Consider the following 57,671-nt stretch of genomic DNA (forward strand, 5'->3'; position numbering starts at 1 on the left):
TCCTTCGAGCACGGTGATCTCGTCGTCGCGCAGGTCGCGACCGAGGCCGATCAGCTCCGCCGTGTGCCGCGCGATCCGCTCGACCTGGTCGCGCGTCTTCTCGATGGTCGCGGAGGCGTCGATGCCGATGACGCGGCGCGGGCGCTCCTGCCCGGCGAAGCCGGCGATCATTCCCGCGTGGGTCGACCCGGTGACCGTGCACACCACGATGGTGTCGAAGAAGACGCCGAGCTCCTTCTCCTGCTGCTCGACCTCGTAGGCCCAGTTCGCGAAGCCGAGGCCGCCGAGCCGGTGCTCGGACGCACCCGCCGGGATGGCGTACGGCTTGCCGCCCTCGGCGATCACCTCGTCGATGGCCGCCTGCCAGCTGGAGCGGATGCCGATGTCGAAGCCGGCCGAGTCCAGCGTCACCTTCGCGCCCATGATGCGAGAGAGCTGGATGTTGCCGACACGGTCGGTGAGCGGGTCGGGCCATTCGACCCAGTTCTCCTGGACGAGGCGGGCCTTCAGGCCGAGCTTCGCCGCGACGGCCGCCACCTGGCGCGTGTGGTTGGACTGGTATCCGCCGATGGAGACGAGCGTGTCGGCACCCTGAGCCAGAGCGTCGGGGACGAGGTACTCGAGCTTGCGCACCTTGTTGCCGCCGAACGCCAGACCGCTGGAGACGTCTTCGCGCTTGGCCCACACCTGCGCCCCGCCCAGGTGCTGCGTCAAGCGCGGGAGCGGGTGGATGGGGCTCGGTCCGAAGGTGAGGGGGTAGCGCTCGAAGTCGGTGATGGCCATGTCGTCCTCGGGAGTCTCGGTGGGCACCGCGGATCGCGGCAGTCCGACTGTAGCGCGATATTTTGTATATCGCATATCGCGGACCACGCTCGCGTTTAGACTGACGGGCATGCCGATCCCCGCCGCGCCTCGATCGTCGTCTCGCGAACTGCTGCGCGACAACGTCTACACGTCTCTGCGCGACGCGATCGTCGACGGCACCCTCGCGCCCGGCGAGCGCCTGCGCGACAGCGACATCGAAGCGTGGCTCGGGGTCAGTCGCACTCCCATCCGTGAAGCCGTTCAGCGTCTGGAACGTGCCGGGCTCGTCGTCTCTCTCCCGGGCCGATCGACGACGGTCGCGCCCGTGGATGCCACCTCGACCGGGAACGCGCAGCAGATCGCCGCCGCGATGCACGAACTCGCCGGTCGTCTGGCGGCACCGCTCGTCAGCGACGACGCCATCGCCGAGCTCGAGCGCGCGAACGCCGACTTCGCCGCGGCCATCGCCGCCGGCGACACCGACGCGGCCCTCCGCCACGACGATCGCTTCCACGACGTCATCGTCGGAGCCTGCGGCAACGCGATGGTGGCCGAGGTGCTCGAGCTCACGACGCCTCTTCTACGCCGGGTGGAGCGGCTCCGCTTCGGCTCGTTCGCGGCGCGCGACTCGGTCACGCAGCACGAGACGATCATCCGAGCGATCCGCGCCCGCGACGCCGAGGCGACCGCGCGCGCGTCCCGCGACAACTGGCTGGCGTTGGGACTCTCCGCCGACAGTGCGGATGCTGCCGGGGCGTGACCGGCGTCAGACCGTGACGACCTGCGCCGTGCCCGGCGCGGCATCCGGGCCCATCTCGTCGGCCAGGCGGTTGGCCTCTTCGATGAGCGTGCGCACGATCTCGGACTCGGGGACGGTCTTGATGACCTCGCCCTTGACGAAGATCTGACCCTTGCCGTTGCCCGACGCGACACCCAGGTCGGCGTCGCGCGCCTCGCCGGGACCGTTGACGACGCAGCCCATCACGGCCACGCGCAGCGGCACGGTCATGTCCTTCAGGCCCTCGGTCACGTCGTCGGCGAGCGTGTACACGTCGACCTGCGCGCGGCCGCACGACGGGCACGAGACGATCTCGAGCTTGCGCTCGCGCAGGTTGAGCGACTGCAGGATCTGGTGCCCGACCTTGACCTCTTCGGCCGGGGGAGCCGAGAGCGACACGCGGATGGTGTCACCGATGCCCTCGGAGAGCAGGATGCCGAAGGCGGTCGCGCTCTTGATCGTGCCCTGGAACGCGGGGCCTGCCTCGGTGACGCCGAGGTGAAGCGGCCAGTCGCCCCGCTCGGCGAGCAGACGGTAGGCCTTAACCATGACGATGGGGTCGTTGTGCTTGACCGAGATCTTGAAGTCGTGGAAGTCGTGCTCCTCGAACAGCGAGGCCTCCCACACGGCGCTCTCCACGAGCGCCTCGGGCGTGGCCTTGCCGTACTTCTCGAGCAGACGGCGGTCGAGCGAGCCGGCGTTCACGCCGATGCGCAGCGACACGCCCGCAGCCTTCGCGGCGGCGGCGATCGCGCCGACCTGGTCGTCGAACTTGCGGATGTTGCCCGGGTTCACGCGCACCGCACCGCAGCCGGCGTCGATGGCCTGGAAGACGTACTTCGGCTGGAAGTGGATGTCGGCGATGACCGGGATCTGGCTCTTCTTGGCGATGATGTGCAGCACATCGGCGTCATCCTGCGAGGGGACGGCCACGCGCACGATCTCGCACCCGGATGCCGTGAGCTCGGCGATCTGCTGGAGCGTGGCGTTGATGTTGGTCGTCGGCGTCGTGGTCATCGACTGGACGCTCACCGGTGCGTTGCCACCGACCAGAACCTTGCCGACCTTGATCTGGCGGGTCTTGCGACGAGGCGCGAGGACCTCCGGCACGCGGGGCATCCCGATGTTCACTGCAGGCACGCGCCCAGCCTACGCCGCCTGGCCCGCACGGAGGCTGAGCACGCCCTGTGGTAGGTTCGGCCCCATGCGCGCGAACACATCTTGGTGGCTCACCGTCTAGGCGGTGCGCGTGCATGCAACAGACCGCCCTCCCCCTGGGGAATCCGGCGGTCTTCGTGTTTTCCGCGGCCGTTTCGGACCCTCGCTCACGAACGAAAAGACATCTCGATGACCGGTCCCGACCCCTCGTCCCTCCTTCGCGACCTCGCCGCGGGTTCCGCGCCCTTCGCCCTCATCGCCCGTGACGGCGCGAGCGTCGAGGTGCTCACCGGCGACGTCGTCGACGTCGATCTGCTGGCGGACATCCCCCTGACGGATGCCGCGGGCACCGCTCGCGAGGTGCTCGCCCTCGTGCCGTACCGGCAGGTGCGCGAGCGCGGTTTCGTCTGCCACGACGACGGCGCCCCGCTGCGCTGCCTCGTGATCGACGAGCGCGTCGCCCTCGACCGCGCCGAGGTCGTGGCATCCCTCCCCTCCTCACCCGTGCCGCTGGCCGAGGCCGGTTTCGACATCGCCGACGAGGAATACGCCGACATCGTGCGCCGCGTCATCGCCGAGGAGATCGGCCGGGGCGAGGGCGCCAACTTCGTCATCCGCCGTGACTTCGTCGCCGGTGTCGACGTCGACCCGCGGATCGCGGCGCTGACCTGGTTCCGGGCGCTGCTCGAGCACGAGAAGGGCGCGTACTGGACGTTCGCCGTCGTCACCGACGGCCACATCGCCGTGGGCGCGAGCCCCGAGGCGCACGTGAGCGCGCAAGACGGCGTCGTCACGATGAACCCCATCTCGGGGACGTTCCGCCATCCGGCCGGCGGTGCGACCGCTGAGACGCTCGCGGAGTTCCTGCGCTCGACCAAGGAGACCGAGGAGCTCTTCATGGTCGTTGACGAGGAGCTCAAGATGATGAGCGCCGTCTGCAGCGACGGCGGACGCATCACCGGGCCGCACCTCAAAGAGATGTCGCGCCTGACCCACACCGAGTACATGCTGCGCGGGCGCAGCGACCTCGACCCGCGCGACATCCTGCGCGAGACGATGTTCGCGCCCACCGTCACCGGCTCGCCCATGCAGAACGCGTGCACGGTCATCGCCCGACACGAGACCACCCCCCGCGGCTACTACTCGGGCGTCGCGGCGCTGTTCACACCCAACGGCCGCACCGAGGGTCCGACGCACGACCTCGACGCGCCGATCCTCATCCGCACCGCGTACCTGGTCGAGGGACGTCTTCGCGTGCCCGTCGGCGCGACCCTCGTGCGCCACTCCGACCCGTACGGCGAGGTGGGTGAGACCCACGGCAAGGCCGCCGGCGTGCTCGGTGCCATCGGCGCGATCCCGCGCGATGTGCCGAAAGCGGCCCCGGATGCCGACCCCGACGCCCCCGCGGCCCCGCGGCGCCCGCTCGCCGAGGACCCCGCGATCGCCGAGCTGCTGGCATCCCGCAATGATCGGCTCGCGCCGTTCTGGATGAACCCGCAAGATCCCGACGGCTCAGGCCCGTTCGCGGGCCGGACGGCGCTCGTCGTGGATGCCGAGGACCGCTTCACCACGATGCTCGCCCATCAATTGCGTCACCTCGGTCTCGACACCCGTATCGAGCACTGGTCCACGGTGACGGATGCCGAGCTGGATGCCGCCGACCTCGTCGTCTCAGGCCCCGGCCCGGGCGATCCGCGCGACGACACCCCGCGTATGGAGGCGATGCGCCACGTCGTCAGACGCCGAACCGCCCGCCGCGACCCCCTGCTCGCTGTCTGCCTGAGCCACCAGATCCTCGCCGACTCGCTCGGCATCGAGCTGACGCCGCTCGCACGGCCCCATCAGGGCCTGCAGAAGAGCGTCGACGTGTTCGGCGAGGACGCCTCGATCGGTTTCTACAACACGTTCACGGCGCGGGTCGCACCCGGAGACACCCAGCGGGGCCTGACGATCGGCGACGGCGCACTGGTGACCGAGATCGTCACGGATGTGGCGGCGGATGCCGAGACCGGCGACGTCTACGCCCTCCGCGGCCCCGGGTACGCCAGCGTGCAGGGGCACCTCGAATCGATCCTGTCGCGCGACGGTATGCGGACGCTCGAGCGGCTCATCGCGCACGTGCTCTGAGGCCCGACGAGCCTCCGCCCGTCGGCCTCGGCCCGAGGTGGCTGAGCCCGTCCAAGCGTCCGGCCCCTTCGACGAGCGTGAGGGCCGCCATCGTGCTCTGCGATCAACGGCCACTCGACGGCGGCGAGCTGGTGGAATCAATCACCTGCGAACCGAGGCGAAGAAGATGACCCTCGACCCGGCCGTTCAACACGACGGCGAGCGGAGCGCTGGCGCATGTCGGACAGCAGAGTCGCCTGCGTCATCACACGCTGAGTGAGCGTTTCTCACCCGGTCACCGCGGCCGGCTCCTCTCCCTCCGGATGCCTCATCGTGGTGCCATGAGCGTGCTGACCGTCCACTGCGCACACCCCACCTGTGGCTTCGTCTGGGAGGGTTCCCCTTCCCAGCTCGCCCGGTCGAAGCTCGAGCACAGTCAGTTCGTCGCGCAAGCGAAGGCGGCAGGATCTGCGGCTGCAGGCACGGACGCGTCTGCGGCCGCGCCCGCACCCCGAGGTCAGCAGCCGGGCGCTTCGAGAGACCGGCATCGTCCGGTGGTCGTCGACGAGCGGTGGCCCTGGTTGAAGGCGCTCCTGATCTTCAACGCCGTGGGCGTCGTGATGTCGTTCGTTGCGTACGAGAACATGGGGAACGAGCTGTTCTGGCTGGCCGTGCCCTTCCCGGTGGTGACGATGTCCGCCGCTTTCCCGCTGGTGGCGATCGCGGTGCTTGTCATCGCCCTGACCGCGTCGTCGTTCTACGCTGCGCGGGGCGTGGAGGGCACGGACTCCTGGCGACGCTTCTTCGCCGCCCTGACCATGAGCGGTGCCGTGGCCGCGGTGGGCTCGACCGGTCTGTGCGGCATCATCCTGATCCTCCTCGTCGTCGTGCGTTTCGCGCGACGCCATAAGAGGGCCCTGACACGGACGCCCGGGCCGGCGCCTGCGGAACTCGGACGGCTGCCTTAGCCGGTGTCACGTGTCGGTTGCGGATGGTCCGCTGCGCCGCGGCGCCCGGTGCGCGCGGGTGACGACGGCGATCGCGCGCGAGAGGTCGGGGCCGACCTCGTCGGCTTCGAGGACGCGGCCGTGGCGGCGGTCTTCCCCTTCGCCCCGGGCCACGGTGCGCTCGTATCCGACCACGATCACCACGTCACCCTTGTGAAAGATGCGCGCACGTGCTTCCACCACGTGCGTTGTCGGGGCCTCGTGCGGGGTCGTCCACGCCCCCGCGCGGTACTCGCCGGTGTTCTCGATCACCCGCAGCTTCACGATCCGCACGCGACCCGCGTGCCAGTGTGCCCTGTGGGATGCTCAGGTTCCACTACCGAGAGATCCTGGGGGCGAAGCCGTGAACATCGTTGTCGAACCGACCACGACCGAGGTCATCGTGAAGGCCTACACGACACTCGCTGTCGAGGGCGTCACGATCGAGGTCGGAGACCGGACCGCCCGCATCGTGGAAGCGGAGGTCCACTGGCGCTTCGTCGACGGCGACTGGCGCCTGGGCTTCACTCAGATCACAGGCCCCTACCGGAAGAAGGACGGGCACGACTCGAAGCAGTTCCTCGACGAGGGCTCGCGAGACGCCTCGCAGAACCCCTGGGGCCTCGTCACTCCACCCGAGATCGTCGAGGGAGCCCTGGCGTTCGCACCGGCATGGACTCCGGAGATCACGCCTTCGCCGTACCCACCGAACCCCAACCCCCATCCGTGGTCCCGCAGCAACGGTCCGCGCGCTCCGAAAACCCCTGCCCCGGAGTCCGCACCGGCGGGGATCACCCACGTGCAGACCGTCACGCAGGTCCTCGTCGAGGCCGAGACGGTCCTTCGGCCAGACGATCTCCGCGCCCAGGTGAAGGCCCGGACCGCTCGGATCAAAAGGGCTGACGTGCATTGGGGGTACAGCGCGGAGGCGGGATGGGTGATCGAATCGGTGAATGTCTGGGGCCCGGTGATCCGCAAGAGCGACGGCGCCGAGTCGATCATGCACGTCGACGAGCTGACCATGCCGGCATCGGCACCCGGAGCCCGCTACTGGGTGCACACGCCTCCGGAGCTGATCGAGGCGGCTCTCGAGCACGTGCCCGACTGGGCACCGCGGATCAACGACTCGCCCTACCCCCGGACGACGACGCTGCGCTCCAGCCTGTGAGACCGACCTCGGGGTCGACGGCGAGGTCAGGGCGGGATCGTATCGAACGTGGGTGAGAGCCGTGGGCGCCGGATGTGAGCGGCCCCGACCTCGATCGCAGACTTTCCGAAATGTCGCATGACCTGGACGACCGACTCAGATGACCTGGGTGACGCCGAGCCGATGCCGCCGAGCGTGCTCGCCTGAGCGTCGTGCTGAACGAGGCGCTTCCGCCCACGCCGCACAACCTCCGCCGCGAAACAGACGAGGTTCGAGCCGCTCCGAAACATCCCGTGGAAGGCACCCCGCGTCCGCGAGGCGAGAGCGGGCGGGTGAATTACCGGGTGAAGCTGGTCGTTCTTCGCCGCTCGACCCTTGCTGCCCTCCAGTGGCCCCGTCCGTCGACGGCCTAGAAGAGCTGCACCGGGTTGAAGATGTCGGCGAGGAAGAGCACGCCGCCCATCCCCACCAGCAGCACGACGACGACGAAAGTCACCGGCACGAGTCGCGTGGCATCCACGGGCCGGGCGACCCGGCCGCGCACGCGCGCGAACCAGCGCTTGATCCCGTCCCAGAGCGCCACGACCACGTGCCCGCCGTCCAGCGGGAGCAACGGGATGAGGTTGAAGACGAAGAGCGCGACGTTCAGCCCGCCCAGCAACGCGATGATCGACTGCACGCGCGCGAGGATGGGCGCCTCGACCGCGGCGATGTCGCCGGCGAGCCGGCCCGCGCCCACGACGCTCATCGGACTGTCGGCGGCGCGGGGTTGACCGGTCAGGGTGTCGGCGGCCGCCTCGTAGATGCGCGCGGGGAGGTTCGCCACGATCTGTGCGACGGCCCCGACCTGCTGGACGGTGGCATCGGCGCCGGCCCAGATCGGCTGCGGCGCGAGCGCCTCCTGCGCACGGAGACCCGCGAATCCGACGGTCTCGTACTGCGGCGCCCCCGCGGCATCCGTGACGGGGCGACCCTGGTCGTCGGTGACCGCCCGATCGGTGCTCTGCGGGGTGAACTGCACGGTCTGTTGCGCACCGTCGCGGTCGATCACCACCGACAGCGGCGTCCCCGGCGAGCGCTGGATGATCGCCGCCGCCTCGGCGAACGTCGACACCGGTGTGCCGTCGATGGACACGATGGTGTCACCGGGCTGGATGCCGGCGGCCGCGGCGGGCGCGACCGGGTCGCTCGAGGTGCACGCCTCGCGCTGCTGGCTGGCCGGGATGACGCATTCCGAGACGGACGCGACCGTGGTGGTGCCCTGCTGCACGCCGATCGCGCTCAGGGCGATCGTGAAGAGCACGACCGCGAGCACGAGGTTCATGAGCGGTCCGCCGAGCATCACGATGACGCGCTTCCACACCGGCAGCTTGTAGAAGACCCGGTCGTCGGCTTGGACGAGGGTCTCGGCATTGGCGTCCCGGGCGTCCTGCACCATCGTGGCGAAGAACCGCGAGCGCCGCTTCGAGGGCTCCTCACCCTCGGGGGCGGGCGGGAACATGCCGGCCATGGAGATGAAGCCGCCCAGCGGCAGGAGCTTGAATCCGTACTCGGTCTCGCCGACTCGCTTCGACCACAGCGTGGGTCCGAAGCCGATCATGTACTGACCGACTCGGACGCCGAAGAGCTTCGCGGGCAGCAGGTGCCCGATCTCGTGCAGAGCGATCGAGACGGCGAGGCCGATCACGAGCACGAGCACGCCGATGAGAAAGGCGATCGCGGTCACTCGCCGACGATACCTCCGCCAGGCTTTGAACCGCCCGTGCGGCCGCGATGCGGTGTCTGTGGGAGCCTGGGTGAGACAATGGACGGGATGCCGATCGACGCCCCCTCGAACCTCCCGCCCGTGCTCCGGCCGGAGCGACCTCCCCGCCGCGACCTCGCGGAACTGGCCCGACGCTTCGGTGTGCGCACCGTGGGCGACGTCGAGGATGTCACCCTCAGCGGCATCACCCTGGCCACGGCCGACCTGCGCGCCGGTGAGGCGTTCGTCGCGATCCGCGGCGTCAACCGCCACGGGGCCGATTTCGCCGCCACCGCCGCCGAACGCGGTGCCGTGGCGATCATCACCGACGCCGACGGCGCCGGGATCGCAGGCCCCACGGGTCTGCCGATCGTCGTCGTCGAGGACCCCCGCGCACTGCTGGGCGAGTTGTCGGCGTGGGTCTACGGCACGGGTGCCGACGACGTCATCCCGAAGCTGCTGGCGACCACCGGCACGAACGGCAAGACGAGCGTGTCGCACCTGCTCGAAGGCATCCTCGGCCAGCTCGGTGTCGTGACCGGGCTGTCCTCGACCGCGGAACGCCACATCGCGGGCGAGGTGATCGTCTCCCGGCTCACCACCCCCGAGGCATCCGAGTTCCACGCTCTTCTCGCGCTCATGCGCGAGCGGGGTGTCGAGGCCGTCGCGGTCGAGGTGAGCGCGCAGGCTCTCACGCGCCACCGCGTCGACGGACTCGTCTTCGACGTCGCCGGATTCACCAACCTCACCCACGACCACCTCGACGACTACGCCGATATGCGGGAGTACTTCGAGGCCAAACTCCCGCTCTTCCGCCCGGACCGGGCGCGCCGCGGTGTCGTGTGCCTGGACTCCCCCGCCGGAGCCGAGATCGCGTCCCGCGCCGAGATCCCCGTGGTCACCATCGTCACACCGGCCATCGCGCATGACCCGTCGGCCGAGGCCGACTGGACGGTCGAGATCGTCGAGGAGCGGCAGGACGGCACGGAGTTCACCCTCACCGACGGCAGGGGCCGCTCGCTGACGACGGTCGTGCCGGTGATCGGGCGGCACATGGCGGCGAACGCGGGGCTCGCGATCGTCATGCTGCTCGAGACCGGGTACACGTGGGAGCACCTCGTCAGCACGCTCGACGGCGACCGCATCGACGCGTCGCTCCCGGGTCGCACCCAGCTGGTCTCCGGCCCCGCGGGGCCGGCCGTCTACGTCGACTTCGGGCACTCCCCCGACGCGTTCGAGAAGACGCTCGCCGCCGTCCGTCGCGTGACGCCCGGCAGGGTCGTCATGCTCTTCGGCGCCGACGGCGACCGCGACGCGACGAAACGCCACGACATGGGACGCACCGCGGTCGAGGGCAGCGACATCCTGATCGTCACCGATCACCACCCTCGTCACGAGAATCCGGATGCCATCCGCACGGTGCTCGTCGAGGGGGCGCGTCGGGCGCGTCCCGACGCCGAGATCCACGAGTTCACGCCGCCCGAGCGCGCGATTCTCGAGGCCGTCAAGCTCGTCGGCGAGGGCGACGCGATCCTCTGGGCGGGCCCCGGCCACCAGGACTATCGCGACATCCGGGGCGTCCGCACGCCGTACTCGGCCCGCGAGCTGTCGCGCCGCGCCCTGCGGGCCGCGGGTTGGCCCGTGCCGGACCCGGCGTGGCCGGTGCCGTACCCCGCCGACTCGACTCCGTCGTCCGACCCCGAACGCCCGGTCGACTTCCCCGCCTGACGCGCCGCCCGCGCCCGAGCCCGCGCGCGCCACGCCCCCGCGCCCGAGCCACGCCCGCGCCCGTGTGGCGCCCCCGCGCCCCCGCGCGCGCCCTGGGCGAAGCGCCAGCCGCCACCCGCGCCCGCGCGCGACGCCCCCCGCCCGCGTCCGCGTCACGCCCCCGCGCCCGCGCGCGCGCCACGCCCCCGCGCCGCGCCCCGGGCCACGCGCCAGCCGCCACCCGCGCCGCACCCCCGCTGACTTGCGCCATATACACGCGTGGCATCCTTTCCCGCGAGCATCCGGCGCAAGTCATCCCTGCCGCGCACCACGACCCGCGCGCGACGACCCGCGCCCCGCTGACCCGCTGACTTGCGCCATATGCACGCGTGGGATCGTTTCCGGCGAGCATCCGGCGCAAGTCATCCCTGCCGCGCACCACGACCCGCGCACCACGACCCGCGCCCCGCTGACCCGCTGACTTGCGCCATATGCACGCGTGGGGTCCTTTCCGGCGAGCATTCGGCGCAAGTCATCCCTGCCGCGCACCACGACCCGCGCGCCACGACCCGCGCACGACGACCCGCGCGGCGCGGCGGAACGCCCGCGAGCGAGCCAGGCTGAGGGGGCGTCAGCGCGCGGCGATGACCTCGTCGGCCGCGCGACGCGCCCAGGCCTCGGCCTCGGCGAGCGACTCGCGCGTGAGGACGGTCGGCGGCTCGTGCCGGTCGACGACGCCTTCGATGATCTCGACGATGCCCAGGAAACTCAGCCGCCCCTCGTGGAACGCGTCGACGGCCTGTTCGTTCGCGGCGTTGAAGACGGCCGGGTACGTGGCGCCCGCTCGCCCGACGCGCTTCGCGAGGGCGACCGAGCCGAACGCCTCGTCGTCGAGCGGCTCGAACGTCCACTGCGTCGCACGCGTCCAGTCCAGCGGCGCACCCACACCGCCGATGCGGTGCGGCCAGTCGAGCCCGAGCGAGATGGGCAGGCGCATGTCGGGCGGAGACGCCTGCGCGATCGTCGACCCGTCGACGAACTCGACCATCGAGTGCACGATGGACTGCGGGTGGACGGTGACGTCGATCCGGTCGTACGGCACGTCGAACAGCAGGTGCGCCTCGATCACCTCGAGGCCCTTGTTCACCAGCGTCGCCGAGTTGGTGGTGACCACGCGACCCATGTCCCACGTGGGGTGGGCGAGCGCCTGCGCGGGCGTGACGTCCGTGAGCTCCTCGCGGCTGCGTCCGCGGAACGGGCCACCGGATGCCGTGAGCACCAGCCGCCGCACCTCGTGCGCTTCCCCTGAGCGGAGCGCCTGCGCGATGGCGGAGTGCTCCGAATCGACCGGCACGATCTGGCCCGGGGCCGCGAGGGCCGTGACGAGGTCGCCGCCGACGATCAGCGACTCCTTGTTGGCCAGGGCGAGGGTGCGCCCCTCCTCGAGTGCCGCGATGGTGGGACCCAGGCCCACCGAACCGGTGATGCCGTTGAGCACGACGTCGGCGCCGACGTCGCGGACGAGCTGTTCGGCCTCGACCGCTCCGAGGGCCACGTGCTCGACGCCGAACTCGGCAGCCTGGGCCTCGACGCCGGCGCGGTCGGTACCGGCCGCCAACCCGACGACGTCGAAGCGGCCGGGGTTGGCGCGGATGACGTCGAGCGCCTGCGTCCCGATCGAGCCGGTGGAACCGAGGATGACGACGCGGCGCATCCCGTCAGCCTACTGAGCAGCTGCGGCCGCGTGCTGCACACCGAGGATGTCGACGACGAAGACCAGAGTGGCATTGGCCGGGATCTCGCCCTGGCCGGTCTCGCCGTACCCGTCGGCCGGCGGGATGACCGCCACGACCTGCGACCCGACGGTCTGGCCCTCCAGCGCCTTCTGGAATCCGGGGACGACGCCCGTGGTGGCGAACTGCGCCGGCGCGCCCTTGTCCCAGCTCGAGTCGAAGACGGTCCCACCGTCGTAGAGGACGCCCGTGTACTGCACGATGACGGTGTCTCCGGGGTTCACGACCTCACCGTCGCCCTGGCGCAGGTTCTCGACGCGCGTCTCGGTGGGCGCGGGCGTGCTCGGCACGGTGATGGTGGGGGCGCCGTTGTCGGCGAACGTGACCGTCGGCATACCGTCGACCGGTGCCACCTCGGTGCCGTCGGCGCGCAGCGGCAGCTCCGCGATCGTGTCGGCGACGAGGACGTAGGCGGGCGAGCCTTCGCCCAGGATGCCGGCCGGGAACGTCGAGACCGTGCGCGACCCGATGGGCACGCACGAGACGGCGGCGCCGAAGATCTGCTGCGCGTTGACGATCATGTCCATGCCGGCGGGGTCGCTCTGCAACGAGTCGAGCTCGACCGAGCCCGTCGAGGCGTCGATGACGGTGTAATTCGCCTTCACGAGGTCGCCGGGCTGGATCTCGGCCCCGCTGCCCTCGATGAGGGTGCTGCGCTGGATGTCGGTGGGGGCGAAGCCGTCGGGACGCGTGACGGTCACGGGACCCTGGAAGTCGCCCGCGACCTCGAGGCCGGCGGGCACCTCGCCGGTGAACGGCGTCTGGCACTGTGCGGGGTCGGCGCTCGCGCTGGCATCCGCGGTCGGCGCCTGCTCGGACGAACCGGTGCAGCCCGCGAGCAGCAACACCGCGGCGGCGGCGACGGACAGGGAAGCGATCGGGCGGAAGCGCACGGAGAACCTCTCGGAGAGAACGGAAACCCCCATCCTGTCGTATCGGGCCTTTGCCGCGCCTGAGAGTCCGCCCGAGGACTCGAGCGCGTCCGGCCATGACACAGCCGCCGGGGTCCCCTTCGCCGCGTCCGCTGCGCAGCGCGGTCGGCGACCGTGCCCGTGCGCGCATACCCGCGAACGGTCATGCGCGCACGGGTATGCGGTGGCGAGTAACCTCGACGGGTGAGTTCCGACCTGCCCGCCGAACCCCCCGCAGCACGGCCGCAGCAGATGGGCGTCACCTACGTCCTGGGGCGCTCCCTCATCGCTCCGCTGGCCCGGGCGATCTACCGTCCCCGCGTCGAGGGCCGCGAGAACGTCCCGCGGACGGGCCCGGTCATCTTCGCCAGCAACCACCTGTCGTTCATCGATTCGATCGCCATCCCCGTCGCCGCGCCCCGGCCGGTGCACTTCATGGCGAAGGCGGCCTACTTCGAGAAGTGGGCGTCGCGGCAGTTCTTCACCGCCATCGGCGCCATCCCGGTCGAGCGCGGGGCGGGGCAGAAGGCGCTCGACGCGCTCGACGAGCAGAAGGCGTTCCTCGACGACGGTCGCGCGGTGGCGCTGTACCCCGAGGGCACGCGGTCCCTCGACGGGCGCCTGTACAAGGGACGCACCGGGGTGGCCTTCCTCGCCCTGCAGACCGGTGCGCCCGTTGTCCCGGTGGGGCTGATCGGCACCGACGAAGTCATGCCGGTCGGCGCGAAGTTCCCGAGCACCACTCCGCGCATCACGGTCCGCTTCGGCACGCCGCTCGACCTGTCGCCGCACGGACCCGCGTCGTCGGGCCGCGCCCGCCGAGGCGCCACCGACGAGATCATGGCGGCCATCCACGCGCTCAGCGGGCAGGAGCTCGCGAACGCGTACAACGAGGCACCCGCCCAGAACCCGATCGAGCGCATCAAGCAGGTCCTGCCGCACGAACGCCTCTGAGCCCGCCTGCCCGCCCTTGACGTGACGCCGGCCGGCGAGCATCGTCGGGAGTGCGACGGCCCGCGCCGTCGATGCCACGACGAGGAGGCAGGCGTGAAGAAGTTCGTGAACGACCCGGGCGACGTGCTGGCCGAGGCCCTGCGGGGGATCGACGCCGCCTACCCCGACCTGAGGGTGGATGCCGCCAACCGCCTCATCCTGCGCGCGCAGCCCACCCGTGAGGGCAAGGTCGCCCTGGTGTCGGGTGGCGGTTCAGGGCACGAGCCGCTGCACGGTGGCTTCGTGGGACTCGGCATGCTCGACGCCGCCGCCGCCGGCGAGGTCTTCACCTCGCCCACGCCCGACCAGGTGCTGGCCGCGACCCAGGCCGTCGACTCCGGTGCCGGCGTGCTGCACATCGTGAAGAACTACACCGGCGACGTCTTGAACTTCGACATGGCGGCGGAGCTCGCCGCGGCCGAGGGCCTGCAGGTCGAGGCCGTCGTCGTCGCCGACGATGTCGCCGTCCAGGACTCGACGTGGACGGCGGGTCGCCGCGGCACGGGGACCACGGTCGTGCTCGAGAAGATCGTCGGCGCCCTCGCCGAGGAGGGCGCCGACCTCGCGACCGTCGCCGCTCTCGCGCGGCGCGTGTCCGCGGCGGGCCGGTCGATGGGCGTCGCGCTGACCAGCTGCACCGTGCCCGCGGCGGGGCGGCCGACGTTCGACCTGCCGGATGACGAGATGGAGATCGGTGTCGGCATCCACGGCGAACCCGGTCGCTCGCGGGTCGCACTGGCATCCGCCCGAGAGATCGCGAAGCTCATGGTCGACCCGATCGTGCACGACTTCGGCGAGCCGGTCGGGCCTGCGATCGTGCTGCTGTCGGGCCTCGGCGGCACCCCGCTCATCGAGCAATACCTGCTGTACGGCGAGATCGCGCCGCTGCTCGAAGAGGCGGGTGTCGACGTCCGGCGCGTCCTCATCGGCGACTACATCACCAGCCTCGACATGGCCGGCGCCTCGCTCACGGTCGTGAAGGCCGACGACGAGATGCTCCGCCTGTGGGACGCCCCCGTCGTGACCCCGGGCCTGCGGTGGGGCGCATGAGCGACGCCGTCTCCATCGACGACCTCGTCGCCTGGATCCGCCGGTTCCGCGACGCGGTGCAGCAGCACAAAGACGAGTTGACGCGTCTGGACTCCGAGATCGGCGACGCCGACCACGGGTCGAACATGGCCCGTGGTCTCGATGCGGTGGTCGCACGGCTCGAACCCGCCCCAGCCGACGCGGCGGAACTGTTCAAGACCGTCGGCATGACCCTGGTGTCGTCGGTGGGCGGTGCCAGCGGCCCCCTGTACGGCACGTTGTTCCTGCGCATGGGACCGGCACTGGCGTCGGACGAGGTGGATGCCGCAGCCCTCGGCGCCGCCCTGCGCGCCGGGGTCGACGGGGTCGTGGCCCGTGGCAAGGCCGAGCTCGGCGACAAGACGATGATCGACGCCCTCTCCCCCGCTCTCGACGCGTGGGACGCCGCGGCGGCCGACGGCCTTGCCGCCGCGGCGCGGGCGGCCGCGGAGGCCGCCGCGCGGGGCCGCGACGCGACCGAGCACCTCGTCGCCCGCAAGGGCCGCGCGAGCTACCTCGGCGAGCGCAGCGCCGGTCACGTCGACCCGGGCGCGGCGTCGGCGACCCTGCTGCTCGAGGCGTTGCGCGACACCCTGGCGGGCGCCGAGTGATCGGTCTCGTCGCCGTCTCGCACAGCCGCGCGCTCGCAGATGCGGCCGTTCATCTCGCGCTGCAGATGGGCGGAGACGACCCGCCCACGGTGCGCGTGGCCGCCGGCGGACCGGACGACGACCTCGGAACGGATGCCGTCGCCATCGCCGCAGCCATCGAGGAGGCCGACTCCGGAGACGGCGTGCTCGTGCTCATGGACCTCGGCTCGGCGATCCTCAGCGCCGAGACGGCTCTGGAATTCGTCGCCCGACCCGAGCGCGTCCGACTGAGCGCGGCTCCCTTCGTCGAGGGTCTCGTGGCGGCGGTGGTCACCGCGGCGGACGGCGCCGATCTCGAGACCGTCGCCGCCGAGGTGCGTGGCGCGGCCGAGGCGAAGGAGCGTCAGCTCGGCGGCCCGGGCGATGCGGCATCCCCGATTCTCGCCACCGACGACGACGCCTCGACGACGGCACCGGACTCCCCCGCCTCCGGACCGGACGCCCCCGACCCGGCACCCGGGACCGCCGTGGACGGGCGCACCGTGTCGTTCGAAGCGCTCGTCGTGAACCCGTCCGGCTTGCACGCCCGCCCCGCCGCGGCTTTCGTCAAGGCGGCGTCGCAGTACGACGCCGAGGTCCGCATCTGCGACCTCGATGCCGGCTCCGAGGAGGTCTCGGCACGCAGCCTGCTGGCGCTCATGGCTCTCGGCATCCGGCGGGGCGCGCGGGTGCGGGTGAGCGCCACCGGCCCTCAGGCCCGGCAGGCCCTCGACGACCTGCGCGCTCGCATCGACGACGGGTTCGGCGAGCGCTGAGCGCGGCGCGGCGGTCTGCGCCGTCGTGCCTCCAGCGCCGGCCGGCGGTCAGCGCGCGACGCTCAGCAGTCGCCGCGCCAGCGCCTCCTCGACGACGAGCTCGGTGATCAGCCCGGCGGCGAGCGCCCCGCGCAACCCGTCGAGCTTCGACAAGCTCGAGACGACGCAGAAGCGCCGCGGGATGCGGCGGACGGTGTCGAGGTCGGGGCCGCTCGAGCGCGCGTTCAGCTCGCGGATGTCGCTCGAGCCGTCGACGCGGTAGAACACCGTCGCGCAGTCGCCGACGACGCCCTCCCGTTCGATGACGGCACGGTCGCGCTCGTCGAAGTAATCACCGCTGTAGACGTGCGAGGGCACGTCGGCGTGGGGCGAGCCGAGACCGAAGACGAACAGTCCGACGCGCTGCTGGATCTCCAGGACCGAGCGCACCGAGCGCTCGCGCCACATCGCCTGCTTGGTGTGCGGATCGTCGAAGAGGGCGGGCACCGGGAATTGGTGCACGGAGGACGACCAGGCCGCGCCGAACTTCGTGAGGATCTCCCCCGCGTAGGGGATGCCGGAGGTGCGCACGTTCGCCGCGCCGTTCATCTGCACGATGTGGGTGTCGTGCACGTCTTTGACGGGTACGTGCCGGGCCACGGCCGACAGCGTGGAGCCCCAGGCCACGCCGACAGTCATCGACGACTCGACCCTTTCCGCGAGGATCCGCGCTGCCGTGAGGGCCGTTCGTTCGAGGCGCTCGGCTTCCGACGTCCGTGCGGGTGTCGGCACGACGTGGGCGGTGATGCCGAAGCGATCGGCGATGCGCTGGGCCATCTGGCCGCGCGCGTCGTCGGGCTGACTGATCGAGATGGTCACCAGCCCCACGTCGCGTGCGTGCTGCAGCAGACGGGACACGGACGACCGCGAGATGCGCATCTCGTGCGCGATGGCATCCATCGTCAGGTCCTGCAGGTAGTACAGCTGCGCCGCCCGGAGCGCGTCGCGGGAGCGTTCCTCGGCCTGCGTCACGCTTCCCCCCTCCTTACACCCGCTAGTCTGCACGTTTTCTCAAGGGTCTTGCAACAATGTGCACTCAGGCGCATCCTTCTGACGTACCGACAACGAAAGGTCGCAGTCGACATGTCGTCCCCCGCAACTCCGCTCCGCGCCGACGTTCAGGCGCTCCGCGACGCCGAAGACCTCGACGTCCTCATCATCGGCGGGGGGATCAACGGCCTCGCCACCCTCCGCGACCTCGCTCTTCAGGGTGTGAAGGTCGCGCTCGTCGAGCGCGGTGACTTCGTCTCCGGCGCCTCCTCGGCCTCCAGCCACATGGTGCACGGCGGCATCCGCTACCTCGAGAACGGCGAGTTCCGCCTCGTGAAGGAGGCCGTGACCGAGCGCAACGATCTGCTCAAGACCGCGCCCCACTACGTCAAGCCGCTCGAGACGACGATCCCGATCTACAAGACGTTCTCCGGCATCCTGTCGGCGCCCTTCCGCCTCCTCGTGACCCACGGCCGCGGCAAGCCGAACGAGCGCGGCGCGCTGCTGATCAAGGTCGGCCTCATCATGTACGACACGTTCTCGCGCGACGGGGGCTCGGTCCCGCGCCACAAATTCCTGGGCAAGAAGAAGTCGCTCGCCGAACTCCCCCAGCTCAATCCCGACCTGGCCTACACCGCCACCTACTTCGACGCGTCGATGCACGACCCCGAGCGCATCGCCCTCGACGTGCTGCGCGACGGCATCGAGGCCGGCGGTGGACGCACGCAGGCGGTCAACTACGTCTCGGCCGTCGGCGCCGACCAGAACGGCGTGCGCGTGCGCGACGAGGTGTCGGGTGAGGAGTTCTCGGTCGCCGCGAAGGTGGTCTTGAACACCGCCGGCCCCTGGACCGACCTCGCCAATGCCGCGATGGGGGTGAAGACGCAGTTCATGGGCGGCACCAAGGGGTCGCACATCGTGCTCGACAACCCCGACCTGCTCGCCGCCACCGGCGGTCGCGAGATCTTCTTCGAGCACTCCGACGGCCGCATCGTGCTGATCTACCCCCTCAAGGATCGCGTGCTCGTCGGAACCACCGACATCGACGCCGACCCGGCGAAGCCCGTGGTGTGCACCGACGACGAGATCGCCTACTTCTTCGACCTCATCGGGCACGTCTTCCCGAGCATCGCGGTCGACCGCTCGCAGATCGTCTACACGTTCTCGGGCATCCGCCCGCTGCCCCGCCACGACGACACCGCGCCGGGATTCGTCTCGCGCGACTACCGCATCGTCGAGGACGAGATCGCGGGCGTCCCGGGCTTCAGCCTCGTCGGCGGCAAGTGGACCACGTTCCGCGCTCTCGCCGAGCACCTCAGCATGAAGGCCCTGCAGAAGCTGCGCCGCCCGCATCGCGTGAGCACCCAGGGCCTGTCGATCGGCGGGGGTGCCGGCTTCCCGGCGACGCCCGAGCAGCGCCGACGCTGGGTGTCCGCCCGCACGAACGCGCACTCCGCGGAGCTGGTGGATGCCATGCTGGAGCGCTACGGCACGCGCGCCGACGCGATCCTCACCGCCCTCCCCGCCGAGCCGACTCCGGTGCCCGACGCGCCGGGGTACTACCGCGAGGAACTCACCTGGATCGCCGAGCACGAGCAGGTCGTGCACCTGATCGACGTGCTGCTGCGCCGGACGCACCTCGCGTTCGTCGGAGGGATGACGGAGCGCACGCTACGGGAGGTGGCCGAAGCGATCGCCGGACCCCTCGGGTGGGACGTCGACCGCATCGACGAGGAGGTCACCCGCACGACGGAGATCCTCCGCACCGCTCACCGGGTCGATCTGGCCCAGGCGGGGGTCGCTCGGATCTGACCGAGGTGCGGGCGCGCCACCGATCGCGCGCCCGCACCCACACCGGCGGTTCGACCCGCCGAGCTGCACGACCACCCGCGGCGACGAAGTCCGGGTGAGAAAAGAAAGGTCGATGAAGACATGCAAGAAGTGAACCTGGGGCTGTACTTCCTCTCCGAGGTGGTCGGCACCGCGATGCTCATCCTGCTGGGCTGCGGCGTGGTCGCCAACGTGGCCCTCGCCAAGACCAAGGGCAATGCGGGTGGCACCCTGATGGTCAACTGGGGGTGGGGCCTGGCCGTCTTCGCCGGCGTCATCGTCTCGGCCTACTCCGGCGCGCAGCTGAACCCCGCCGTCTCCATCGGACTCCTCGTGCACGGTGACATCACGTTCGTGCAGTTCCTGGTCGCCGTCGCGGCTCAGATGGTCGGCGCGATCATCGGTGCCGTGCTGGCGTGGGCCTCCTACAAGCAGCACTTCGACGACGAGCCCGACCCGGCCGCCAAGCTGGGCGTGTTCTCGACCGGCCCCGCCGTCCGCTCCTACGGCTTCAACTTCCTCACCGAGGTCATCGCCACCTTCGTGCTCGTGTTCGTCATCTTCGGCTTCCGCGACTACGGCGTGGCCGACATCGGCGTTCCGGGAGGCATCGGCGGCCTCGCCGCCGTTCCCGTCGCCCTGCTCGTGGTCGGCATCGGCGCCTCCCTCGGCGGTCCGACCGGGTACGCCATCAACCCCGCGCGCGACCTCGGTCCGCGCATCGCGCACGCGATCCTCCCCATCAGGGGCAAGGGCGGCAGCGACTGGGGCTACGCCTGGGTTCCGGTCGCCGGTCCCCTCGTGGGCGGTGCGCTCGCAGGCCTTCTCGCCCCGGTGCTGCTCGGACTGGCCGCCTCCTGACCCCCGGGGTGGCCGATCCGCCCGGAAAGGCCGCCCCGCCCTTCACCACCTTCACCACCGAACAAGACAAAGGAGTCCCTCCATGGCCGATTACGTCCTCGCCATCGACCAAGGCACGACATCGACGCGCGCGATGATCTTCGACACGAGCGGTAGCGTCATCTCCGTCGGGCAGAAGGAGCACGAGCAGATCTTCCCGCGCGCGGGCTGGGTCGAGCACGACCCGCTCGAGATCTGGCGCAACACCCAGGAGGTCATCGGCCTGGCCCTCAGCCGTGCCGACATCACCCGGCACGACATCGCCGCCGTGGGCATCACCAACCAGCGCGAGACCGCGGTCGTCTGGGACAAGAACACCGGCAACCCCGTGTACAACGCCATCGTCTGGCAGGACACGCGCACGCAGTCCATCGTCGACCGCCTCGCCGACGGTGACCCCGAGCGCTACAAGAGCATCGTCGGCCTGCCGCTGGCGACCTACTTCTCGGGCACCAAGATCGTCTGGATCCTGGAGAACGTCGACGGGGCCCGTGAGAAGGCCGACGCCGGCGACCTGCTGTTCGGCACGACCGACACCTGGGTGCTGTGGAACCTCACCGGTGGCACCGACGGCGGCGTGCACGCGACCGACGTCACCAACGCCAGCCGCACGCTGTTCATGGACCTCGAGACGCTGTCCTGGCGTGACGACATCCTGGCCGACTTCAATGTCCCCGCCTCGATGCTTCCGGAGATCCGCTCGTCGTCCGAGGTGTACGGCACGGTGGAGTCGTCGTCGCTGCTGCGCGAGACGCCGATCGCCGGCATCCTGGGAGACCAGCAGGCGGCGACCTTCGGTCAGGCCGCCTTCGACCCGGGTGAGAGCAAGAACACCTACGGCACGGGTAACTTCCTCATCTTCCAGACGGGGGAAGAGATCGTCCGCTCCCAGAACGGTCTGCTGACGACCCTGGGCTACAAGCTCGGCGACCAGCCCGCCCGCTACGCCCTCGAAGGCTCGATCGCCGTGACCGGCTCGCTCATCCAGTGGCTGCGCGACCAGCTCGGCATCATCTCCTCGGCCCCCGAGGTCGAGGCGCTGGCCTCCAGCGTCGACGACAACGGCGGCGTGTACTTCGTGCCGGCGTTCTCGGGCCTGTTCGCGCCGTACTGGCGGCCCGATGCCCGCGGCGCGATCGTCGGCATGACGCGGTACGTCAACAAGGGCCACATCGCCCGCGCGGCCCTCGAGGCCACCGCCTTCCAGTCCCGCGAGGTGCTCGACGCCGTCAACGCCGACTCGGGCGTCGACCTGGAGGAGCTGAAGGTCGACGGCGGCATGACCGCGAACGATGCGCTCATGCAGTTCCAGGCCGACATCCTGGGCGTGCCGGTCGTGCGTCCGGTGGTCGCCGAGACCACCGCCCTCGGCGCCGCGTACGCCGCGGGCCTCGCGGTCGGCTTCTGGGACAACCTCGACGACCTCCGCTCCAACTGGCAGGAGGACAAGCGCTGGGAGCCCCGCATGGACGCCGGCGAGCGCGACCGCGAGCTGCGCCTGTGGAAGAAGGCCGTCACCAAGTCCATGGACTGGGTCGACGACGACGTGCGCTGACGCGCCGTGTCGCAGCGGAAACCCCGCCGGCTCCGTGCCGGCGGGGTTTTCGTCGTGTGGTGACTGCTGGGGGCTTCGACAGGCTCAGCCACCTCGCCGCGGAGGTCCCTGAGCCTGTCGAAGGGACCGATCGCGTCCGCGAAACGCCGGGTGCCCGGCATCCGGATGCCGTCGACTCAGCGCTGCGGCTTGGGAAACGCCGCACGCACGACATCGGACTGCAAGTAGTCGGAGACCCCGATGAGCAGGATCGCGAACAGGATCTGCTCGGTGACCACCCAGAACGGGTAGAGCCCGGGGATCGCGGCGAGCACGAGGGCGACGACCGGGAAGATGCGGCTGAACAGCTGCAGACGCCGGAACGCCCAGTACCAGCCCGCCCACGCGCGCCACAGGAAGTAGAACAGCGTCGTGGTGATGGCCAGCACGACGAGGCAGCGCATCCACACGGCGAACCCCACATCGGCGCCGTTCTGCGTCATGACGAAAGCGACCACCACCGTGGCGACGCCGAGCACGAAGCCCGCCGCCAGCAGCAGCGTCATCGCACGGAACGCGCGCCGCACCTTCGGGTCGTCGGAGACGGCGACGCGATGGCCGGCCTGACGTCCGCCGGCGATGCGGTCGAGGCGGCGCAGGGCTGGTTCGAGCTGCATGCGCTCACCCTATGACCTCGGCGTATGCGCCGCCTCGGTGCACGCCCGCGCTCAGCCGACCGTGATCTCCGGTTCGTGCCGCACGGGGAAGTTGACCGAGTTGGCGATGAAGCACCACGCGCGCGCCTGCGCGTGCGCGGCGCGGGCCGCCTCGACCATCGACTCCTCGGCGACCCGCACCCGCGGGCGCAGCACCACCTCTGTGAATGCTCCCCCGCTGTTGCCGTCTTCCTGCATGGTGCCCGATGCGTCGTCCTCGTACCCCGTGACGACGACCCCGGTCGTGACGCAGGCGTGCAGGTAGGACAGCAGGTGGCATTCGCTCAGCGCGGCGAGGAGCAGCTCCTCCGGGTTCCACTTGGCGGGGTCGCCGCGGAACGGCTTGTCGGCGGATGCCGCGATGGCGGGCTTCCCGTCGACCTCGAGCGTCACGGCCCGGTCGTAGTCGCGATACCCGCTCGTGCCGCTCCCCCGGTCGCCCGTCCAGGTCGCGTGCAGACGGTACTGGTGCTCTCCGTTCATGCCACCAGTCTGCCCCCACCCCACCCCCACCGCCGCGCGAGTCGCCAGGATGTGTCGCTTCGACGCCGCTCCCGGCGACAGATCCTGGCGACTCACGCGGGGAGGCGGGCCCCGTCGGGCGGCGAGGTGCCGGGATACGATGGAGGGATGCCGACGCCCCCCGCCTTCGCTGAACTCGCCGTCGTCGATCGCAACGGGTTCGTGGAGTCACGGCACCACGGCGTGGCGGTGGTGCTCGCCCCCGACGGGTCGGAGAAGCTCTCCCTCGGCGACCCGACCGCACCTTTCCTCCCCCGCTCGAGCATGAAGCCGCTGCAGGCGCTCGCGTGCCTGTCGGCCGGCGTCGACCTCGCCGACGAGCGACTGGCGATCTCGATGGCGAGCCACTGCGGCACCGACCGGCACGCCGAGGTGGCCCGGGGCATGCTGCAGTCGGCGGGCCTCACCGAAGACGACCTGGGCTGCCCGGCCGCGTGGCCGTCCGACCAGGCATCGCGCGACGAGCTCGTACGCGATCACGGCGGTCCCTCGCCGCTGCGGATGAACTGCTCCGGAAAGCACGCCGCCATGCTTCTGACGTGCGTCGCGAACGGGTGGCCGACCGCGAACTACCTCGACGCGCAGCACCCGCTGCAGGTGCACATCCGCGAGGTGATCGAGCGGCTCGTGGGCGAGCGCCTGACCACCACGGCGATCGACGGGTGCGGCGCCCCCGTCTACGCGATGAGCCTCGTGGGCCTCGCCCGTGCCATCCAGCGCATCGCGACGTCATCCGAGCGGTCTCCCTTCGCGCTGCACCGCAGCGCCGGAACCCTCGTGCGCGCCGTCAAAGACCACGCGTGGACGATCGACGGTCCCGGTCGCCCCGACACGGTCGTCATCGATCATCTCGGTGTCTTCAGCAAGATGGGCGCCGAGGGCGTCCAGGTGATGACGGCCCCCGACGGCACCACGGTCGCGCTGAAGATGCTCGACGGGTCCAACCGCGCCGGCCACGTGGTGGCGCTGCGCCTGCTCGAGCGCGCGGGCGCCCTCACCCCCGAGGCCGTGGCCGACACGGTGGCGCATCTGCCGTTGTCGGTGCTCGGCGGCGGTGCCGAGGTCGGCGCGATCCGCGCCGCCGTCTGACGGCGGCCGGGCGTCAGATGCCGCCGTCCACCGAGCGCGGGTAGGTCACCGGCTCGTCGGGGACGAGCACCTCGGTGTCGCGGTTCAGGCTCTCACCACGGAAGAACGGCTTCGAATCGGGCACCGCGAACCAGATGAGCATGAGCACGACGCCGACCGCGAGAGCTCCGATCCCCATCACGAAGGTCCCCCCGATCCCGAACAGCACGGTGTAGCCGTACTCCGGGTCGTACATGTCGACGGCGGATTGCACGAACGCGAACGTCAGCATCAGCGCACCCAGCAGGGGAAGGATGCCGCGGTAGACGAGATTCGTCGCCGATGAGAACAGCTGCCGTCGGTAGTACCACACGCACGCGTAACCGGTCAGGGCGTAATAGAACGCGATCGCCAGCCCCAGGGACAGGATCGAGTCCTGGAGGATGTTGTCGCTGATGAGGGTCATCCCGACGTAGTACACGCTGGCGACGACGCCCATGACGAGCGTCGAGAAGGACGGCGTCCGGTAGCGCGGATGCACGGAGCGGAAGCGGGCGGGCAGGGCCTTGTACGCGGCCATCGCGAGGGTCCCGCGGGCCGTGGGAAGGATGGTGGTCTGCGTCGACGACACCGCCGAGATCAGCACGGCGACGATCAGCACCCACCCGAAGGGGCCGAAGAGGCCGTCCTTCAGCGCCAGGAACACGTCGTCGGCGTTGTCGGGGTTGGCGAGCCCCGCCCCGTCCTCCCCGACCCCCGCGTACATCATCGCGGCCACGGTCACGGTGACGTAGGTCCCGAGCAGGATGACGGTCGTGAGGAGCGCTGCACGGCCGGGGATGCGTTGAGGATCCTTCGTCTCCTCGTTCAGCGCGAGACAGGTGTCCCAGCCCCAGTAGATGAAAAGTGCCAGCAGCACCGCTTCGGTGAAGCCGCCGAAGTCGGTGAAGCCGAACGGGTTGAACCATGCGATGTCGAAGGGTGTGGGGTTCGGCGCGCTGCCGTCGAAGAACTTCCACAGCGCCAACACCACGAACAACCCCAGCACGATGTACTGCACGGCGAGCAGGATGTTCTGGATGCGCTCGCCGATCTCCACGCCGCGGTAACTGACGAAGGTCATGGCTGCGATGAACGCGACACCGGTCGCGGTGACCAGGGGGACGTTCTCTGCCAGCGATCCGTCTCCGATCAGCGACCACAGGTAGATGCCGGCGATCTGCGACAGGTTCGCCAGCACGACCATGCCGGCCACGGCCACGCCCCATCCGCCCATCCACCCGATCCAGGGGCCGAAGGCCTTCGTGCTCCATGTGAACGTCGTGCCGCAGTCGGGTACGGCGTTGTTCAGCTCGCGGTAGGCGAACGCGATGAACAGCATCGGGATGAAGGCGATGATGAAGGCGATGGGGGCCGAGGCGCCTACGGCGAGCACGACGAAGCCGAGCGTGGCCACGAGCGAGTACACCGGGGCGGTGGATGCCAGACCGATCACGGTCGAGCCCCAGAGTCCGAGGGTGCCGGAGGCGAGGCCCTTGCCGGCCGTGCATTCGGGTGCAGCGGTCATGTGCCGAACGTAGGATCAGCGACCCGTTCGGGTCAAGCGACGGGCCCGGGCCGCGCGGTGGAGTTCAGCCGTCTCGACGCGTGACGTCGAGAACGACGATGGTGATGTTGTCACGCCCGCCGTTCTCGAGCGCCGCCGCCATCATCGCCTCGACGGCGGCGGCGGGGTCGGCGTTCGCCTCGAGGAAGTGGCGGATGCCGAAGTCGGTGAGCTCTTTCGTCAGCCCGTCCGAGCAGATGACGAAGCGGTCGCCGTCGAGCACATCCAGCCGCAGATAATCGGGCTTGACGCTGTCGCTGGGTCCGACGGCGCGGGTGATCACGTTGCCGTACGGGTGGTTCTCGGCCTCTTCGGGGCTGAGGCGGCCGGCGGCGATGAGTTCCTGCACGACGGAGTGGTCCGTCGTGACCTGCACGATCTCGCCGTCGCGCAGGAGGTAGACGCGGGAGTCGCCGATGTTGAGCGTCACCCAGTGGGGCTCTTCCGTCTGCGTCTCGAGGTAGACGCCGGTGAGCGTGGTCCCCGTGCCCTCGTCGGTCGTCTCGGGGTGCGCGACGATGTCTTTCACCGCGCGCGAGAGGGCCTTCTCGATGTTCTTCGTCGACACCGCGCCCCCGTCGACGACGGCGCGGAGACGGTCCACCGTGCTCGCGCTGGCGATCTCCCCGCCCAGGTGTCCGCCCATGCCGTCGGCGACGACGTAGAGCGGGAAGGCGGCGAGGACGGCGTCCTGGTTGACCTCGCGACGACGGCCGGTGTCGGTACCCGCCGCCCACGACAGCTCCAGCGTCGTCTGGCCCAGCGGAACGCTGCGCGTGTGGGTGGTCACCTCGGGCACGAATGATCCTCCGGTTGGCCGACGACTGCGCCGGCGGAAGCGCACGGCCCTGTCATCCTAGTAGACGCCCGCGCTCGACCCCGGACCGACCCGATGCGCGCCCCCACGGCATCCACCGTCATCCCGCCGCCGGGTCGAGGGGAAGGCCCAGGATGCCGTCGATCTCGGCGAGGTCCGCGGCGGTCGGGGCCCACGCGGAGGCCGCTGCCGCGTTCGCGCGCACCTGCTCGGCGCTGGTGGCACCGGCGATGACGCTCGAGACGACCGGGTTGGCCAGGAACCATCCGAACGTGGCCTCCAGCATGGTGATGCTCCGCTCGTCGCAGAACGCGCGGTAGCGCTCCAGAGCGTCCCAGGGGGCGTCACGCCACAGATGCGGGCGCTGGCGCATGATGCGACTGCTTTCGGGTCCGCCGTCGCGGGAGAACTTGCCCGTCAGGAGTCCGTTGTGCAGCGGGAAGAACGGCAGGAAGCCGAGCCCGAAATGCGCCGCGGCCGGCAGCACCTCGCGCTCTGCGGCGCGCGCGAGGAGACTGTACTGGTTCTGCGCAGAGACGAAGCGCACGCCCGTCGCCGCCGCGTCGGCCTCGGCGATCTGCCAGCCCGAGAAGTTCGAGTGCCCGATATAGCGCACCTTCCCCTCGCGCACCAGGTCGCCGAGTGCGTCGAGCGTCTCGTCGATCGGAGTCGAGGGGTCGGGCGTGTGCAACTGGTAGAGGTCGATCCAGTCCGTGCGGAGACGCCGGAGGGAGTCCTCCACCGCACGGCGCACGTGGGCGCGCGATCCCTTGGCACCACCGGGGAGCGCGGGCGCAAGATCGGCGTGACCGAATTTCGTCGCCAGCACCACCTCGTCGCGCCGGCCGGCCAAGGCCTCCCCCATCAACGTCTCCGACAGACCGAACGACCGGCCGTAGATGTCGGCGGTGTCGAGGAAGGTGACGCCGGCGTCGAGGGCCGCATCGAGCACCGCGCGGGTGCCGTCGAGCGTCTCGGTGGCGGTACCCGCCCGACCGAAGTTGTTGCAGCCGAGCCCGACCGCGGAGACACGCAGACCGGAGCGGCCCACCGGACGGAGAGGAATCGGTGAGGGCGTCATCCCCCCACGCTATCCCCCGCAGATGCCGCGCGGTCCGCGGCCACCACCGACGGGGGCCTCCCGCGACTCGCGGATGGCCCCTGCCGACATCAGTACTGCGGCGGTGCGGGAGGAGGCGTGTGGCCGGGAGGCGGCGGCGTCGGGCCCGCCGCGGGCGGAGCCGCGGGTCCGTCGTACCCGGGTCCGCTGGGGCCGGAGCCCGTGACCTGCTGACCCGGCTGCACGGGGACACCGTCCCACACCGTCTTGTCCGCGGCGATCGTGCCCGCCCACGGAGCGGGGGCGATGGCGGGGTTCCAGCGCGACGACCCGAAAGCGAGGATGCCGAGCCAGATGAGGGTTCCGACGACCGGGATGAGCCACAGCAGCAGGAGCGGCCAATCCTTTCCGAGCTTCAGGCCCACCCGCCAGGCCACGACGACGCTGGCCGCGATGGCGACGAGGCCGAAGATGAAACCGATGAACGGGATGCCGCTCAGCACGCTGGCACCGATGACCACGATGAGGTACGCCCAGGGCGACACATCACCGAGCTTCACGAAGACGAGCGTGTTGTAGATCGGAACCCAGGCTCGCCACTTCCCCTGCACGCCCGCCTTCTCGAAGATCTTCATGAGGAAGAACGACGAGACGATGTAGCCCCCGAAGATGCTGAGGAGGATGACGGGCAGCAGGAAGATCAGGAAGGCGAGGGCGGCCAGCCCGCTTCCGTCGTCGTAGGTGTAAGACGAATCACTCATGGGGATTCCTTTCGAGCGAGTGCGCGGAGCGTCCGTGCGCAGCGTGCGCCATCATGCTACCGATGCTGTGAGAATCCTGACAGCAGCACGCATTCTTCACCTCGCGAAGAGGTTGATTTCATCCCCGTCGCCGCCGGTCACGCTCCATCCCGCCGACAGTGCCCAGGACCGGAGGCCGGCGGCATCCTCGATCGTCGGGCGATCCGCGGCCAGCGCGCGCACGAACTCCCCCTTCGTGTGCTTGTTGAAGTGATTGAGCGCCCGGACGGCACCCCCGTCGCTTTCCGACACGACGCGCACATAAGCAGACGGAACGTGTCCCGGGATCGGACCGAGAGCCGCGTAGGCCTCGGACCGCAGGTCGAGGACGAAAGCCGGCGCGGCGGCCGCGAGGGCGTCGTGCACCGCGTCGGCCCAGACGCGACGCAGCGCGGGCGCGCCCGGCAGGGAGGTCCCCGCTGCCAACCGGTATGCGGGAATCCGATCCAGCGCGCCGACGGGACCGAAGGGCGCCGAGTGGATCAGCACGTGCGCACCCAGCCATGATCTGGCCGCGGCGTCGAGGGACCTGGCATCCAGCGCGTCGAAGAGGACGCCGGTGTATCGGTCCATGGCCGGCATCGTCGGGGCCGACCGGATCGCGGCGTTGTCGTCGATCTCGTGGCGGCGCTTGGCGCTGAGCTTCAGCACGCGCGCGGCCGTCTCCACATCGGCCGACAGGGCGATGAGCGCGTCGACGACGGTGTCGCGCGGGCCGCGGAGCGACGGCAGGGCCATCGCGCCCAGATCGAGGGGGGCGCCGTCACCGCCTGGACGTTTCGTCTCGGACGGGGGAAGCAGGATGAGCATTCGGCCTCCGGGAAAGAGCGACGCGCGCCGCCCGGCGAACCGGGCGACGCGCGTCAGCGGTGAGGACGTCAGGAGACGAGGGCAGCGTTTCCTGCGACGATCGTGAGTTCGTCATTGGCCATCGACAGGAACCCGTCCTCGGCGCTGGCCAGGATCTTCGAGCCATCGGCGCGGGTGATGCGCACCTCGCCCTGGGACAGGATGGCCAGCACCGGCTCGTGGCCCTGCATGAAACCGATCTCGCCCTCGACCGTCTTGGCGACGACGAGCGATGCCTCACCCGTCCACACCTCGGCGTCGGCCGACACCAGGCTCACGCGAAGCGCCATCTCAGCCGTTCTCCTTCTGGATCTGCGCCCACTTGGCCTCGACGTCGGAGATGCCACCGACGTTGAAGAAGGCCTGCTCGGCCACGTGGTCGAAGTCACCCTTGACGATCGCGTCGAACGACTCGATGGTCTCCTTGATCGGGACCGTGGAGCCCTCCACGCCGGTGAACTTCTTCGCCATGTAGGTGTTCTGCGAGAGGAACTGCTGGATGCGGCGTGCACGCGACACGACGATCTTGTCTTCCTCGGAGAGCTCGTCGACACCGAGGATCGCGATGATCTCCTGCAGTTCCTTGTTCTTCTGCAGGATCTGCTTCACGGCGGTGGCCACGCGGTAGTGGTCGGCACCGATGTAGCGGGGGTCGAGGATGCGGCTCGTCGAGGTGAGCGGGTCGATCGCGGGGTACAGACCCTTCGACGCGATCTCACGCGAGAGCTCGGTGGTGGCGTCGAGGTGGGCGAACGTCGTCGCCGGGGCCGGGTCGGTGTAGTCGTCGGCGGGGACGTAGATCGCCTGGAGCGACGTGATCGAGTGGGCCTCGCGTCGAGGTGATGCGCTCCTGGAGCACACCCATCTCGTCGGCGAGGTTCGGCTGGTAACCCACGGCGGAGGGCATGCGACCGAGCAGCGTCGACACCTCGGAACCGGCCTGCGTGAAGCGGAAGATGTTGTCGATGAACAACAGCACGTCCTGCTTCTGCACGTCGCGGAAGTACTCCGCCATCGTCAGGGCCGACAGTGCCACGCGAAGACGCGTCCCCGGCGGTTCGTCCATCTGGCCGAACACGAGGGCGGTCTTGTCGAAGACGCCCGCCTCTTCCATCTCACCGATGAGGTCGTTGCCCTCACGGGTGCGCTCGCCGACACCGGCGAACACCGACACACCACCGTGGTCCTGCGCGACGCGCTGGATCATCTCCTGGATGAGGACGGTCTTGCCGACACCGGCGCCACCGAACAGACCGATCTTTCCACCCTGCACGTAGGGGGTCAGGAGGTCGATGGACTTGATGCCGGTCTCGAACATCTCGGTCTTGGACTCGAGCTGGTCGAAGCTCGGGGCCTTGCGGTGGATGCCCCAGCGCTCGGTCACCTCGATCTGCTCGCCGGGTGCGGCGTTGAGCACGTCGCCGGTCACGTTGAAGACCTTGCCCTTGGTGACGTCGCCGACGGGCACCGAGATCGGGCCACCGGTGTCGCGCACCTCCTGGCCGCGCACGACGCCGTCGGTGGGCTTGAGGGCGATGGCGCGAACCAGGTCGTCACCCAGGTGCTGCGCGACCTCGAGCACGAGCTCGCTCGACTCGTCACCGATGGTGATCGTGGTCGTGAGCGCGTTGTAGATCTCGGGGATCGCGTCGTGCGGGAACTCGATGTCGACGACCGGCCCGGTGACGCGCGCGACGCGTCCGACGACGGCCGCGTCGGTCTTCTCGGCGGTGAGGCTCATGGCTTCTTCTCTCCTTGGGAACTTACTTGCCGGATGACAGGGCATCGGCGCCGCCGACGATCTCGGCGATCTGCTGCGTGATCTCCGCCTGGCGTGCGTTGTTGCGCAGACGGGTGTAGTCGGTGATGAGCTTGTCGGCGTTGTCGCTGGCCGACTTCATGGCCTTCTGGGTCGCGGCGTGCTTCGCGGCCGACGACTGCAGGAGGGCGTTGAAGATCCGGCTCTGGACGTACGTCGGCAGAAGCGCGTCGAGCACGGTCTCGGCGTCCGGCTCGAACTCGTACAGCGGGTAGACCTCGGACTGCGCGGGAGACGCGTCGGCCTCGATCACCTCGAGCGGGAGCAGTCGCACCGATTCAGGCGACTGGGTCATCATGCTGACGAAGCGGTTGTAGACGAGGTGGATCTCGTCGACGCCCTCGTTCTCGCCGCCGGCACGATAGGCCTCGAGCACGGCATCCGAGATCTCCTCCGCCGTCGAGAACTGCGGCGTGTCGGTGTCGCCGACCCACTGCGCAACGCTCGGCATGCGCCGGAACTGGAAGTAGCCCACGGCCTTGCGGCCGACCAGGTAGAACACGACCTCTTTGCCCTGCGACCGCAGCAGCTCGGCCAGCTCCAGACCCTCGCGGAGGATCTGGGAGTTGAACGCGCCGGCGAGGCCGCGGTCGGAGGTGAAGATGACCAGGGCGGAGCGACGGATGTTCTCACGCTCCGTCGTCAGCGGGTGGTCGACCGTGGAGTAGGTGGCCACCGCGGAGACGGCGTTCGTGACGGCCCGCGCGAAGGGCGATGCCGCGCGCACACGCGCCATCGCCTTCTGGATGCGCGAGGCCGCGATGAGCTCCATCGCCTTCGTGATCTTCTTGGTCGTCTGAGCAGAACTGATCTTCTGCTTGTAGACCCGTAGTTGTGCGCCCATGATTTACGTTCTCGTGTCGTCGCTTGTCAGCGACGGCCCTTGACGATCCGCTCCTGGTTGACGTCTTCCGCCTCGGCGGCGTCGACCTTCTCGGCGCCGACGACGCCCTGGTCCTTGCCGGGCTGGAATTCCTTGGTGAACGCGTCGATCTTCTGCTCGAGCTCCGCGACGGTGTCGTCACCGAGCACGTTGGTCTCGCGCAGCGTGTCGAGCACGGTCGAGTTGCGACGGAGGTAGTCGAGCAGCTCGCGCTCGAAGCGCAGGATGTCGGACACCTCGATCGTGTCGAGCTTTCCGTTCGTGCCGGCCCAGATCGAGACGACCTGCTCCTCGACGGGGTACGGCGAGTACTGCGGCTGCTTGAGCAGCTCGGTCAGGCGGGCACCACGGGCGAGCTGACGACGCGAGGCCGCGTCGAGGTCGCTCGCGAACATCGCGAACGCCTCGAGGGAGCGGTACTGGGCGAGCTCGAGCTTGAGCGTTCCCGAGACCTTCTTGATCGACTTGACCTGGGCGTCGCCACCCACGCGCGAGACCGAGATACCCACGTCGACCGCGGGACGCTGGTTGGCGTTGAAGAGGTCGGACTGCAGGAAGATCTGGCCGTCGGTGATCGAGATCACGTTGGTCGGGATGTACGCCGAGACGTCGTTGGCCTTGGTCTCGATGATCGGGAGGCCCGTCATGGAACCAGCGCCGAGCTCGTCGGACAGCTTCGCGCAGCGCTCGAGCAGACGCGAGTGCAGGTAGAAGACGTCGCCGGGGTACGCCTCGCGGCCCGGCGGGCGACGGAGGAGGAGCGACACGGCGCGGTAGGCCTCGGCCTGCTTCGACAGGTCGTCGAAGATGATCAGCACGTGCTTGCCGCCGTACATCCAGTGCTGGCCGATGGCGGAGCCGGTGTACGGGGCGAGGTACTTGAAGCCGGCGGGGTCGGAGGCGGGAGCGGCGACGATGGTGGTGTACTCCATCGCACCGGCGTCTTCGAGGGCGCCCTTCACCGAGGCGATGGTCGAGCCCTTCTGGCCGATCGCGACGTAGATGCAGCGCACCTGCTTGTTGACGTCGCCGGACTCCCAGTTGGCCTTCTGGTTGATGATCGTGTCGATCGCGATGGCCGTCTTACCGGTCTGGCGGTCGCCGATGATGAGCTGGCGCTGGCCGCGACCCACGGGGATCATGGCGTCGATCGCCTTGATGCCGGTCTGGAGGGGCTCGTGCACGCTCTTGCGCTGCATGACGCCCGGAGCCTGGAGCTCGAGGGCACGACGACCCTCGGTCGCGATCTCGCCGAGGCCGTCGATCGGGTTTCCGAGGGGGTCGACGACGCGACCGAGGTAGCCGTCACCGACACCGACCGAGAGCACCTCGCCCGTACGGGTGACGCTCTGGCCCTCTTCGATGCCGGAGAACTCGCCGAGCACGACGACACCGACCTCGTTCTCGTCGAGGTTCTGGGCCAGACCCAGCGTGCCGTCCGCGAAGCGGATGAGCTCGTTGGCCATGACGCCCGGAAGGCCCTCGACGTGCGCGATGCCATCGGCCGCGTCGACGACGGCGCCGACCTCGGTCGCCGCAGCGCCGGTGGGCTCGTAGGCGGTGACGAAGTCCTTCAGCGCGTCACGAATGACGTCGGGGCTGATAGAGAGATCTGCCATTGTCTTCCTTCGTTCGTGGGGCTGCGAGGCCCCCAGATCCACGCCCGTTCGGGCGGAAAGTCTTCAGCCTGCGATCCGCTGGCGGAGGTCGGCGAGGCGTGCGGACACGCTCGCGTCGATGACGTCGTCGGCGACCTGCACGCGCAGTCCGCCGAGCACCGTCGGGTCGATCACGGTGTTCAGCGTGACAGCCGATCCATACCGTGCGCTGAGAGCGTTCTGCAGACGGGTCTGCTGATCTTCGCTCAGCGGTGCCGCGGCGGAGACCGTGGCGACGATGCGTGCACGCTGGTCGGCGACGAGACGCTCGGCGCGGCGGAGCAGCGCACGAACGCGACGCCCGCGGGCGTGCTCTACGAGCGAGGACACGATCAGCGCCGTGCCGGCGCTCGCACGACCGTCGAGGAGCGTCGAGACCAGGGTGCCCTTCGCCGAGGCGCCGCCCATGCGTCCGCCGAGCGCGAGCTCGAGCTCGCCGTTGGAGGCCACGGTGCGCGAGAACGAGAACAGTTCGGACTCGATGTCGCCGGGCTCGGCGACCGCGGTGGCGCGGATCGCGAGCTCTTCGAGGCCTTCGACGAACTCGGCGGCGCTGGACCAGCGCTGCCGTGCGGCGTCGCTGAGCAGGCTCACGGTGACGGGGCTGTAGGAGGCACCGAAAACCGCCGACACCAGTCCGGCACGAGCGTCGGCGGGCACCGACGAGTCGGACAGCGCGCCGCTCAGCTGCGACGATCCGCTCACGGCGGCGACGGCCGCGAACAGCTCGCGTGCGACGTCGAGATCGACACCGGACGTGGAGGCGAGGGCCTCCGACGTCGCGGTCCGGGCCTGAGTGGTCGCGCTGCCCATTACTTGGCCGCCTTCTCGGAGGCCTCGAGCTCGGCGAGGAAGCGGTCGACCACGGCGTTCGCACGCGCGTCGTCCGTCAGGGTCTCGCCGATGACGTTGCCGGCGAGGTCGACCGCGAGGGTACCGACCTCGGAGCGCAGCTGGACGAGAGCCGTCTGACGCTCGGCCTCGATCTGGGCGTGCGCGCCGGCGGTGATGCGCGCGGCCTCGGCCGCCGCGGTCTCCTTGGCCTCGGCGACGATCTTGCGACCGTCCTGGGTCGCGGACTCGCGGATCTCACCGGCTTCGCGGCGCGCCTCGGCGAGCTGCGCGGTGTACTCCTCGAGAGCGGCCTCGGCCTGTCGCTGGGCCTCGTCGGCCTTGGCGATGTTGCCCTCGATGGCAGCACTGCGCTCGTCGAGCAGCTTCGCCATGCGCGGCAGGGCGACGCGCCACACCACGACGGCGATGATGACGAAGCACACCGCCGACCAGATGATGTCGTACGCGGCAGGCAGGAGCGGGTTGTGCGCTTCCTCGCCCGCGGGCTCCGCGGCGAGTGTGACAAGAGCGTTCAGCATCCTGTCTCCTTACAGTGAGTCGAGAGCGGCCGGATCAGGTGAAGATGAAGCCGGTCGCGATACCGATGAAGGCGAGCGCCTCGGTGAAGGCGATACCGATGAACATCAGAACCTGCAGGCGGCCCGCGAGCTCGGGCTGACGGGCGACACCCTCGATCGTCTTGCCGACGACGATACCCACGCCGATGGCGGGGCCGATGGCCGCGAGGCCGTAACCGATCGTCGCGACGTTACCGGTGACCTGGGCGAGAACCGTAGTTGCGTCCACGGGTTTTTTCCTTTCGTTGGGTGGCTCGGCGTGCGCCGGGCCGCTCAGTGCTCTTCTGCGACCGCGAGCTGGATGTAGACCGCGGTGAGGATCGCGAAGACGTACGCCTGGAGGAAGGCGACGAAGATTTCGAACAGGGTGAAGGCGAGACCGAAGGCGAGGGATCCGGCGCCGAGGGCCGTCCACCATCCGCCGAGACCGATCACGAAGAACTGCGTCGCCGAGAAGAACAGCACCAGCATGAGGTGGCCGACGACCATGTTCATCAGCAGACGCAGCGTCAGCGTGACGGGGCGGATGATGAAGGTCGAGAGGAACTCGAGCGGGACGATGATGATGTACAGCGGCCACGGAACGCCCGAGGGAAGCAGGGCATTCTTGAAGAACCCGCCCGGGCTCTTCTTGATGCCGGCGTAGATGAACGTGACGTAGGCGACGATCGCGAGGAGCATCGGTACGGCGATGACGCTGGTACCGGCGATGTTCAGGAACGGGATGACGCCCGTGATGTTCATGAACAGCACCATGAAGAAGATCGTGGTGAGGATCGGCAGGAAGCGCTTGCCGTCCTTGCGGCCGAGGATGTCTTCCGCGATGTTGACGCGGACGAAGTCCAGACCCATCTCCGCGACGCTCTGGAAGCGACCGGGGACCACCTTCATGCGGCGCGTGCCGAGCACGAGGAAGAGGACGAGTGCCAGCGTCGCCAGCATCTGCGTGAGGTTGATTCGCGTGATCGCGAAGATCGTGCCCTCGAAAAGCACCGCGTCGGGGAAGAACTCCGAGATGGACGGCGGGTGGAACTCCGCACCCGCGGACGCGAAGTTCGTGATCAGGGTCGCAGCTTGAGTAGTCAGCGCTGGCTCCAGCTTCGGGGCATCGGTGTGAACCGTTGCGACGATGGTCGGTGATCGTACCCGAAATGCAGACCTGGAGAAGGTTCCTATCGCGGGTGGGTACTTATGTCACCCTATCAAACTCCCAGGCTGTCCATGTGTCCGGCGGCGCGATCGTTTCGCCGCCGGACTAACCCGTCGTGGCGGACCCGCGAGTGGGCTATGCGCCCCGGCTCACGCCCGCCGGTCGCCCGCGTCGGGGTCGGTCGGGAGCGTCACGTCGCTCGCGCTGGGGATGCGCATGCGCATGAGCACCACCACGTCGACCGCCAGCGAGGCCAGCACGCTGACGACGAGCGCGACGTAGAAGACGACGAGATCGACCCAGTCCTGCCCCCGGAGCACGGCGATCGCCACGATGAACAGGATGAGCTTGAGCAACCAGCCGCCGAGCACGATGCCGAAGAAGATCGGGACGTAGAGCGGATCCCCGAACCAGCGGTTGGCCACCAGGATGCTGATCGCCGTCACGGCGAGGAAGGCGGCGCTCACTGCCACTCCCGCCAGGGCGCTTCCGAGGCCGGGCGCCTCCCCCACCGCGAAGCCGACGACGGCGCCCACCAGCAGGAGGGCGGCGGTGACGATCCCTCCCCAGACGAGAGCGGTGCGCAGCACCGGCGTACTCGAGAGAGGGCGGCGGGAGTCGGGCGTGATGCTGCTCATGTGGGGTTCTCCGGTCGGGTCGGTCGAACACGACGGGTCAACCGCCGCAGACGGTGCTGAGAGGGGAGGAGGGTCAGGACGGCGCACGCGGCGACTCCGGTCAGGCCGAAGAGGACGCCGATCGCGTAGTCCCCGGGCCAGCTCTGCTGGGTGCCGATGTACATCAGCAGGAAGGCGAGGCTGACGACGGCCGTCCAGCTGTAGAAGATGAGCACCGCGTCGCGGTCGGTGTGCCCCATGTCGAGCATGCGGTGATGCAGGTGCTTGCGGTCGGGAGAGAACGGCGAGCGACCGGCCCACTGTCGGCGCAGCACCGCCAGGCCGAAATCGAGGAGGGGAAGCAGCACGATGACGACGGGCAGGAGGATGGGGATGAACGCACCGAGGAGCTGCGAACGGCCGATCCGCTCCGGGTCGAGCACGGCGGGGTCGAGTTGTCCGGTGATGGCGATCGCCGAACTCGCCATGAGCAGCCCCAGCATGAGGGCGCCCGCGTCGCCCATGAAGAGCTTGGCCGGGGTCCAGTTCATGGGAAGGAACCCGAGACAGGCGCCGATGAGGACAGCGGCGATGAAGGAGGCGAGGTTGAAGTACGTGCTCGCCCCGGTGTCGCGTACCAGCAGGTACGAGTAGGCGAAGAAGACGCCGTTGGCGATGAGGCAGACGCCCGCGACGAGCCCGTTCAGGCCGTCGATGAAGTTGACCGCGTTCATGACCACGACCAGCGCGAACACGGTGAGCAGGAAGCTCACCCAGCTCGATCCGACGGTGAGCGCCCCGATGGGCAGCGACAGGATCTGCAATTGGCCGAACCAGGCAATCACCCCCGCGGCGATGAACTGGGCGCCGAGCTTGATCATCCAGTCGAGGTCCCACAGGTCGTCCGCCACGCCGACGAGCACGATGAGCAGCACCGCGCCGAGCAGCGAGAGGACGGGGACGGGATCGGCCCACAGGATCGCGAAGTAGGGGTTGCGACTCGACAGGGCGAAGGCCGCGACCACGCCGAGGAACATCGCGACGCCGCCCAGGCGCGGTGTGGGCGTCTCGTGCACGTCGCGGTCCCGGATGCCGGGATAGAGCTTGAAGCGCAGGGCGAGCTTCCACACCACCCACGACAGCGCGAGCGTCACCGCCGCCGTGAAGAGGATGATGAGGAGATACTGGGTCACGGACCCGGCGCCTCGGCATCCCGTGTCGACTCCGTCGAAGGGGAGACGGTGTCGTCGACCGGGTCCGGCTCGAGCAGATCGCCGAGCACCGCACGCAGGCGCTCGCGCGAGACGGCGCCCTCGCGGAGCACCCGCACCTGGGGTTCGGCGCCGCCGATGAGGGTCGTGGCATCCACGATCGTCGATGCGACGCCCGTCTCGCTGGGTCCGGCGTCGAGGTAGGCGGCCACGCTGTCGCGCAGCATGTCGCGCGCGGAGTCGATGTCGACGGCGGCGGGCATACCGGTCAGGTTGGCACTGGAGACGGCGAGCGGACCGGTCTCCTCGAGGAGCTCGAGCGTGAGCTTCTGAGCGGGCATGCGCACCGCGACCGTTCCGTGCGTGTCGCCGAGGTCCCACGACAGCGACGGCTGGGCCGGCAGGACGATCGTCAGGCCACCCGGCCAGAACTCGCGCACGAGATCGTCGACGGCGGCGGGGACCTCGGCGACCAGGGCGCGCAGGGTTCCCACCCCGGGAACGAGAACGGGAGGGGGCTGCTGGCGCCCCCGGCCCTTGGCTTCGAGGAGTCCCGCGACGGCGCGCGCGTTGAACGCGTCGGCGGCGATTCCGTAGACGGTGTCGGTGGGGAGCACGACGAGTTCGCCTCGGCCGATCGCCTGACGCGCGTGGCGCATCCCGGACAGCAGTTGCGACTCGTCACGGCAGTCGTAGACGGGTGACATGTCGCGCGCCAGTCTAGTCGGCCCGGTCGGGACGCGTGATCAGGGACGGACGGCGGTCGTCGCCCGGTCGCGCATCGTCAGGTCGGTGTGGGTGGCCGCCGAGCTCCACCCGTCCGCGGTCAGGATGTCGCGGATCGCCGCGCCCTGCCACTCCCCGTGTTCGATCACGATGGTGCCGCCGGAGTGAGCCAGGCGCAGGCCGACTTCGCTGAGCCGACGCACGGCGTCCAAGCCGTCGGGTCCGCCGTACAGCGCCGCCGGCGGGTCGTAGAGGCGCACCTCGGGATCGCGCGGGATCGCGTCGTCGGGGACGTACGGGGGGTTGGATGCCACGACCGACACCGCGCCGTCGAGCTCGGGGAACGCGACGGCGAGGTCGGCGAAAGCGAGCGTGAGGTTCTCCGCGCCGACGCGGGCGACGTTGAGCTTGGTCCAGATGAAGGCGTCGACGGAGTTCTCGGCGGCGAAGACCCGCGCGTGGGGCACCTCCGTCGCCATCGCCAGCGCGATCGCCCCGCTCCCGGTGCCCAGGTCCACGGCGATCGGGGAATCGGCTGCCACGGCGCGCAGGGCGTCGATCGCCAGCTGCGCCACCATCTCCGTCTCGGGCCGGGGCACGAAGACGCCCGGGCCCACCGCCAGCTCGAGCGAGCGGAACGGCGCCACGCCCGTCAGATGCTGGAGCGGCTCGCGCTGGCACCGCCGGTCCACGAGCGATGCGAGTGCCGCCACCGCGGCATCCGGGAAACCGTCCCCGCGGACGGCCGACGCCTGCACTCCCCCACGGGAGGTCTCGAGCACGTGGGCGATCAGCAGCTCGGCGTCGACCTGGGGGTCGGGAACGCCGGCGGCGCTGAACCGGCGGACCGTGTCGCGGACGATGTCGGCGACACGGGCGAGGGCAACAGGGGGCGAGGACGTCTCGGGCATGACGGAACGCCAGTCTAGTAGCGCAGCGTCATACAAGCGGGCGGTGTCGGAGGCCTCGCCTAGGATGATCGCGTTCTGATCGACGTTGAAAGGCGCCCCCATGCCCGGCATTCATCCCGACATCACCTCCGCGTTCGGCGACACCCCCCTGGTGCGGCTGAACCGCGTCGCAGAGGGCACCGAGGCGCAGATCCTGCTGAAGCTCGAGTTCTACAACCCGGCATCCAGCGTCAAGGACCGCCTGGGCATCGCGATCGTCGACGCCGCCGAGGCCTCGGGCGAGCTGAAGCCGGGCGGCACCCTCGTGGAGTCCACCAGCGGCAACACCGGTATCGCCCTCGCGATGGTCGGCGCCGCCCGCGGCTACAAGGTCATCCTGACCATGCCGGCCTCGATGTCGAAGGAGCGCCGTGTGCTGCTCAAGGCCTTCGGCGCCGAACTCGTGCTGACCGACCCCACCAAGGGCATGTCCCACGCCGTCGACGAGGCCAAGCGCATCGTCGCCGAGACCCCCGGCGCGGTGTGGGCCCGCCAATTCGAGAACGAGGCGAACCCGGCCATCCACCGTCGCACGACCGCCGAGGAGATCCTCCGCGACACCGACGGCAAGGTGGACTACTTCGTCGCGGGCATCGGCACCGGCGGCACCATCACGGGTGTCGGCCAGGTCCTGAAGGAGCGTGTGCCCGGCGTGCAGATCGTCGCCGTCGAGCCCGCCGACTCCCCCATCCTCACCAAGGGTCACCCCGGCCCCCACAAGATCCAGGGCATCGGCCCCAACTTCGTGCCCGCGATCCTCGACCGCGACATCCTCGACGAGGTCATCGACGTCGAGTTCGACGACGCCATCCGCCTCGCGCGCGAGACGGCCGCCAAGGACGGCATCCTCGTGGGCATGTCGTCGGGCGCGGCCATCTGGGCTGCTCTCGAGGTCGCCCGCCGTCCCGAGGCCGCGGGCAAGAACATCGTCGTGATCATCCCGTCCTACGGCGAGCGCTACCTGTCGACCGCCCTGTACGAGCACCTGCGCGAAGACTGACGGTGGGGGTCCTCTCCCGTCTTCAGGAAGACATCGCGTCCGCCAAGCTCCGCGACCCCGCGGCGCGCGGCGGACTCGAGATCGCCCTCTTGTACCCGGGCCTGCATGCCGTCTGGTCGTACCGCGTCGCGAACAGACTGTGGAGTCGGGGCCTGCGCTTCCCCGCGCGCGCTCTGTCACAGCTGACGCGATGGCTCACCGGCGTGGAGATCCACCCGGGAGCGACAATCGGACGCCGCTTCTTCATCGACCACGGCATGGGTGTCGTCGTCGGTGAGACGGCCGAGGTCGGCGACGACGTCATGCTGTATCACGGCGTGACCCTCGGCGGCCGGCAGCGGGAGGGGGGCAAGCGCCACCCCACGCTGCACGATGGCGTGGCCGTGGGTGCCGGGGCGAAGATCCTCGGCCCGATCACCCTGGGAACCCGGACCGTCGTCGGCGCGAACGCCGTCGTGACGCGCGATGCGCCGGCCGACAGCGTGCTGGTCGGCGTGCCGGCGAAGGCGCGCATGCGGCGGAACGGTGAAGACACCCGCGCCCTGCTGACGACACCGGAGTACTGGATCTGAACACCCCCGTGCGGGGCCGCCATCGCCGCGGTCCCGCACGAGGGTGAGTCGATCAGACCGACAAGCGGTTCTCCGCCGCGGCCAAGTGGTCGTAGCCCGGTGTGCGCAGCATCTCGTGCAGATGGCGGCGCCGCACGCCCATGTTGCCGCCGTCGTAGATCGGCAGGCACAGGACGTCCTGCATGATGCCGCCGAGCGGGACGCGGTCGCCGTAGGAGTCCACCCCGACGAGGCGCATCGCGTCGTAGACCGTCTGCACGGCGAGCTCGGAGTTGTAGATCTTCGACATGTTCGACAGCTCGCGGTCCAGTCCCCCGGTCTTGTCGAAGTGGTCCGCGGCCTTCCAGGCGAAGTACCGCCCCACCTCGATACGCGTCTTGATGTCGGCGAGCATGTATCCGGCGTTCTGGTGGTCGATGACCGGCACACTGCCCGAGCGCTTCTCGGTCGAGACGAAGTCGTACGCGATCTCGAACGCGCGGCGCATCTTGCCGACCGCCGCCGCGGCGATGCTGGAGCACGTCCACGAGAACGCCCCCTTGGTCAGCGCCATCCCGTCGCCGGGCGCACCGATCAGGTTCTCCACGGGCACGCGGACGTCGACGAAGTCCACGTACGGCGAGTTCGTGGCGAGGTGACCCATCGTGTCGATGATGCCCGAGAAGGTGACGCCGGGCGTGCCCTTCTCGACGACGATGATCGCCAGCGACTCGGCCGGGGGCTTGGTCTCGTCGATGCGGCAGACGACGCTGATGATGTCGGCGCCCTCGTCGTCCCAGCCGGACGCGTTGGTCGTGTACGCCTTCCGTCCGTTGATGACCCACTCGTCGCCGTCACGGACGGCGAAGGTCTGCACGCCGTACTGGGGGTCGGGGTGGTCGAAGTTGGCGCCTCCCGCCGCCTCCGTGAACGCGATCGCCGCGAGAGCGGGGCTGCCGTCGACGAAAGGCGCGAGGAAGCGCTCCTTCTGCTCGGGCGTGCCCGCCGTGATGATCGGGAAGGTGCCGAGACCGGTACCGAGGACGATGGTCGGGGTGTTGATCTCGACGCGCGCGAGCTCCTCGCACGCCAGGGCGAACTGCAGGTTGCTGAAGCGGTGCCCGCCGTTCTCGGCGGGGATCAGGCCCTTGACGAAGCCGGCATCCACCATCTGCTGGTAGAAGGGCTTCAGGGCGCGGAACCGGTCGAGCGGGTCGGGGATCGGCGCGATGACGTCGGGAACCTGGCTGAGCACGGTCTCGGCGAACTCGCGCGCCTGCAGGCGCAGACCGAGCTGCTCTTCGGAGAGGGTGAAGTCGATGGCCACGGATGAGCTCCTGTCTCGAGGGGTGAGGTGTGGGTAGCGTCGCAGCGCACCGGACGGCGGGAATTGGATGCGCGTGCACGCTGGCGAGGACGACAGTGCACGAAATGCGGCGGTGAGCAGTTCGTTACCGGGATGACACGCGATGCGGTGCCCCGGGTAACAGCACGTTGCTCTGCTGAGTTCGTCCCATCCGGGGGCCAGTCGAGGAGGAGCCGATGCATCGCTGGGACACCCGCGAACGACCACCGCGGGAGCAGTTCGCCTACTGGCGCGAGGTGGTGTGCGCGGCGTTCACACCGCTGCGCCCTGCGGCGCGCGACACCCGCGACGACTGGTCACGGGTCGGCATCGAGGGTCGCGTCGAAAGCAGGCCCTTCGGCCGCACCACGGGTGCCGAGATCGCGACGTGCGCGCAGGTCATCCATCACGGCCCCGATGAAGTGCGACGCGTCGCGGACGAGGTCGTCTTCGTCAACCTGATGCTCGGCGGGCGTTCCGTCGTGTCGCAGGACGGTCGGCGCAGCGTGTCGGGTCCGGGGACGTTCTCGATCGTGGATGCCACCCGCTCGTTCACGCTGGACTACCTCGACCCGTGGCGCGCGTTGTCGTTCCGCGTGCCGGCTGCCGACATCCCGGACGGCCTCCGGGCGAACGCGACGGCGCGCACGTTCTCCGCAGCGACGGGTCTCGGGGCGGTGGTCGCGGACACCCTGCGGTCCTCGTGGGAGCAGTCCTCGAGAATGAACGACAACGAAGCGGATGCCGTCGGGGTGGCGGTCTCGTCGTTGACCCGGGCGCTCTCGCATTCCACGACGACCGAGCGCGTGAGCGACGAACAGGACGGCGACGTCGCGCTGCGTCGCAGCATCGAGCGCCACCTCGAGAGGCACATACGGTTCGTCGACACCTCGCCCGCCGCGATCGCGCGGCACTTCGCCATCTCGGTGCGCAAGCTCCATCAGCTGTACGAAACCGCCCCCCACACCTTCGGTCAGACCGTGATGCGCGTGCGGGTGCAGGAGTGCGCCGACGACCTGCGCGCCGAGCGCGGGCGCGTGACGATGACGCATCTTGCCGCCAAATGGGGCTTCAGCGACCTGTCGCACCTGCACCGCGCCTTCCGCCACCACCTCGGGCAGACGCCTCGGGAGCTCGTCGCGCAGCTCGATGACGACGTCGCCTCACCGGAGCGCGCGGGGTAGCGGTCGTTCGTGTGGGATCCCTCCGTCCGGCGGGGGTCGCGCCGCGCGCCCGACCGGTGTCTCGGCATCCCGGGGAGAGGTTCAGCGAGGTCGTCGTAGGCTCGAGGCATGACGCGCCCGCACGACCTGTCGCTCGTCGCGCAGGTCGCGGGCCTCGCTGACGGCACGCTCGACCCGCGCGAGCTGACCGCTCACTACCTCGACCGGATCGGCCGGTTGGCCGACCTCGGCGCGTTCGCCGAGGTGACCCCGGATGCCGCCCTGCGCCGCGCCGCCGCCCTCGACCGTGCCGAGACCGGTCCCCTGTGGGGCGTGCCGCTCGCCGACAAGGATCTCGTCGCCCGCGCCGGCGTCCCGACCCGGTACGGCTCTCGAGCGCGCGCGCACCTCGTGCCCACGGCATCCGATCCCCTCGCCGACGCATTGGACGCGGCGGGAGCGGTGAACGTGGGCAAGACGACCACGTCGGAGTTCGGGCTGACCGGCTTCACCGAGCCGCTCATCCATGCCCCTGCGCGGGATCCGTGGCGTCTCGGGGCCGGCGCGGGCGGATCCAGCGGCGGCGCGGCCGTCGCCGTCGCGGCAGGACTGCTTCCCGCGGCCGTGGGCTCGGACGGGGGCGGGTCGATCCGCATCCCCTCGGCGACCGTCGGCGTGGTGGGCCTCAAACCGTCGCGTGGGCGACTGCCGATCGGATCGGGCTTCGACTCCCCCGACGGCCTGTCGGTCACCGGCCCGATCGCCCGCTCCGCCGAGGACGCGGGGCTGCTGCTCGACGCGCTCGTGGGCCTCGCGCCCTTCACCTACGCGACTGCGGCGCCCGGCTCGGGGCCGTTCGTCGAGGCCGCCCGGCGACGACCGGGACGGCTGCGCGTGGGTGTCACGACCGTGTCGCCGTGGGACGACGACGAGAACATCCTGCTCGACGCCGATGCACGCGCCGCGTTCGACATCACCGCGGAGTGGCTGAGCGACGATGGACACGCCGTCACGGATGCCGACTGGCGTCCCTTCGGCTACGCCTCACTGTTCCATGTGTTGTGGCGCGCGAGCGCGGCACGGATCCCTCTGAGCGACGACGACATGACCCTCGTCGAGCCGCTCACGGCGTGGCTCGTCCGCGAGGGCCGCCGCCTCTCCGCCCTCGATCTGCTCGGAGGTCTGGCCTCGGCGCGCGCGTTCGAACGCCGCACCATCGCCGACTTCGCGGCCTTCGACGTGGTGCTCACCCCCGCACTCGCGCAGCGACCGCAACCGGTGGGCGCCTACGCCGGCCACTCCCCCGAGCGCACGTTCGCGATGCAGGTCGAGTACGCGCCGTACTCCAGCTTCGTCAACGTCGCGGGCCTTCCCGCCCTGACCCTGCCCGTGACGACGGATGCCGCCGGCCACCCCGTGTCGGTGCAGCTCATCGGCCGCCCCGGCGGCGAGGCCACGCTGCTGTCGCTCGCCGCGCAGCTCGAGCGCCGCCGCGGCCCTCTCCCCCACCCGCCCGCCTGGGAGGCGTGAGCGGCCACCCGTCCGCCCGGCCCGCCTGACCCCCACCCGGCCCGGCCGTCCCGCCCGCCTGACCCCACCCGCCCGTCCGGCTCGCGATACTCCCGGTGACTTGCGCCACATGCTCGCCTTTCGAGCCGGCCGACGGACATTCGCCGCAAGTCAGCGGTGGCGCGACGCACACGCGTCCGCCACCAGACGGACGAGGAGACCGGGGCGCTGGAAGAGGACATCGCGAGTGACCCGCACCGTCCGCCATCCCGCGGCGGCGAGTCGCTCGTATCGTTCGAGATCGCGCTGCCACTGCGCGGGGTCCGTACGGTGCTGATCGCCCTCGTACTCGACACCGACGCGCTGGTCGGGGTAGGCGAGATCGATGCACGCGACGAACCCCGCACCGTCGTAGACGTCGTGGTTCAACACGGGCTCGGGGAGCCCGCCGTCGACGAGCGTGAGCCTCGTCCACGTCTCCGTTCGCGACCGCACTCCCGACCGCACGCGGGGCAGGGCCTCCCGGACGGCGATGATGCCGCGGCGTTTGCAGACGGCCTCGACCACCCGCCCCAGGTCTTCGATCGACGCCAGCGCGTCGCGGACGACGCCTCCGTGCGGTCCGGCGATGCGCACCGGCGACACGATGGCATCCCCGACCGCCACGAGGTCGTACGGATGCCGAAGCCTCGACCCGAGGAGCGACCACGTCGTCGCCGGATCGGCGAGACGGACCCCCGTCTCGCTCTCGACGACCCGGATGCCGCGTGGGTGGAGCTGGTGTCCCCGAACGCCTCGTCCCGCGGGCGCGCGGGAGGGGGCGAGGACGGCGACGTGTATGTCGTCGTCCGACAGAGGCGGCAGGGGAAGGCCCCACAGGAGAGCGGCGGTGGTGTGTGAGAAGAACGCGTCGCTCCCCATGACTGTGCGGTAGCCATCGGCACGAGCGAGCAGACGCTGCTCGCGCTGGGTCGCCGGGTGCGCCAGGGCGTCCGGGCTGGTCCTCGGCATCCGGACACCGTGGAATGGGCGGTCCCACTGCGGGGCATCGACGAATCGACGTGTCGCACCGGCGCGGCGAGCCTCACCGGATGCGAAAGCGTGGGCGGGGGTCGATGACATCACGACATCCTGGCGCTCCCGGCCGTCATCCCCGCGGCGTTTTCCACAGCCCCCTCCCGCCCTTTCGCTGACTTGCGCCATATGCACGGCAAACGAGCGAGCGGGCGAACATACAGCAAAGTCACCGGCCGACCACGCTTCTCCCCGGCCACCACACTCCCTTACGTGACTTGCGCCGTATGCACACGGGATGCGCGAACGCGCGAGCATATGGCGCAAGCCAGCGACGGGACACGATCTCCACGACGAACGGGCCCCGCGGGCGCGACACCCCCGACGTGACTTGCGCCGTATGCACACGAAACGCGCGAACGCGCGAGCATATGGCGCAAGCCAGCGACAGGGCGCGAACTCCACGACAAGCGGGCCTCGCGGGCGCGACACCCCCGACGTGACTTGCGCCGTATGCACGCGGGATGCGCGAACGCGCGAGCATATGGCGCAAGTCAGCGACAGGGCGCGATCTCCACGACGAACGGGCCTCACGGGCATGACGAACCGGCCCCGCGGGCGTGACGAGCGGGCCCGCGCGAGCGAGGTCACTCGGCGGCGAGGGCGGCCAGACGCGCCTCTTCGTCGGCGGTGATCGCCGACTCGATGATGGGGCCGAGGGCGCCGTCCATCACCTGATCGAGGTTGTACGCCTTGTACCCGGTGCGGTGGTCGGCGATGCGGTTCTCGGGGAAGTTGTAGGTGCGGATGCGCTCGGAGCGGTCCATGCCGCGGATCTGCGAGCGGCGCGCGTCGGCGGCCACGGCATCCCGCTCCTCCTGCTGCTTGGCGAGCAGGCGGGCGCGCAGCACGCGCATGCCGGCTTCGCGGTTCTGCAGCTGCGACTTCTCGTTCTGCATCGACACGACGATGCCGGTGGGCACGTGGGTGATGCGCACGGCCGAGTCGGTCGTGTTCACCGACTGCCCGCCGGGACCCGACGACCGGAAGACGTCGATCTTCAGGTCGTTGGGGTCGATCGCGACCTCTTCGGGCTCGTCGACCTCGGGGAACACCAGCACCCCGGTCGTCGAGGTGTGGATGCGCCCCTGCGACTCGGTCGCCGGCACGCGCTGCACGCGATGCACGCCGCCCTCGTACTTCAGGTGCGCCCACACCCCCTGGGCGGGGTCGCTGGACGAGCCCTTGATCGCGACCTGCACGTCTTTATAGCCGCCCAGGTCGGATTCGGTGCGCTCGAGCAGCTCGGTCTTCCAGCCCATGGATGCCGCGTACTGCAGGTACATCCGCACCAGATCGGCCGCGAACAGGGCACTCTCGGCCCCGCCCTCGCCGCCCTTGATCTCCATGATCACGTCGCGCGCGTCGTCGGGGTCGCGCGGGATGAGCAGACGCCGCAGACGCTCCTGCGTCTCGGCGACCCGCTCCTCCAGCCCCGGCACCTCGGCGGCGAACGCCTCGTCTTCCTTCGCGAGCTCGCGGGCGGCATCCAGATCATCGGATGCCGCGACCCAGGCCTCGTACGCGTGCACGATGCGGTTCAGCTCGGCGTACCGCCGGTTGACGCGCTTGGCGCGCGCGGCGTCGGCGTGGACAGCCGGGTCGTTGAGCTCGAGTTCGACCTGCCGGTGCTCATCGATCAGTCCGCGGACGGACTCGAAGATGCCGGAATCGGACACGGGTCAGCGGATGCTGTTGTCGTCACCGCCGCGCGCGGGCGCCGGGATCGACTTCTGCATCTGCACGAGGAACTCGACGTTGGACTGCGTCTCCTTGAGCTTGCCGAGCACGACCTCGAGGGCCTGCTGGGGCTCGAGGCCGGCGAGTGCGCGGCGGAGCTTCCAGGTGATCTTGACCTCGTCGTTCGACAGGAGCATCTCCTCGCGACGGGTGCTCGACGCGTTGACGTCGACCGCCGGGAAGATGCGCTTGTCGGCGAGCTGACGGTTCAGGCGCAGCTCGCTGTTGCCCGTGCCCTTGAACTCCTCGAAGATCACGTCGTCCATCTTCGAACCGGTCTCCACCAGCGCGGTGGCGAGGATGGTGAGCGAGCCACCGTTCTCGATGTTGCGCGCGGCGCCGAAGAAGCGCTTCGGCGGGTACAGCGCCGACGCGTCGACACCGCCCGAGAGCACGCGGCCCGAGGTGGGCGCCGCCAGGTTGTAGGCACGGCCGAGGCGGGTGATCGAGTCCAGCAGCACGACGACGTCGCGACCGAGCTCGACGAGACGCTTCGCGCGCTCGATCGCCAACTCCGCGACCGTGGTGTGGTCCTCGGCAGGGCGGTCGAACGTCGAGGCGATGACCTCGCCGCGCACGGTGCGCTGCATGTCGGTGACCTCTTCGGGGCGCTCGTCGACGAGCACGACCATGAGGTGGACCTCGGGGTTGTTCGTGGCGATCGCGTTGGCGATCTGCTGCAGAACGATCGTCTTACCGGCCTTGGGGGGCGCGACGATCAGTCCACGCTGACCCTTGCCGACCGGAGCGACCAGGTCGATGATGCGCTGCGTGAGCTTCTCGGGACCGGTCTCGAGGCGCAGGCGCTCCTGCGGGTACAGCGGCGTCAGATTGTTGAATTCGACACGCGCGGCGGCATCGTCGACGGACAGGCCGTTGATCGAGTCCACCTGCACGAGCGCGTTGTACTTCTGACGCCCCTGCTGCTCGCCCTCGCGGGGCTGCTTGATTGCGCCGACGACGGCGTCGCCCTTGCGCAGGTTGTACTTCTTCACCTGGCCGAGCGAGACGTAGACGTCGCTCGGGCCGGGGAGGTACCCGGTCGTGCGGACGAACGCGTAGTTGTCGAGCACGTCGAGCACACCGGCGATGGGCACCAGCACATCGTCTTCGCCGATCTCGGTCTCGAACTCGTCGCCCGTGACGTTCTGGCCGCGGCGCTTGTTGCGCTGGCGGTTGCGGCCGTTGGCCGGACCCTGCTGCTGCTCAGCCTGCTGGCCGTTCTGCTGCGCGTTGTCGCGCTGCGCGCCGCCCTGCTGCGCATCGCGCGAAGCGCCGCCCTGCTGCACGTCACGCTGGGCGCCGCCCTGCGATGCACTGTCGCGCTGGCCGTTGTCGCGCTGGCCGCTGTCGCGGGTCGCGCCCTGCTGCGGCACCTCAGCCTCGTCGGCTTCGGTCTTGTCGGCGGCGGCGTCCGAGCGGTTGCGGTTGCGGGAGCGCGAGCGGCTGCGGCCACGCCCGCGGGCGGGCGCCTCGTCGGTCTGCTCCACGGTCTCCGGCGCCGCGGTCTCGTCGGCGGGAGCGTCGCTGGCCTCGGTCTGAGACGAGTCCGATGCATCGGCGGGCGTCTCGGCGGCTGCCGCTTCGCCCTCCGCGGGCGTCTCGGCGACGGCGACGGCGTCCTCGGCCACATCGGCGGCGGTCGTGGCCGGCGTCGTCGGAGCCTCGTCAGACGCGGCGTCGGCGGCGGGCGCGGCGTCGGCAGCGGGCGCAGCGTCGGCAGCCTCGGCGGCTGCCTTCTCCTCCGCTGCGGCGGTTTCGGCTGCGGCGGTTTCGGCAGCGGCGGTTTCGGCAGCGGCGGCCTCCGCGGCGGCGGCCTCGGCAGCAGCCTTCTCCTTCGCCGTGGCGGTCGTCGCGCGTCGGGGGGCGCGCTTGCGCGGTGCGCGGGCCGGCTTCTCAGCCGGGGCGGCCTCTTCCGCGGGCGCGGCGGCAGCGGCCGACTCGTCGACGGCCGGCTCGGCGGCCTCGGCGACCGGCGCCGCGTCAGCCACCGGCTCAGCGGCGTCCGCGACGGGCGCCGCGTCGCCAACGGGCTCAGCAGCGTCGGCGACCGGCTCAGCCACGTCGGCGACCGGCGCGGCCACCTCAGCGACCGGCTCCGTGGCGTCTGCGGAGGCGGGCTCCTCGGCGACGAGAGCGTCGTCGGCGAACAGCGCCTCGGGCTGCGCGTCGGAGGCGGCCGCGGCGGCATCCGGGGCATCCGCGCCCTCGGTCTGCGCGCCGTCGACGCCGTCGGTGCCCGGGTCGTCGGTGCCCTGCACGTCAGCCGTGGGCTGCTCGTCGGCGGGGGTCTCGGCGCCCTCGGGCGCGTCGGTGGACTGGGTCTCGGAGATGGACTCCACGAGTGCTCCTCAGAAATGAAACGTGATCAGATCGCGCTTCGCCGTGCAGATCGCAGACGAAGAGACACCAGCGGTTCGGGAGACTGCAGCCGATACCGGGTTCGCGATGTGTTGCGGATTTCGCAGTGGCGCAGAGGCTCAGAATCGCGACGTTACGCGGAACCCTCTGCGTTTTTCACTGTACCACCCTTGACGTCGACGGCGAGCATGAGCGCCTGCCACGGGGTGTCGACCACGGATGCCATAAGATCAGCGGCCGCTAGCCGCTGCCCCGGTCCGTCGGCGAGGACCAGGACGCTCGGGCCCGCGCCCGACACCACCGCTGCGTACCCCTCGGCACGAAGTGCCCGCACGAGCCGGTCGGTCTCGGGCATCGCCTGGGCGCGGTAGTTCTGATGCAGCTTGTCTTCGGTGGCGGCCATGAGCAGCTCGGGGCTCTGGGTCATCGCAGCGATCAGCAGCGCGGAACGCGAGACGTTGAACACCGCGTCCTCGCGCGGCACCTGGAGAGGCTGCAGGCTGCGCGCCACGGCCGTCGACATCGTGAAGCTCGGCACGAACACGAGCGGCGACACACCGCGGTGCACGATGAGCTGCTTGTGCTGGGGGCCCTCGGCATCCATCCACGCGATCGTCAGACCGCCGAACAGGCCGGGCGCGACGTTGTCGGGGTGCCCCTCCATCTCGGTGGCCAGGCGCAGCAGGTCGACGTCGCTGAAGGCGACCTCTCCCTCGAGCAGACCCTTCGCGGCCAGGATGCCGGCGACCACGGCGGCCCCCGACGAGCCCATGCCGCGCCCGTGCGGGATGACGTTGTGGGCGCTCAGTCGCAGCCCCGGCAGGGTGCGGCCGACCGACGCGTACGTGTGCGCCATCGCGCGCACGACGAGGTGCGAGGCGTCGCGGGGCACGTCGGCCGTGCCCTCACCGGCGACCTCGATCTCGAGGCGGTCTGCGTCGAGCTGCTCCACGACGAGATCGTCGTAGACGCTCAGCGCCAGGCCGAGGGTGTCGAAGCCGGGACCGAGGTTCGCGCTCGTGGCGGGAACGCGGACCGCGACCCGGCGACCGGGGCCTGAGCTCACGCGGTCACCGGCTGCAGGTCGAGCACGGAGGCGACCTCCGAGGTGGTCGCGTCGACGACGGTGGGCTCGACGGTCGTGCCATCGGCCCGGCGCAGGGCCCACTGCGGGTCCTTGAGGCCGTGGCCGGTGACGGTGAGCACGACCTTCGCCCCGGCGGGGACGATCCCCGCCTCGGCGCGCTCGAGCAGACCCGCGACGCTGATCGCCGAGGCGGGCTCGACGAACACGCCGACCTCGCCGGCGAGGATCTTCTGCGCCTCGAGGATGCCGTCGTCGTCGATCGCACCGAAGTACCCGTCGGTGGCGTCGCGCGCTTCGAGCGCGAGGTCCCACGAGGCGGGGTTGCCGATGCGGATCGCGCTGGCGATGGTCTCGGGCTGCTTCACGACCTCTCCGCGCACGAGGGGCGCGGAGCCGGCGGCCTGGAAGCCGAACATGCGGGGCACGGTGATCGCGACGCCGCGGGCGGCCTCTTCGCGGTATCCACGCGAGTACGCGGTGTAGTTCCCGGCGTTGCCCACGGGGATGAAATGGAAGTCGGGGGCGTCACCGAGCTGGCTGACGACCTCGTAGGCCGCGGTCTTCTGGCCCTCGATGCGGTCGGGGTTGACCGAGTTCACCAGGTGCACCGGGTAATGGTCGGCGAGCTCGCGGGCGATCTCGAGGCAGTCGTCGAAGTTGCCGCGGATCTGGATGAGGCGGCCGTTGTGAGCGACGGCCTGGCTGAGCTTGCCCATGGCTATCTTGCCCTCGGGCACGAGGACGGCGGCGGTGATGCCGGCGTGCGCGGCATACGCGGCGGCCGAGGCCGAGGTGTTGCCCGTGGACGCGCAGATGACGGCCTTGGCGCCGTGCTCGACGGCACGCGAGAGCGCCACCGTCATGCCGCGGTCCTTGAACGAGCCGGTCGGGTTCATGCCCTCGAACTTCACCCACACGTCGGCGCCGGTGCGGCGCGAGAGCGCGGGCGCCGGAATGAGCGGAGTGCCGCCCTCGCCCAGGGTGACGACGGTGGAGGCGTCGGTGACGCCCAGACGGTCGGCGTACTCGCGGAGGACTCCGCGCCAGAGGTGAGCCATGGTCAGTTCCCTTCCACGCGCAGCACGGAGACCACGCGCTCGACGACGCCGCTCGCGGCGAGACGCTCGACGGTCTCGCTCAGGTCCTGCTCGCGGGCCTTGTGTGTTCCGATGACCAGGCGAGCGGACCCGCCGGTCTGAGTCTGTTCGTCGGCGTCGATCACCGTCTGTTCGACGGTGGCGATCGAGACGCGCCCCTCGCTGAGGATCCCCGCCACCGTGGCGAGCACGCCCGGCTTGTCGTCGACCTCGAGCGTGATCTGGTAGCGCGTGATCACGTGCCCGATCGGCACCGCGGGGAGGTTCGCCCGCGTGGACTCGCCCACGCCCACGCCGCCCGCGATGTGGCGGCGCGCGGCCGACACGACGTCGCCGAGCACGGCGGACGCGGTCTGCACGCCGCCGGCGCCGGCGCCGTAGAACATCAGATCGCCGGCGGCCTCGGCCTGCACGAAGACGGCGTTGTTGGCACCGTGGACGCTCGCGAGCGGGTGCGTCCGGTCGACGAGCGCGGGGTAGACGCGCACGGAGATGGACTCCGAGCCGTCCTCGGCCGTCAGACGCTCGCAGACCGCGAGCAGCTTGATGACGTACCCGGCGTGCCGCGCGGACTCGATCATCGCGGCGTCGACCGAGGTGATGCCCTCGCGGTGCACGGCATCCAGAGGCACGGTCGTGTGGAACGCGAGGCTCGCGAGGATCGCCGCCTTCTGCGCGGCGTCGTAGCCCTCGACGTCGGCGGTCGGATCGGCCTCGGCGTAGCCGAGGGCCTGCGCCTGGGCGAGGACGTCGGCGAAGTCGGCACCCTCGGTGTCCATGCGGTCCAGGATGTAGTTCGTCGTGCCGTTGACGATGCCCATGATGCGCACCACGCGGTCGCCGGCGAGCGAGTCGCGCAGCGGCCGGATGATGGGGATCGCGCCCGCGGCGGCGGCCTCGTAGTAGACCTCGGCTCCGACCTGGTCGGCGGCCTCGAAGACCTCGGAACCGTGGGTGGCCAGCAGCGCCTTGTTCGCCGTGACGACGTCGGCGCCCGAGGCGATGGCATGCAGCACCTGCGTGCGGGCGGGCTCGATGCCGCCCATCAGCTCGATGACGATGTCGCTGCCGACGATGAGGGTGTCGGCATCCGTCGTGAACAGCTCGCGCGGCAGCTCGACGTCGCGTTTGGAGTCGAGGTTGCGCACCGCGATCCCGGCGAGCTCGAGCTTCGCCCCGGCGCGGTCGGCGAGCTCGTCGCCGTGCTTGAGCAGCAGGTCGGCGACCTGCGAGCCGACGGCTCCGGCGCCGAGAAGCGCCACGCGGAGCGTGCGGTAGTCGGTCATTCGGTGTCTCCGTGGGGTGTAGCGGTCGGAACGGATGCCGGGATGCCGGCGTCACGAGCCAGGAGGTCGTCGATGGTCTCGCCGCGGACGATCACGCGGGCCTGGCCGCCGCGGACCGCGACGACCGGAGGACGAGGGGTGTAGTTGTAGTTGCTCGCGAGCGAGAAGCAGTAGGCACCGGTCGCGGGAACGGCCAGCAGGTCACCGGGGGTGACGTCGGCGGGGAGGTACTCGGCATCCACGACGATGTCGCCCGACTCGCAGTGGTGCCCCACCACACGCGAGAGGGCGGGGCCCGCGGTGCTCGTGCGGGAGACCAGTCGCGCCGAGAAATCAGCGCCGTACAGGGCGGGCCGGGCGTTGTCGCTCATGCCGCCGTCGACGCTGACGTAGGTGCGCTCGAGATCGTCGCCGGCCTGCACGGTCTTGACGGTGCCGACCTCGTACAGGGTGACACCCGCCTGACCGACGATGACGCGTCCGGGCTCGGTGGCGACGTCGGGCATCGGGATGCCGCGCACGGCGCACTCGTCGGCGATGGCATCCAGGATGCCGCCGGCGATGTCCTCGATGGGCTTCGGGTCGTCGACCGAGGTGTAGGAGATGCCGAAACCGCCGCCGACGTTCAGCAGCGGGATCTCTCCCCCGGCGAGCAGGTCGGCGTGGAGGTCGACCAGGCGCGCCGCCGATTCGCGGAAGCCGGAGGAGTCGAAGATCTGCGAGCCGATGTGGGCGTGCAGCCCGACGAACCGCAGGCTCGGCAGCTCGCGGATGCGCGCGACCGCCTCGGCCGCCCCCTCGAGGGAGAAGCCGAACTTCTGGTCTTCGTGAGCGGTGGCGAGGAAGGCGTGGGTCTCGGCGTGAACGCCCGTCCGCACGCGCACGAGCACCGACTGCACGGCGCCGCGGCGATCGGCGATGGCCGCGAGGCGCTCGATCTCGACGGGACTGTCGATGACGACGGAGCCGACGCCCACCTCGACGGCGCGCTCGAGCTCGCTCACGCTCTTGTTGTTGCCGTGGAACCCGAGACGGGCCGGGTCGGCCCCTCCGGCGAGCGCCACTTCGAGTTCGCCGCGCGTGCACACGTCGACAGCGAGACCCTCGTCGACGACCCAGCGCACGACCTCGGTGGACAGGAACGCCTTGCCGGCGTAGTAGACGCGGGCGCGGATGCCGTGGCGTTCGGCCGCGGCCTCGAACGCGGCGCGGGCGCGACGGGCGTGAGCGCGCACCTCGTCCTCGTCGAGTACGTACAGCGGGGTGGCGAACCGGTCTCGCAGGTCGAACACCGAGACGCCGCCGATCTCGACGGAACCGTCGTCGACACGGCGAGCGGAAGTGGGCCAGACGGGAGCGACGAGTTCGTTCGCGTCATCCGGGGCGGCGAGCCACTCGGGCACGAGCGCGGAGTGCGAGGCGGACACAGGGGGACCAATCGGGTTTGCGGCGACGCGACGGCCGCGGATCACGGCTCCCACCCCCGCGGAGAGTCACGCGGAGGGTGGTGTGCTGCCAGTCTAGGGCACGGCGTATGCCGCCCCTTTCCCACGACGCCGCGCGCACACCGCTGCGGCGTTCAGTCGCAGGTGCCGTCCACCTGCAGGGCCGGATCACTGACGATGCCCCCGTCGATGTCGAAGGTGGCGACGAGGTCCTGCCCCTGCACGGTGGCCGATGTCAGGGTGAGTCCTGCGGGCAGCCGGTCGGCGATGCACAGGCTCGATGTCTGCAGGAGGCCGTCGGCCACCCCGCCGAACTGACCACGCAGGGTGTCGGCGTCGAGGCGGTTGCCCGCGATCTCGAACGACGTGGGCGTCAGGGTGAGATCACCCTCGGACGCCCCGGGCGTGACGGCCACGCCGACCGGAATGGCGATGCCGAGCAGCGACAGCGACGTCTCGAAGGTCACATCGGGCGCGGCGACGGCGACGGTGCCGGCGGGAAGATCGGGCAGCTGCCCGAGCAGCGTCCGCAGCTGGTCCTGATCGAGGCGCACCGAGGCGACTCCCCCGTCGGCGGCCGATCCGGCCGACACCGGAACCCCGCGCAGATCGACCCGCACGTCTCCGGTGATCGGCCCCAGAGCGACATCGTCGGACGAGACCGCCACCTCATCGAGCCGTCCGCCGACCAGCTGCGGCAGCACGAGACCGGCGACGTCCACCTCGACGTCCTGACCGTCGGGAAGGCCGACGTTCTGCACGACGAGCGACCGGACCGTGCTGGTGACGACCGAGCGGGCGATGAACTCCGCGGCGACGATCGCGCCGACCAGCAGCACGACGGCCACGACGATCAGCGCGATCCAGCGGCCGGTCCGGCGTCGTCGGGGCGTCGTGGCATCCGTCATGATTACATCCGCTCCGGAGCGCTCACGCCGAGCAGGATCAGACCGTTGCGCAGCACCTGGCCGGTCGCGTCGTTCAGCCACAGGCGGGTGCGGTGCACCGGCTCGACGGGCGCGTCGCCCAGCGGGATGACGCGACAGTTGTCGTACCAGCGGTGGTAGAGACCTGCCAGCTCCTCGAGGTACCGCGCGATGCGATGCGGCTCGCGCACCTCGGCCGCGAACGCGACGATGCGCGGATACTCCTGAAGGGCTCCCAGCAGGGCCGACTCGGTCTCGTGGTCGAGCAGCTCGGGGGCGAACTCGGAGCGATCGACGCCCGAGGCGGCGGCGTTGCGGGCGACGTTGTGCGTACGCGCGTGGGCGTACTGCACGTAGAACACCGGGTTGTCGTTCGTGCGCTTCTGCAGCACGTCGAGGTCGATGTCGAGGTTCGAGTCGGCCGAGCTGCGCGTCAGGGCGTAGCGCGCGGCATCCACGCCGACGATCTCGACGAGGTCTTCGAGGGTGACCACGGTGCCGGCGCGCTTGGACATGCGCATGGGCTGACCGTCGCGGACGAGGTTGACCATCTGCCCGATCAGCACCTGCAGGTTGACGTTCGGCTCGTCGCCGAAAGCGGCGCACATCGCCATGAGGCGCTGAACGTAGCCGTGGTGGTCGGCGCCGAGCATGATGATGCAGCGGTTGAAGCCCCGCTCACGCTTGTCGAGGTAGTACGCCAGGTCGCCCGAGATGTAGGCGGGCTGCCCGTCGGACTTGATGATGACGCGATCCTTGTCGTCGCCGAACTCCGTCGAGCGCAGCCAGGTGGCGCCGTCGGCCTCGAAGATGTGGCCGAGTTCGCGAAGCCGCGCGACGGCGCGCTCGACCGCACCGGAGTTGTGCAGGTCGTTCTCGTGGAAGTACACGTCGAAGTCGACGCCGAACTCGTGCAGCGACTGCTTGATCTCCGCGAACATGAAGTTCACGCCGAGCTCGCGGAAGGCCTCCTGCTTGGCATCCGGGTCGAGGGCGTCGATGTCGCCGTCGTACGCCGCGACGACGCGCTGGGCGATGTCGTGGATGTACGCACCGCCGTACCCGTCTTCGGGCGTCGGGTCGCCCTGGTGGGCGGCGACGAGGCTGCGGGCGAACCGATCGATCTGCGCGCCGTGGTCGTTGAAGTAGTACTCGCGGGTGACCTTCGCGCCCTGGGACGCGAGGATGCGCGCGAGCGCGTCGCCGAGTGCCGCCCAGCGGGTGCCGCCGAGGTGGATCGGGCCGGTGGGGTTGGCACTGACGAATTCGAGGTCGATGATCTCGTCGGCGCGGGAGTCGTTGGTGCCGAAGGCGGCACCCTGGTCGACGA

52 protein-coding genes and 1 pseudogene (2 of these 53 only partly in view) are annotated in these 57,671 nt (G+C 70.2%); 17 read left to right on the forward strand and 36 right to left on the reverse strand.

What is annotated here, in order from left to right:
* Window positions 1–783, reverse strand: the 5' portion of a protein-coding gene (locus tag QE392_RS15480; protein ID WP_307454166.1) for a 1-aminocyclopropane-1-carboxylate deaminase. 225 nt of this gene lie to the left of the window's left edge; the window shows 783 of its 1,008 coding nt (coding positions 1–783); it begins with the start codon at window positions 781–783; the stop codon falls past the left edge of the window.
* A gap of 109 nt (window positions 784–892) precedes the next feature.
* Between QE392_RS15480 and QE392_RS15485 the strand changes: the two genes are divergently transcribed.
* The gene (locus QE392_RS15485) at window positions 893–1,564 is read left to right on the forward strand and encodes a GntR family transcriptional regulator (protein ID WP_307453319.1); all 672 of its coding nucleotides are present in this window, start codon (window positions 893–895) and stop codon (window positions 1,562–1,564) included.
* 6 nt (window positions 1,565–1,570) lie between these two features.
* On the opposite strand, the gene ispG is transcribed toward QE392_RS15485, so the two are convergent.
* Window positions 1,571–2,722 (reverse strand): flavodoxin-dependent (E)-4-hydroxy-3-methylbut-2-enyl-diphosphate synthase, encoded by a 1,152-nt coding sequence (ispG, locus tag QE392_RS15490; protein WP_307453321.1) that lies wholly within the window; start codon window positions 2,720–2,722, stop codon window positions 1,571–1,573.
* Between the two features lie 207 nt (window positions 2,723–2,929).
* Between ispG and QE392_RS15495 the strand changes: the two genes are divergently transcribed.
* On the forward strand, window positions 2,930–4,867 hold the full coding sequence (locus QE392_RS15495; protein WP_307453322.1) for an anthranilate synthase family protein: 1,938 nt from the start codon (window positions 2,930–2,932) through the stop codon (window positions 4,865–4,867).
* Between the two features lie 320 nt (window positions 4,868–5,187).
* Window positions 5,188–5,814, forward strand: coding sequence for a hypothetical protein (locus QE392_RS15500; RefSeq protein WP_307453324.1), 627 nt, complete (start codon window positions 5,188–5,190; stop codon window positions 5,812–5,814).
* 6 nt (window positions 5,815–5,820) lie between these two features.
* Here the strand turns inward: QE392_RS15500 and QE392_RS15505 are convergent, their stop codons facing one another.
* Complete coding sequence (locus tag QE392_RS15505; RefSeq protein WP_307453325.1) at window positions 5,821–6,126, reverse strand: hypothetical protein; 306 nt, start codon at window positions 6,124–6,126, stop codon at window positions 5,821–5,823.
* Between the two features lie 70 nt (window positions 6,127–6,196).
* Here QE392_RS15505 and QE392_RS15510 point away from each other — a divergent pair, with 70 nt between their 5' ends.
* Window positions 6,197–7,000: a hypothetical protein gene (locus tag QE392_RS15510; RefSeq protein ID WP_307453327.1), complete on the forward strand. Its 804-nt coding sequence runs from the start codon at window positions 6,197–6,199 to the stop codon at window positions 6,998–7,000.
* A gap of 388 nt (window positions 7,001–7,388) precedes the next feature.
* Here QE392_RS15510 and QE392_RS15515 read toward each other — a convergent pair whose 3' ends face one another.
* A complete protein-coding gene (locus tag QE392_RS15515; protein WP_307453329.1) occupies window positions 7,389–8,705 on the reverse strand; it encodes a M50 family metallopeptidase in 1,317 nt (438 codons plus the stop codon).
* A gap of 87 nt (window positions 8,706–8,792) precedes the next feature.
* On the opposite strand from QE392_RS15515, the gene QE392_RS15520 reads away from it, so the two are divergent.
* Window positions 8,793–10,451: a Mur ligase family protein gene (locus QE392_RS15520; protein WP_307453331.1), complete on the forward strand. Its 1,659-nt coding sequence runs from the start codon at window positions 8,793–8,795 to the stop codon at window positions 10,449–10,451.
* A gap of 610 nt (window positions 10,452–11,061) precedes the next feature.
* On the opposite strand, the gene dxr is transcribed toward QE392_RS15520, so the two are convergent.
* Together dxr and QE392_RS15530 are read right to left on the reverse strand one after the other, a co-directional pair.
* A complete protein-coding gene (gene dxr, locus QE392_RS15525; protein WP_307453333.1) occupies window positions 11,062–12,144 on the reverse strand; it encodes a 1-deoxy-D-xylulose-5-phosphate reductoisomerase in 1,083 nt (360 codons plus the stop codon).
* Window positions 12,145–12,153: 9 nt separating this feature from the next.
* On the reverse strand, window positions 12,154–13,149 hold the full coding sequence (locus QE392_RS15530) for an FKBP-type peptidyl-prolyl cis-trans isomerase (protein ID WP_307453335.1): 996 nt from the start codon (window positions 13,147–13,149) through the stop codon (window positions 12,154–12,156).
* A 237-nt stretch (window positions 13,150–13,386) separates the two neighbouring features.
* Here QE392_RS15530 and QE392_RS15535 point away from each other — a divergent pair, with 237 nt between their 5' ends.
* From QE392_RS15535 to dhaM, 4 genes are all read left to right on the forward strand, one after another.
* Window positions 13,387–14,088, forward strand: coding sequence for a lysophospholipid acyltransferase family protein (locus QE392_RS15535; RefSeq protein WP_307454167.1), 702 nt, complete (start codon window positions 13,387–13,389; stop codon window positions 14,086–14,088).
* A gap of 93 nt (window positions 14,089–14,181) precedes the next feature.
* Window positions 14,182–15,177 carry a dihydroxyacetone kinase subunit DhaK gene (gene dhaK, locus QE392_RS15540; protein ID WP_307453337.1) on the forward strand — a complete coding sequence of 332 codons (996 nt, stop codon included), beginning with the start codon at window positions 14,182–14,184 and terminating at the stop codon, window positions 15,175–15,177.
* Window positions 15,174–15,806 carry a dihydroxyacetone kinase subunit DhaL gene (gene dhaL / locus QE392_RS15545; RefSeq protein ID WP_307453339.1) on the forward strand — a complete coding sequence of 211 codons (633 nt, stop codon included), beginning with the start codon at window positions 15,174–15,176 and terminating at the stop codon, window positions 15,804–15,806. Before dhaK ends, dhaL begins: the two co-directional genes overlap by 4 nt.
* Window positions 15,803–16,600, forward strand: coding sequence for a dihydroxyacetone kinase phosphoryl donor subunit DhaM (gene dhaM / locus QE392_RS15550; protein WP_307453341.1), 798 nt, complete (start codon window positions 15,803–15,805; stop codon window positions 16,598–16,600). Before dhaL ends, dhaM begins: the two co-directional genes overlap by 4 nt.
* A 48-nt stretch (window positions 16,601–16,648) precedes the next feature.
* On the opposite strand, the gene QE392_RS15555 is transcribed toward dhaM, so the two are convergent.
* Window positions 16,649–17,611, reverse strand: a complete 963-nt coding sequence (locus QE392_RS15555) for a sugar-binding transcriptional regulator (protein ID WP_373426485.1) — start codon at window positions 17,609–17,611, stop codon at window positions 16,649–16,651.
* 111 nt (window positions 17,612–17,722) lie between these two features.
* Between QE392_RS15555 and QE392_RS15560 the strand changes: the two genes are divergently transcribed.
* The 3 genes from QE392_RS15560 (at window position 17,723) to glpK (ending at window position 21,914) form a co-directional block, all read left to right on the forward strand.
* The gene (locus QE392_RS15560; RefSeq protein ID WP_307453343.1) at window positions 17,723–19,441 is read left to right on the forward strand and encodes a glycerol-3-phosphate dehydrogenase/oxidase; all 1,719 of its coding nucleotides are present in this window, start codon (window positions 17,723–17,725) and stop codon (window positions 19,439–19,441) included.
* A gap of 120 nt (window positions 19,442–19,561) precedes the next feature.
* Window positions 19,562–20,320: an MIP/aquaporin family protein gene (locus QE392_RS15565; RefSeq protein WP_307453345.1), complete on the forward strand. Its 759-nt coding sequence runs from the start codon at window positions 19,562–19,564 to the stop codon at window positions 20,318–20,320.
* A gap of 82 nt (window positions 20,321–20,402) precedes the next feature.
* On the forward strand, window positions 20,403–21,914 hold the full coding sequence (gene glpK, locus QE392_RS15570; RefSeq protein ID WP_307453348.1) for a glycerol kinase GlpK: 1,512 nt from the start codon (window positions 20,403–20,405) through the stop codon (window positions 21,912–21,914).
* Window positions 21,915–22,090: 176 nt separating this feature from the next.
* Here the strand turns inward: glpK and QE392_RS15575 are convergent, their stop codons facing one another.
* Window positions 22,091–22,570, reverse strand: a complete 480-nt coding sequence (locus QE392_RS15575) for a hypothetical protein (RefSeq protein WP_307453351.1) — start codon at window positions 22,568–22,570, stop codon at window positions 22,091–22,093.
* Between the two features lie 51 nt (window positions 22,571–22,621).
* The gene (locus QE392_RS15580) at window positions 22,622–23,092 is read right to left on the reverse strand and encodes an OsmC family protein (protein ID WP_307453353.1); all 471 of its coding nucleotides are present in this window, start codon (window positions 23,090–23,092) and stop codon (window positions 22,622–22,624) included.
* A gap of 147 nt (window positions 23,093–23,239) precedes the next feature.
* On the opposite strand from QE392_RS15580, the gene QE392_RS15585 reads away from it, so the two are divergent.
* Window positions 23,240–24,220 carry an asparaginase gene (locus tag QE392_RS15585; RefSeq protein WP_307453355.1) on the forward strand — a complete coding sequence of 327 codons (981 nt, stop codon included), beginning with the start codon at window positions 23,240–23,242 and terminating at the stop codon, window positions 24,218–24,220.
* 13 nt (window positions 24,221–24,233) lie between these two features.
* On the opposite strand, the gene QE392_RS15590 is transcribed toward QE392_RS15585, so the two are convergent.
* The 17 genes and pseudogenes from QE392_RS15590 to prmC all read right to left on the reverse strand — a co-directional run bounded on the left by QE392_RS15590 (window position 24,234) and on the right by prmC (window position 39,718).
* Complete coding sequence (locus QE392_RS15590) at window positions 24,234–25,766, reverse strand: APC family permease (RefSeq protein WP_307453357.1); 1,533 nt, start codon at window positions 25,764–25,766, stop codon at window positions 24,234–24,236.
* A 64-nt stretch (window positions 25,767–25,830) separates the two neighbouring features.
* Window positions 25,831–26,604 (reverse strand): PP2C family protein-serine/threonine phosphatase, encoded by a 774-nt coding sequence (locus QE392_RS15595; protein WP_307453359.1) that lies wholly within the window; start codon window positions 26,602–26,604, stop codon window positions 25,831–25,833.
* A gap of 118 nt (window positions 26,605–26,722) precedes the next feature.
* Entirely contained in the window at window positions 26,723–27,703 is a 981-nt protein-coding gene (locus QE392_RS15600; protein WP_307453362.1) for an aldo/keto reductase, read from the reverse strand.
* 89 nt (window positions 27,704–27,792) lie between these two features.
* Window positions 27,793–28,443, reverse strand: a complete 651-nt coding sequence (locus QE392_RS15605) for a large exoprotein (RefSeq protein ID WP_307453364.1) — start codon at window positions 28,441–28,443, stop codon at window positions 27,793–27,795.
* 96 nt (window positions 28,444–28,539) lie between these two features.
* Window positions 28,540–29,292, reverse strand: a complete 753-nt coding sequence (locus tag QE392_RS15610; protein WP_307453366.1) for a YaaA family protein — start codon at window positions 29,290–29,292, stop codon at window positions 28,540–28,542.
* 68 nt (window positions 29,293–29,360) lie between these two features.
* A complete protein-coding gene (locus QE392_RS15615) occupies window positions 29,361–29,621 on the reverse strand; it encodes a F0F1 ATP synthase subunit epsilon (protein WP_307453369.1) in 261 nt (86 codons plus the stop codon).
* 1 nt (window position 29,622) lies between these two features.
* A pseudogene (atpD, locus tag QE392_RS15620) lies at window positions 29,623–31,072 on the reverse strand (F0F1 ATP synthase subunit beta).
* 22 nt (window positions 31,073–31,094) lie between these two features.
* A complete protein-coding gene (locus QE392_RS15625; RefSeq protein ID WP_307453370.1) occupies window positions 31,095–31,994 on the reverse strand; it encodes a F0F1 ATP synthase subunit gamma in 900 nt (299 codons plus the stop codon).
* Window positions 31,995–32,020: 26 nt separating this feature from the next.
* Window positions 32,021–33,652 carry a F0F1 ATP synthase subunit alpha gene (gene atpA, locus QE392_RS15630; protein ID WP_307453372.1) on the reverse strand — a complete coding sequence of 544 codons (1,632 nt, stop codon included), beginning with the start codon at window positions 33,650–33,652 and terminating at the stop codon, window positions 32,021–32,023.
* A 63-nt stretch (window positions 33,653–33,715) separates the two neighbouring features.
* Entirely contained in the window at window positions 33,716–34,504 is a 789-nt protein-coding gene (locus QE392_RS15635; protein ID WP_307453374.1) for a F0F1 ATP synthase subunit delta, read from the reverse strand.
* Window positions 34,504–35,064 carry a F0F1 ATP synthase subunit B gene (locus QE392_RS15640; RefSeq protein ID WP_307453376.1) on the reverse strand — a complete coding sequence of 187 codons (561 nt, stop codon included), beginning with the start codon at window positions 35,062–35,064 and terminating at the stop codon, window positions 34,504–34,506. Before QE392_RS15640 ends, QE392_RS15635 begins: the two co-directional genes overlap by 1 nt.
* Window positions 35,065–35,098: 34 nt before the next feature.
* Window positions 35,099–35,332, reverse strand: coding sequence for a F0F1 ATP synthase subunit C (gene atpE, locus QE392_RS15645; protein WP_043360904.1), 234 nt, complete (start codon window positions 35,330–35,332; stop codon window positions 35,099–35,101).
* A gap of 44 nt (window positions 35,333–35,376) precedes the next feature.
* Window positions 35,377–36,189, reverse strand: coding sequence for a F0F1 ATP synthase subunit A (gene atpB, locus QE392_RS15650; protein ID WP_373426508.1), 813 nt, complete (start codon window positions 36,187–36,189; stop codon window positions 35,377–35,379).
* A gap of 213 nt (window positions 36,190–36,402) precedes the next feature.
* Window positions 36,403–36,891, reverse strand: coding sequence for a hypothetical protein (locus QE392_RS15655; RefSeq protein ID WP_307453378.1), 489 nt, complete (start codon window positions 36,889–36,891; stop codon window positions 36,403–36,405).
* The gene (locus QE392_RS15660) at window positions 36,888–38,063 is read right to left on the reverse strand and encodes an MraY family glycosyltransferase (RefSeq protein ID WP_307453381.1); all 1,176 of its coding nucleotides are present in this window, start codon (window positions 38,061–38,063) and stop codon (window positions 36,888–36,890) included. The genes QE392_RS15655 and QE392_RS15660 overlap by 4 nt, the downstream gene beginning before the upstream one ends.
* Window positions 38,060–38,788 (reverse strand): L-threonylcarbamoyladenylate synthase, encoded by a 729-nt coding sequence (locus tag QE392_RS15665; RefSeq protein WP_307453383.1) that lies wholly within the window; start codon window positions 38,786–38,788, stop codon window positions 38,060–38,062. Before QE392_RS15665 ends, QE392_RS15660 begins: the two co-directional genes overlap by 4 nt.
* Before the next feature lie 39 nt (window positions 38,789–38,827).
* Window positions 38,828–39,718 carry a peptide chain release factor N(5)-glutamine methyltransferase gene (prmC, locus tag QE392_RS15670; RefSeq protein ID WP_307453385.1) on the reverse strand — a complete coding sequence of 297 codons (891 nt, stop codon included), beginning with the start codon at window positions 39,716–39,718 and terminating at the stop codon, window positions 38,828–38,830.
* A gap of 100 nt (window positions 39,719–39,818) precedes the next feature.
* Here prmC and cysK point away from each other — a divergent pair, with 100 nt between their 5' ends.
* Window positions 39,819–40,757, forward strand: a complete 939-nt coding sequence (gene cysK / locus QE392_RS15675; protein ID WP_307453388.1) for a cysteine synthase A — start codon at window positions 39,819–39,821, stop codon at window positions 40,755–40,757.
* Window positions 40,758–40,759: 2 nt separating this feature from the next.
* Entirely contained in the window at window positions 40,760–41,329 is a 570-nt protein-coding gene (gene epsC, locus QE392_RS15680) for a serine O-acetyltransferase EpsC (RefSeq protein ID WP_307453390.1), read from the forward strand.
* 52 nt (window positions 41,330–41,381) lie between these two features.
* On the opposite strand, the gene QE392_RS15685 is transcribed toward epsC, so the two are convergent.
* Window positions 41,382–42,635, reverse strand: coding sequence for an acyl-CoA dehydrogenase family protein (locus QE392_RS15685; RefSeq protein ID WP_307453392.1), 1,254 nt, complete (start codon window positions 42,633–42,635; stop codon window positions 41,382–41,384).
* A gap of 215 nt (window positions 42,636–42,850) precedes the next feature.
* Here QE392_RS15685 and QE392_RS15690 point away from each other — a divergent pair, with 215 nt between their 5' ends.
* Together QE392_RS15690 and QE392_RS15695 are read left to right on the forward strand one after the other, a co-directional pair.
* Window positions 42,851–43,837, forward strand: a complete 987-nt coding sequence (locus QE392_RS15690) for an AraC-like ligand-binding domain-containing protein (RefSeq protein ID WP_307453394.1) — start codon at window positions 42,851–42,853, stop codon at window positions 43,835–43,837.
* Between the two features lie 108 nt (window positions 43,838–43,945).
* Window positions 43,946–45,346, forward strand: coding sequence for an amidase (locus QE392_RS15695; protein WP_307453396.1), 1,401 nt, complete (start codon window positions 43,946–43,948; stop codon window positions 45,344–45,346).
* A gap of 150 nt (window positions 45,347–45,496) precedes the next feature.
* Here QE392_RS15695 and QE392_RS15700 read toward each other — a convergent pair whose 3' ends face one another.
* The 9 genes from QE392_RS15700 to argS form a co-directional block, all read right to left on the reverse strand.
* Window positions 45,497–46,336, reverse strand: coding sequence for a hypothetical protein (locus QE392_RS15700; protein ID WP_307453399.1), 840 nt, complete (start codon window positions 46,334–46,336; stop codon window positions 45,497–45,499).
* 650 nt (window positions 46,337–46,986) lie between these two features.
* The gene (prfA, locus tag QE392_RS15705) at window positions 46,987–48,063 is read right to left on the reverse strand and encodes a peptide chain release factor 1 (RefSeq protein WP_307454170.1); all 1,077 of its coding nucleotides are present in this window, start codon (window positions 48,061–48,063) and stop codon (window positions 46,987–46,989) included.
* Window positions 48,064–48,081: 18 nt separating this feature from the next.
* A complete protein-coding gene (gene rho / locus QE392_RS15710) occupies window positions 48,082–50,481 on the reverse strand; it encodes a transcription termination factor Rho (protein ID WP_373426486.1) in 2,400 nt (799 codons plus the stop codon).
* A gap of 152 nt (window positions 50,482–50,633) precedes the next feature.
* A complete protein-coding gene (thrB, locus tag QE392_RS15715) occupies window positions 50,634–51,566 on the reverse strand; it encodes a homoserine kinase (RefSeq protein WP_307453401.1) in 933 nt (310 codons plus the stop codon).
* Complete coding sequence (thrC, locus tag QE392_RS15720) at window positions 51,563–52,645, reverse strand: threonine synthase (protein ID WP_307453403.1); 1,083 nt, start codon at window positions 52,643–52,645, stop codon at window positions 51,563–51,565. Before thrC ends, thrB begins: the two co-directional genes overlap by 4 nt.
* A gap of 2 nt (window positions 52,646–52,647) precedes the next feature.
* Window positions 52,648–53,970, reverse strand: coding sequence for a homoserine dehydrogenase (locus QE392_RS15725; RefSeq protein WP_307453404.1), 1,323 nt, complete (start codon window positions 53,968–53,970; stop codon window positions 52,648–52,650).
* A complete protein-coding gene (lysA, locus tag QE392_RS15730; protein WP_307453407.1) occupies window positions 53,967–55,397 on the reverse strand; it encodes a diaminopimelate decarboxylase in 1,431 nt (476 codons plus the stop codon). Before lysA ends, QE392_RS15725 begins: the two co-directional genes overlap by 4 nt.
* A gap of 152 nt (window positions 55,398–55,549) precedes the next feature.
* Window positions 55,550–56,323, reverse strand: coding sequence for an LmeA family phospholipid-binding protein (locus QE392_RS15735; protein ID WP_307453409.1), 774 nt, complete (start codon window positions 56,321–56,323; stop codon window positions 55,550–55,552).
* A gap of 2 nt (window positions 56,324–56,325) precedes the next feature.
* Window positions 56,326–57,671, reverse strand: partial view of an arginine--tRNA ligase gene (gene argS / locus QE392_RS15740; protein ID WP_307453410.1) — the 3' portion only. Its footprint extends 319 nt past the window's final position; the window shows 1,346 of its 1,665 coding nt (coding positions 320–1,665); its start codon lies beyond the right edge, outside the window; its stop codon occupies window positions 56,326–56,328.

The sequence above is a fragment of the Microbacterium proteolyticum genome (assembly GCF_030818075.1).
Lineage (GTDB): Bacteria > Actinomycetota > Actinomycetes > Actinomycetales > Microbacteriaceae > Microbacterium > Microbacterium proteolyticum_A.

Excerpts from the sequence above, each read along its gene's own strand:
- QE392_RS15485 (WP_307453319.1), top strand. The coding sequence starts at position 893 with ATGCCGATCCCCGCCGCGCCTCGATCGTCGTCTCGCGAACTGCTGCGC.
- QE392_RS15495 (WP_307453322.1), top strand. The coding sequence starts at position 2,930 with ATGACCGGTCCCGACCCCTCGTCCCTCCTTCGCGACCTCGCCGCGGGT.
- QE392_RS15500 (WP_307453324.1), top strand. The coding sequence starts at position 5,188 with ATGAGCGTGCTGACCGTCCACTGCGCACACCCCACCTGTGGCTTCGTC.
- QE392_RS15520 (WP_307453331.1), top strand. The coding sequence starts at position 8,793 with ATGCCGATCGACGCCCCCTCGAACCTCCCGCCCGTGCTCCGGCCGGAG.
- dxr (WP_307453333.1), bottom strand. The coding sequence starts at position 12,144 with ATGCGCCGCGTCGTCATCCTCGGTTCCACCGGCTCGATCGGGACGCAG.
- QE392_RS15530 (WP_307453335.1), bottom strand. The coding sequence starts at position 13,149 with ATGGGGGTTTCCGTTCTCTCCGAGAGGTTCTCCGTGCGCTTCCGCCCG.
- QE392_RS15535 (WP_307454167.1), top strand. The coding sequence starts at position 13,387 with ATGGGCGTCACCTACGTCCTGGGGCGCTCCCTCATCGCTCCGCTGGCC.
- dhaL (WP_307453339.1), top strand. The coding sequence starts at position 15,174 with ATGAGCGACGCCGTCTCCATCGACGACCTCGTCGCCTGGATCCGCCGG.
- QE392_RS15560 (WP_307453343.1), top strand. The coding sequence starts at position 17,723 with ATGTCGTCCCCCGCAACTCCGCTCCGCGCCGACGTTCAGGCGCTCCGC.
- QE392_RS15565 (WP_307453345.1), top strand. The coding sequence starts at position 19,562 with ATGCAAGAAGTGAACCTGGGGCTGTACTTCCTCTCCGAGGTGGTCGGC.
- glpK (WP_307453348.1), top strand. The coding sequence starts at position 20,403 with ATGGCCGATTACGTCCTCGCCATCGACCAAGGCACGACATCGACGCGC.
- QE392_RS15575 (WP_307453351.1), bottom strand. The coding sequence starts at position 22,570 with ATGCAGCTCGAACCAGCCCTGCGCCGCCTCGACCGCATCGCCGGCGGA.
- QE392_RS15580 (WP_307453353.1), bottom strand. The coding sequence starts at position 23,092 with ATGAACGGAGAGCACCAGTACCGTCTGCACGCGACCTGGACGGGCGAC.
- QE392_RS15585 (WP_307453355.1), top strand. The coding sequence starts at position 23,240 with ATGCCGACGCCCCCCGCCTTCGCTGAACTCGCCGTCGTCGATCGCAAC.
- QE392_RS15590 (WP_307453357.1), bottom strand. The coding sequence starts at position 25,766 with ATGACCGCTGCACCCGAATGCACGGCCGGCAAGGGCCTCGCCTCCGGC.
- QE392_RS15600 (WP_307453362.1), bottom strand. The coding sequence starts at position 27,703 with ATGACGCCCTCACCGATTCCTCTCCGTCCGGTGGGCCGCTCCGGTCTG.
- QE392_RS15605 (WP_307453364.1), bottom strand. The coding sequence starts at position 28,443 with ATGAGTGATTCGTCTTACACCTACGACGACGGAAGCGGGCTGGCCGCC.
- QE392_RS15610 (WP_307453366.1), bottom strand. The coding sequence starts at position 29,292 with ATGCTCATCCTGCTTCCCCCGTCCGAGACGAAACGTCCAGGCGGTGAC.
- QE392_RS15615 (WP_307453369.1), bottom strand. The coding sequence starts at position 29,621 with ATGGCGCTTCGCGTGAGCCTGGTGTCGGCCGACGCCGAGGTGTGGACG.
- QE392_RS15625 (WP_307453370.1), bottom strand. The coding sequence starts at position 31,994 with ATGGGCGCACAACTACGGGTCTACAAGCAGAAGATCAGTTCTGCTCAG.
- atpA (WP_307453372.1), bottom strand. The coding sequence starts at position 33,652 with ATGGCAGATCTCTCTATCAGCCCCGACGTCATTCGTGACGCGCTGAAG.
- QE392_RS15635 (WP_307453374.1), bottom strand. The coding sequence starts at position 34,504 with ATGGGCAGCGCGACCACTCAGGCCCGGACCGCGACGTCGGAGGCCCTC.
- QE392_RS15640 (WP_307453376.1), bottom strand. The coding sequence starts at position 35,064 with ATGCTGAACGCTCTTGTCACACTCGCCGCGGAGCCCGCGGGCGAGGAA.
- QE392_RS15655 (WP_307453378.1), bottom strand. The coding sequence starts at position 36,891 with ATGAGCAGCATCACGCCCGACTCCCGCCGCCCTCTCTCGAGTACGCCG.
- QE392_RS15665 (WP_307453383.1), bottom strand. The coding sequence starts at position 38,788 with ATGTCACCCGTCTACGACTGCCGTGACGAGTCGCAACTGCTGTCCGGG.
- prmC (WP_307453385.1), bottom strand. The coding sequence starts at position 39,718 with ATGCCCGAGACGTCCTCGCCCCCTGTTGCCCTCGCCCGTGTCGCCGAC.
- cysK (WP_307453388.1), top strand. The coding sequence starts at position 39,819 with ATGCCCGGCATTCATCCCGACATCACCTCCGCGTTCGGCGACACCCCC.
- QE392_RS15690 (WP_307453394.1), top strand. The coding sequence starts at position 42,851 with ATGCATCGCTGGGACACCCGCGAACGACCACCGCGGGAGCAGTTCGCC.
- QE392_RS15695 (WP_307453396.1), top strand. The coding sequence starts at position 43,946 with ATGACGCGCCCGCACGACCTGTCGCTCGTCGCGCAGGTCGCGGGCCTC.
- QE392_RS15700 (WP_307453399.1), bottom strand. The coding sequence starts at position 46,336 with ATGCCGAGGACCAGCCCGGACGCCCTGGCGCACCCGGCGACCCAGCGC.
- thrC (WP_307453403.1), bottom strand. The coding sequence starts at position 52,645 with ATGGCTCACCTCTGGCGCGGAGTCCTCCGCGAGTACGCCGACCGTCTG.
- QE392_RS15725 (WP_307453404.1), bottom strand. The coding sequence starts at position 53,970 with ATGACCGACTACCGCACGCTCCGCGTGGCGCTTCTCGGCGCCGGAGCC.
- QE392_RS15735 (WP_307453409.1), bottom strand. The coding sequence starts at position 56,323 with ATGACGGATGCCACGACGCCCCGACGACGCCGGACCGGCCGCTGGATC.